This window comes from Xanthomonas axonopodis pv. maculifoliigardeniae, from assembly GCF_041519315.1.
GTDB classification, from domain to species: domain Bacteria; phylum Pseudomonadota; class Gammaproteobacteria; order Xanthomonadales; family Xanthomonadaceae; genus Xanthomonas; species Xanthomonas euvesicatoria.
This window is the reverse complement of the sequence record NZ_CP167998.1, coordinates 2,177,662-2,235,157: the sequence shown is the minus strand read 5'-3', so window position 1 is coordinate 2,235,157 and position 57,496 is coordinate 2,177,662. Positions and strand designations below refer to the sequence as shown.

The window sequence follows — 57,496 nt, the reverse complement described above, 5'->3', positions numbered from 1 at the left end:
CCAGCTGCCCTTGCTACGCGCCTGATTGAGTGCGTCCGATGGCAATACCTGCGAAATGCGCTCGCCCACATTGCGATCGTCGGTGGGGTCTTCCTTGCACAGGCTCTGGCGTGCGATGGCATTGGCCAGAATCAGCTTTCCGTCTGCGCGGAACAGCAGCAGCCCCTCCATCATCTGGTCGCCGAAGGCGCGCAGGATATCCGGGGAAGGCAGTAAGGCTTGATTGAGAAAAAACTTGGCGGTCACGGGAGCAGGCGGCGTAGAGGATGCCTCAATATACGCCGAACCATTGACGCTCCGTATTGTCGTCTTGCATTACCCGGCGATGGGACGCAGAGCCAACGGCACCTGCCTGCTCGCCCAGGCTTGCCGCACCATCTGCAGCCCGGCGTGCTGCAGAACAGCCTGCAACTCAGGCCACTGCCAACGAACGCCCGCCGCGCAACACGCTCGATTGCCCCTTGGCATCGTAGGACGGCGCACTTTCGGTGCGGCCCAGGTGACGCAGCGCCCAGTTCACTTCGCGGCGCCGGCGTGCCAGCAGCGCGCCATTGGCGCGGTTGGCTTCGGCCAGCTCACGCAGCCGCTCTTCTTCGCCTGCAGGCATCGCCGCTTCCAGCGCTTGCAGCGCCGACAGCTTGTCCTGCGTGTGTCGCATCAGCCCATCGATGTCGTTCTCGAGTAATGCCTGGCGTTCGCCGGCCAGCGCATCGCTGAGACGTTGCAGGAACTCGTTCACGTTCATCCTTTCCGTCGGGGATCAACCCGCCAGTTGCTGATTCAGATCCATCATGCGGCTGGCGATGGCGTCCGGGTTGATGGAATAGCTGCCGTTCTGCAATGCATCCTTCACCGCCTGGACGCGACCGGTGTCGATCGCCGAGGACTGCGAAAGCTCGCGCTGCAGGTTCTGCAGGTTGGTGGCTTCGCCGGTCAACTTGACGCTGTCGGTCGGCGGGGTTGCGGCAACCGGAGACGCGCGGTCTTCGCCGGCCGAAGCGATCTTGCTGCTGGTGGCCGTGGTGCGAAGAGTGGCAGCGGTCGGTAGATTGCCTTCGATTTTCTGGGTCATGTCAGGAACTCCTCTACAGGTCGTAGGGGATAACGGCACCCAGAAAAAAAACTTTATAGAAATTTTTTACCTGGAGACCACAACGGTTCCGCTCGCTTCAACGATGCCCTGCACCACCCGGCGCGAGGACGAATTTTCCACCGACACGCGCTCGTTTTCGCCGGCGTCCGACAGGGCGCGACCACTCATGCGCACCTCCAGCCCGCCATTGCGCGAGACCAGCGGCACGGTGTCGCCGCGCCGGACCAGCCGCTGTGTCACCAGATCGTTGGCCGAGAGCAGCGAGCCGGCCGGCAGGACGCGGCGGGCGGTCTTGCCCACCGCAGCGACCGGGTCGGCAAGCACCGCGCCGACGATGCGGGCGGCGTCACGCTTCTCGATACTGATATCGGCCAGCGAGATGGTTTCTCCAGCGCTGATGCCGCGGCGCAAGACCAGCACGTCCTGGTTGCGACGCACCTTCAACGGCACGAACAGGCGCCAGCCGGCCGGCTGCGGGCACGCCACTTCCACCGTATTGGTGCCGGTGGGCTGCGCCTGCAGCGCGATCGGGCAAGCCGGCATGCGCAGGCCCGGATCGAGCGTGGCCTCGGCCTCGGCGTCCGGGCCGACGGTGGCCAGCGCCGCAGCACGAATGGAATCGACGGACTGATAGCTCTGGCCCCAGGCCGGAGCGGCAGCCAACAAGATGACAAGCAGGAGCAGGCGCATGGGACCAGATCCGGAGGAAGACGGGACAGGCGTTGCAAGCGGCGTGCCTGTTTTTTGCCGGGATTGGGGAATCGGGATTGGGGATTCGTAAAAGCGGCCTTGCGGGTGATTCATTTATCCACTGCCGAAGCCCCTTCACCGACCGGATCTCTTCGACAACCATACCGAGCTCTCAAGGATGCAGAAGCAGCAGCGGCAGACAAACTCGCTAATGCACGCTTTAAGCGAATCCCTAATCCCAAATCACCTCATCCCGGCGCTTGAGCGAATCCCCAATCCCCAATCCCAACAGCGCCCCGACCAACCATAAAGCCCTCAAGTTTCCAGAGGGCGCTGTCGATATCTGCCCCATGACCCACGATCTGCTCAACCGCATCGACCAGCGCACGCGACTGGCTGGCCACAACCGACTGGCCCTGCTGCTGTTCCGGCTGGGCGGACGCCAGCTTTTTGGCGTCAACGTCTTCAAGGTGCAGGAAGTGCTGCGCCGGCCGGAACTGTTCCAGGTGCCAGGCTTGCCGACCGAGTTCGCCGGCGTGGCCGACGTGCGCGGGCGCTCGGTGCCGGTGCTGGATCTGGGCCTGGCCATCGGCCACCCGGAACGCGATTCGCATTCGGAAAACGGCCCCGGCTATTTGGTCGTTGCCGAGTTTAACCGCTCGGTCCAGGGTTTCCTGGTCAGCGGAGTGGAACGCATCGTCAATATCGCGGTGGAGGATATCCACCCGCCGCCGGAACTGGGTGCCGAAGCCACTTATTTGACGGCGGTGACGCGTTTCCAGGGCGAGCTGATCCAGGTCATCGACGTGGAGAGCGTGCTGGCCGATATCGCCAAGGTGAGCAAGGACGTGCAGCTGGATCCCTCGCTGCAGCTGGTGGCCTACGACCGCCAGTTCCAGGTACTGGTGGTGGACGATTCGCGCGTGGCGCGGCAGCAGATCCGCAGCGTGCTCGACCAGTTGGGTGTTTCGGCAACCCTGCTGTCCGATGGCCGCCAGGCGCTGGATCACCTGCTGCAGGTGGCCGCCTCGGGCGAAAACCCGGCCGACCGCTATGCCATGGTGATCTCCGACATCGAAATGCCGGCAATGGACGGCTATACGCTGACGACGGAAATCCGGCGCACGCCGGGCCTGCAAGGCCTGTATGTGCTGTTGCACACCTCCCTGTCGGGCGTGTTCAACAACGCAATGGTCGAGCAGGTGGGCGCCAATGCCTTCGTGGCCAAATACAGCGCCCATGAACTGGCCGACTATGTGCTGGCCCGCCTGAAAGTGGTCGCCGAAGCGGCCTGAGCAAGACCAAGCGGCTGCCGGGTCGGAGCCGATGGCAGCCACAAGGTGCTGCCTAGCTGCAAAAGCACTGCAGCGCAGAAAGGTGAGGCAAGCGCGTCCACGCGATCCGACGTCACATCTGCTGACGCCAGACTGCGCCTCGGGACTGTCGAACCTTCCGGCATGTCGAGTTTGACCGCGCCAATTCCGCGACGGATGGCGTGGCCATCGCGTTTCCGGACAGCAAGCTGCCGTGCGCCGGCAGCGTCGATCATTCTCCGCGTTCCATAGCCCGTACCACCTCGATTGGCACAAACATTGCTTGCTCCCTGGCAACACTTCGCGGGAGAGCACCGTGTCCAGCCCCTTCTCTTCGTTCCTCGGCGTCCATGGCGACGCGTTGACGCTGCGCGAGCAGCGCATGAAGCTCATTGCCAGCAATCTGAGCAATGTGGACACGCCCGGGTACAAAGCCAAGGACCTGAACTTCGAGGCGGCGCTGAAGTCGGCGCAGGGCGAGCAGGATGGCGGTCTGCTGCAGACCACCGACGCCAAGCATTACGAAGTGGGCGGCGGCGCCGGGCTCAACCCTTTCCAGTTCACCCGCGAAGCCGATCAGCCCAGCCTTGACGGCAATACCGTCGATCCCGATGCCGAACGCGCCGCCTACGGCCGCGCCGCGCTGGAATACCGCGCGTCGCTGAGCTTCCTCGAATCCAAGGTGCGCTCGATGCTCACCGCGATCACGGGCCAATAAGTCATGAGCAATCTTCCCATCTTCGATGTGGCCGGCTCGGCGCTGCACGCGCAGTCGGTGCGCCTGAGCACCATTGCCTCCAACCTGGCCAACGCCGATTCGGTCGCAGGCTCGGCCGAGGCGACCTACAAGCCGATCGAGCCGATCTTCCAGGCCCAGCAAAGCCGCCAGGACCCCAGCCTGACCTCGGTGAACGTCAAGGAGATCACCACCACCAATGCGCCGCCGATCCGCCGCTACGAACCCGGCCACCCGCTGGCTGACGCCGACGGCTACGTGTTCTCGCCCGACGTGGATCCGGTCTCGCAGATGGTCAACATGATTTCCGCCTCGCGCAATTACCAGGCAGGCGTGGAAATGCTCAATACCGCCAAGGAACTGGCGCTCGCGACCCTCACCATGGGTCGCTGACCCTTCCTAGCTGACCCTTACCAACGGAATACTCCACATGAGCACGATCGGCAGCGATCTCTACAAAAGCCTTGGCCTGAGTACCAGCAGCACCGTCGCCAAGAAGGAGGAGGCACTCGGCCAGGCCGACTTCCTCAAACTGATGACCGAACAGCTGCAGCATCAAGACCCGCTCAAGCCGATGGAAAACAGCGCGTTTCTCGGGCAATTGGCGCAGTTTTCCACCGTGCAGGGCATTGGCGACCTCAATACCAAGGTCAGCAACTTTTCCGATTCGATGAACAGCGACCAGGTGCTCAAGGGCGCGGCGCTGGTTGGCCACAACGTGCTGGTGCCCTCGGCGCAGGTAGCGATCGATGCCACCGGCTCGGCCAAGGGCGTGGTGGCCGCGACTTCGGCCGGTTTCGTCAATTTCGAAATCACCGACGCCAACGGCACCTTCGTCAAACAGATCAGCGTGCCGGCCAGCGCCGCCGGTGAGGTGTCCTTCGACTGGGATGGCACCGACGCAAACGGCAATCGCATGGCGGCCGGCAAATACGGCGTGACTGCCACCCAGACCGACACCGCCGGCTCCAAAAGCAAGTTGTCTACCTATGTCCAGGCACCGGTGGACAGCGTCACGATCGGCTCGGACGGGTTGTATCTCAACCTGACCGGGCTAGGCACTTCCCCGCTCGCCAACGTGCTCCGCGTCAGCTGAGCCGGCAACCAACACCTAAAGGAACTCATCCATGGGCTTCAATACCTCGTTGTCCGGCATCAACGCAGCCAATGCCGATCTGAACGTCACCTCCAACAACATCGCAAACGTCAACACGACCGGGTTCAAGGAATCGCGCGCCGAATTTGCCGACATGTTCCAGAGCACCAGCTATGGCCTGTCGCGCAATGCGGTCGGTTCGGGCGTGCGCGTCAGCAACGTGGCGCAGCAGTTCTCGCAGGGCAATATCGACCCGACCGGGCGCAGCCTGGACCTGGCGGTCTCCGGCGAAGGCTTCTTCACCGTCTCGTCCAACGGCGCCAAGATGTACACCCGCGCCGGCAATTTCCAGACCGATGCCAACGGCTATGTGGTCAACCCGCAGGGCGCACGCCTGCAGGTGTTCGCGCCCAATCCCAGCGGCAACGGGTTTGACGTGGGCCGCCTGTCGGACCTGCAGTTGCTGACCACCGACAGCCCGCCGAAATCCACCTCCACGGTCAACCTGGCCTTCACCCTGCCCGGCAATGCCACCGCGCCGACGGTGACCCCGTTCAACCCGGCCGACGACAAGACCTATAGCCATTCCACCGGCGGCATCAATGTCTACGATTCGCTGGGCGTCAGCCATGTGCAGACCTCCTACTTCGTCAAGACCGCCAACCCCAACGAGTGGCAGGTCTACAACTACGTGGACGGCGCTGCGGTCGGTGCCCCGACCACCCTGCAGTTCTCCGATACCGGCGCGCTGACCACCCCGGCCAACGGCATCATCGCGATGGACCCGTTCACCCCGAGCACCGGCGCGGGCGTGCTGAACATGCAGCTCAACGTCACTGGCTCCACCCAGTACGGCGAAGCCTTCGCCCTGCGCGATACGCGCCAGGACGGCTACGCCAGCGGCAAGCTCAACGAAATCAGCATCGACACCAGCGGCGTGGTGTTCGCGCGCTATTCCAACGGTGCCGACAAGCCGCTGGGCCAGGTGGCACTGAGCAGCTTCGTCAACCCGCAGGGCCTGCAGTCGCAGGGCAACAACATGTGGGCCGAGAGCTACACCTCCGGTGCCGCCCGCACCGGCGCGCCGGACACCTCGGACCTGGGCCAGATCGAATCCGGCTCGCTGGAAGCCTCCACGGTGGACCTGACCGAGCAGCTGGTGAACATGATCGTGGCCCAGCGCAACTTCCAGGCCAACTCACAGATGATCTCGACCCAGGACCAGGTCACCCAGACGATCATCAATATTCGTTAAAAGCCGGGATTGGTGATTCGGGATTAGGGATTGGTAAAAGCCGGCACTCCGTCAATCGGTGACCGGCCCTGCCCCCTCAAATCCCGAGTCGCAACAGTCCGCCTTTACGAATCCCCAATCCCGAATCTCAAGTCTCGGTGTCCCATGGATAAAGCCCTCTACGTCGCGATGACCGGTGCCCGCGCCTCACTGCAGGCGCAAAGCACCGTCTCGCACAATCTCGCCAATGTCGATACGGTGGGATTCAAGGCCGCGTTGGCCAACACCGAGGCGTTCAAGATCCAGGGCAAGGGCTATCCGTCGCGGATCGATGCGCTGCATGTGGACCAAGGGTTCGATCGTAGCCAGGGCCATCAGAAGGTCACCGGCAACCCGCTGGACGTGTCGCTGCAACAGGACCGCTGGTTGGCGGTGCAGTCGCCCGACGGCAGCGAGGCCTACACCCGCAACGGCGAATTGGCGCTCACCGCCAATGGCCAACTGGTCACCGCCAACGGGCATGCGGTGCTGGATGAAGGCGGCAACCCGATGACCATCCCACCGCACCAGGCGATGGAGATCGGCAGCGACGGCAGTATTTCCATCATTCCGCAGGGCGAAGGCCCGCAGACCATGGCCATCGTCGGCAAGATGAAGGTGGTGGATGCGCCCGCCGACCGTTTGACGCGGCGCCCCGACGGGCTGATGCGCAACACCAGCACCGACCCGGCACAGGCGTTTGCGGTGGCCACCGGCAAGACCGTCAACAGCGGCATGCTGGAAGGCAGCAACGTGGACGCGGCCGGCGCGCTGGTGGAAATGATCCAGTTGCAGCGGCAGTTCGAAATGCAGGTCAAGATCATCAAGAACGGCGACGACAATGCGCAATCGGCCAATTCGCTGTTGCGGGTGAGCGGCTAAGCGCCACTGGCGCCCACGGCCGCACCCTCGGTTGGCTCGCCGCTCTGCCGAGCACCTTGATGGCCGCGCCCGGGTTCGCTGCAGAGCGGCTGGTTTGTGACTTGGCTGCAGGGTCCGCCCGCCCACCATCGCGGGACACGCCGCAAGTACGTCCTTGTAGGCTCTTACGCGGCATCCATGCCGCGTAAGGTCCCGCGACGGTGGGCGGGCCAGGATCTGTCGAGATGGTCGGTGCGCATGGTGCACACAATGCCTGACGTGGGCTGCTGGGATCATGGCCCATCCAGTCATCTTCTCCATGCAGGCCTCAGGCCTGGCAATGGACAAGTTTTAAGGGAGGAACCGACAAACTCTCTGGTGCGGTGTCCTCGCCGCTTGCGGGACCGTTGGCGGCATGGATGCCGCCATCGAGCCCCCAGGGATGGGTTCACGGCGTGTCCCGCGAGCGGAGAGGGCACCGCACACTCGACAGATCCAGCTTTTGCCTCAAGCCCGGACCAAGCTCAAGCAAGACACGGCCAACAACCCACCCGCTTGCCGCCAAGCGCGTCCGCCACCTGATCGGGCAGATTTCAAGGCGGATCCATCGCCAGCCCCACCGCTGCAGCTGACACCTGCTCCCAGCTGCCGCCCTGCCCCACGCAGCCCGCAGCACCCCCACTCCACGTGACCCACTGCACACCCGGCAGAAATCCGACGCGGGTTTGGCACGGCACGTGCATATACCCACCCGTACCCGGAACACATCCCCGGGTCTAACGAGGAATCGGGTCATGAATCAGGCTTTGTGGGTCGCCAAAACCGGGCTGGATGCGCAGCAGACGCGCATGTCGGTCATTTCCAACAACCTGGCCAATACCAATACCACCGGCTTCAAGCGCGACCGTGCCGCGTTCGAAGACCTGTTGTACCAACAGGTGCGTGCGCCCGGCGGCTCGACCTCCGCGCAGACGCAGCTGCCGACCGGCCTGCAACTGGGTACCGGCGTGCGCGTGGTGTCCACCTTCAAGGGGTTCGACCAGGGCAGCCAGCAGCAGACCGGCCGCGCGCTGGACGTGATGGTCAACGGTCGCGGTTTCTTCGAAGTGCAGATGCCTGATGGCACCTCGGCCTACACCCGCGACGGCACCTTCCAGATCAACGCGCAGGGCGAACTGGTCACCAACAGCGGCTACCCGCTGCAGCCGGGCATCCAGGTGCCGGAAGGCGCGCAGTCGCTGACCATCGGCAACGACGGCACCATCAGCGTGACGCTGGCCGGCCAGGCCGCCGCGCAGGAAATCGGCGCATTGACGCTGACCGACTTCATCAATCCCTCGGGCCTGCAGGCCAAGGGCGAAAACCTGTTCGTCGAAACCACCGCTTCGGGCCCCGCACAAAACGGCACGCCTGGCCTCAACGGCCTGGGCACCACCGTGCAGGGCGCGCTGGAAGGCAGCAACGTCAATACCGTGGAAGAGCTGGTGAGCATGATCGAGACGCAGCGTGCCTACGAAATGAATGCCAAGGCCATCTCCACCACCGACTCGATGCTCGGTTACTTGAACAACAACGTCTGATCGGCTCGCCGCTCCTCGCCCTCTCAGGAATCAACGCCATGTCACGCCTGCCTTCTCTCTCCCGCCTGTGCCTCGCCATTGCCTGCAGCGCGCTGCTGGGTGGCTGCGTGGCCGCCGGCGATGTACGTCCGTTCGCCGAACTGGCGCCGATCGTGCCGGTGGTGGCACCGGTGGCGCAGCCGACGGCCGGTGCGATCTACGCCGCCGGCCCCAGCCTGAACCTGTATGGCGATCGCCGTGCCCGCGATGTCGGCGATCTGCTGACGGTGAACCTGGTCGAAAGCACTACCGCCTCGTCCACCGCCAACACCAGCATCAGCAAGAAGGACGCCACCACCATGGCCGCGCCGACCCTGCTGGGCGCACCGCTCACCGTGGGTGGCTTGAATGTGCTGGAAAACAGCACCAGCGGCGACCGCAGCTTTGCCGGCAAGGGCAACACCGCACAGAGCAACCGCATGCAGGGCAGCGTCACCGTCACCGTGATGCAACGCCTGCCCAACGGCAACCTGGTGATCCAGGGGCAGAAGAACCTGCGCCTGACCCAGGGCGACGAACTGGTGCAGGTGCAAGGCATCGTGCGCGCCGCCGACATCGCCCCGGACAACACCGTGCCCTCCAGCAAGGTCGCCGACGCCCGCATCGCTTACGGCGGCCGCGGCGCGATCGCGCAGTCCAATGCAATGGGCTGGCTGAGCCGCTTCTTCAATTCCCGTCTGTCGCCCTACTGAGCCTGCGACCATGAATCTGTCTTCCCTGCCCTTCCGTCTGCTGGCTGCCGCCGTCGCGCTGTGCGCGATTGCCGCGCCGGCCAGCGCCGAGCGCATCAAGGATCTTGCCCAGGTCGGCGGCGTGCGCGGCAACGCGCTGGTCGGCTACGGCCTGGTGGTTGGCCTGGACGGCAGCGGCGACCGTACCAGCCAGGCGCCCTTCACCGTGCAGAGCCTGAAAAACCTGCTTGGCGAGCTGGGCGTCAATGTTCCGGCGAACGTCAACCCGCAGCTGAAAAACGTCGCGGCCGTGGCCATCCATGCCGAATTGCCGCCGTTCGCCAAGCCCGGCCAGCCCATCGACATCACCGTTTCCTCGATCGCCAACGCGGTGTCGCTGCGTGGCGGCTCGCTGCTGATGGCACCGCTGAAAGGCGCCGATGGCCAGGTCTATGCGATGGCGCAGGGCAACCTGGTCGTTGGCGGCTTCGGTGCGCAAGGCAAGGACGGTTCGCGCGTTTCGGTCAATGTGCCCAGCGTCGGGCGCATTCCCAACGGCGCCACCGTCGAACGTGCATTGCCGGACGTGTTCGCCGGTACCGGCGAGATCACCCTCAACCTGCACCAGAACGACTTCACCACCGTCTCGCGCATGGTCGCGGCGATCGACAGCAGCTTCGGCGCCGGCACCGCGCGTGCGGTCGACGGCGTGACCGTGGCGGTGCGCTCGCCGACCGACCCGGGTGCGCGGATCGGCCTGTTGTCGCGGCTGGAAAACGTCGAGCTCTCCCCGGGCGATGCACCGGCCAAGGTGGTGGTCAATGCGCGTACCGGCACCGTGGTCATCGGCCAGCTGGTGCGGGTGATGCCGGCCGCCATCGCGCATGGCTCGCTCACCGTCACCATCAGCGAAAACACCAACGTCAGCCAGCCGGGCGCCTTCAGTGGCGGCCGCACTGCGGTGACCCAGCAATCGACGATCACGGCCACCTCCGAAGGCAGCCGCATGTTCAAGTTCGAAGGCGGCACCACGCTCGATCAGATCGTACGCGCAGTGAACGAAGTGGGCGCCGCGCCCGGCGACCTGGTGGCCATCCTGGAAGCGCTCAAGCAAGCCGGTGCGCTGACGGCGGAGCTAGAGGTGATCTGACATGCGTATCGCAGCCTCGCCCATTGATCTCAACCCGAGCACCAAGGCCGATCCGGCAAAGATCGACAAGGTCTCCCGTCAGCTCGAAGGTCAGTTCGCGCAGATGCTGGTCAAGAGCATGCGCGATGCGAGCTCCGGCGACCCGATGTTTCCGGGCCAAAACCAGATGTTCCGCGAAATGTACGACCAGCAGATGGCCAAGGCGTTGACCGACGGCAAGGGGCTGGGACTGTCGGCGATGATCTCCAAGCAGCTCAGTGGCGACACGGGCGGCCCGGCCTTGAACACCTCGTTGAACACTGCCGAAGCGGCCAAGGCGTACGCCCTGGTTGCCGGCAAGCGCGACGCCTCGTTGCCGCTGCCCGCCCGCGACGGCGCGGCCACCGGCATCACGACCAGCAGCGTGGCGAAGGCGGCCCTGGGCGCAGGCAACTTGAGCGGCATCGGCATGAGCCAGGTGCTGGATCTGATTGCCGGGCGTACCGGCGCTGGCGAAGCCGGCAGCGACGATGCTGCAGCACTGAGCTGGCCGTCGGCCAACGATCGTTGGGCCGATGTGGCCGCCAGCGATGCAGCCGATGCCAATGCCGCGGTCAATGCGAGCGCCGCCAGCAGCGCCGCTGCCAGCCTGGGCGAGCGCACCCCGGAAGGCTTTGTCGCCAAGATCTGGACGCATGCGCAAAAGGCTGCGCGCGAACTGGGTGTGGACCCGCGCGCGCTGGTGGCCCAGGCCGCATTGGAAACCGGTTGGGGCCGTCGCGGCATAGGCAACGGTGGCGACTCTAACAACCTGTTCGGCATCAAGGCTACCGGCTGGAGCGGCGACAAGGTCACCACCGGCACCCACGAATACGTCAACGGCGTCAAAACCACCGAAACCGCCGATTTCCGCGCCTATGGCTCGGCCGAGGAGAGCTTTGCCGACTACGTGCGGCTGCTGAAGAACAACAGCCGTTACCAGCCCGCGCTGCAGGCCGGCACCGATATCAAGGGTTTTGCACGCGGCTTGCAACAAGCCGGATACGCCACCGATCCGGGCTATGCGGCCAAGATCGCGGCGATCGCCAACGGCCCGACCATCGACCGTGCGGTGGCCGCCATCGGCAACGCGGCGGCCGATCTGTCCAACCGCTATGCCAGTACCGCCGAGCCGGTCGGGCTCGGCACCATCCGTCGCTGAGGTAAACGCTCATGTCCATCATGTCCACCGGGACCAGCGCGCTCATCGCCTTCCAACGGGCGTTGTCGACCGTTAGCCATAACGTCGCCAACATCAATACCGAAGGCTATAGCCGCCAACGTGTGGAATTTGCAACGCGCACGCCCACCGACATGGGCTACGCGTTCGTGGGCAATGGCGCCAAGATCACCGATGTGGGCCGGGTCGCCGACCAGCTGGCCATCTCGCGCCTGCTCGACAGCGGCGGCGAACTCTCGCGCCTGCAGCAGCTGTCCTCGCTGTCCAACCGCGTCGACGCGCTGTACTCCAACACCGCCACCAACGTGGCCGGGCTGTGGTCGAATTTCTTCGATTCCACCAGCGCGGTGTCGTCCAACGCCTCCTCCACCGCCGAGCGCCAGAGCATGCTCGACAGCGGCAATTCGCTGGCGACGCGCTTCAAGCAGCTCAACGGGCAGATGGACAGCCTGAGCAACGAAGTCAACAGCGGGTTGACCTCCTCGGTGGACGAAGTCAACCGCTTGACGCAGCAGATCGCCAAGCTCAACGGCACCATCGGCAGCAGTGCCCAGGCGGCAGCGCCGGACATGCTGGATCAGCGCGACGCGCTGGTGAGCAAGCTGGTCGGTTTTACCGGCGGCACGGCGGTGATCCAGGACGGCGGCTTCATGAATGTTTTCACCGCCGGCGGTCAGCCGCTGGTGGTCGGTACCACCTCTTCCAAACTCGTCACCGTTGCCGACCCGTATCAGCCGACCAAGCTGCAGGTGGCGATGCAGACCCAAGGCCAGAACGTCAGCCTCAGCGCCAGTTCGCTGGGCGGCCAGATCGGCGGTCTGCTGGAATTTCGCAGCAGCGTGCTCGAGCCGACCCAGGCCGAACTCGGCCGCCTGGCCGTGGGCATGGCCAGCACCTTCAATGCCGGCCACAGCCGGGGGATGGACTTGTATGGCGCGATGGGCGGCAACTTCTTCAATATCGGTTCGCCTACCGTTGCCGCCAATCCGAGCAATACCGGCAGCGCATCGCTGAGCGCCAGTTTCAGCAACGTGAGTGCCGTTGACGGCCAGAACGTCACGCTCAGCTTCGACGGCACCACCTGGAAAGCCATCAACGCCAGTACCGGCTCTGCCGTGCCGATGACCGGTACCGGCACCGCCGCCGACCCGCTGGTGCTCAATGGCGTCAGCATGGTGGTGGGCGGCACGCCGGCCAGCGGCGACAAGTTCCTGCTGCAGCCCACCGCCGGGCTGGCCGGCAGCCTGTCGGTGGCCATTACCGATCCCTCGCGGATTGCCGCCGCCACCCCGGTCAAGGCCACCGCCACGGTCGCCAACCTGGGCACTGGCAAGATCAGCGACGTCAAGGTCACCAATGCGCAGAATCCCGCGCTGCTGACCCCCTCGTCGATCGAGTTCATCGACGCCAACCAGTACACCATCGATGGCGCCGGCCCGTTCGCCTACACCGCCGGCCAGACCATCAGCGCCAACGGCTGGAGCTTCGCGCTGGACGGCGCGCCCAAGGCCGGCGACACCTTCGGCGTCGGCCCGATGGGCGCAGGCTCCAGCGACAACGGCAATGCCAAATTGCTGGCCAACATCGACGATGCCAAGGCGCTCAGCGGCGGCACGGTCACCCTCAATGGCGCGCTCTCCGGCCTGACCACCTCGGTGGGTTCGGCCGCGCGTGCGGCCAGCTATTCGGCCGATGCGCAGAAGGTCATCAACGACCAGGCGCAGGCCAGCCGCGACTCGATTTCCGGCGTCAACCTCGATGAGGAAGCCGCCAACATGCTGAAGCTGCAACAGGCCTACCAGGCCGCCGCACAGATGATCTCTACCGCCGACACCGTCTTCCAAGCCATCCTGGGTGCCGTACGCTGATGACCGACCGTATCTCCACCAGCATGATGTACAGCCAGTCGGTCGCCTCGATGGGCGCCAAGCAGTCGCGGCTGAACCAGCTCGAATCGCAGCTCTCCAGTGGGCAGCGCCTGGTCACCGCCAAGGACGACCCGGTGGCTGCAGGCACGGCGGTCGGCCTGGACCGTGCCCTGGCGGCGATCACGCGCTTCGGCGAAAACGCCAACAACGTGCAGAACCGGCTCGGGCTGCAGGAAAACGCGCTCTCGCAAGCCGGCGACAAAATGGCGCGCGTCACCGAATTGGCGGTGCAGGCCAGCAATTCTTCGCTCAGCCCCGATGACCGCAAGGCGATCGCCTCGGAACTGACCGCGCTGCGCGAGAGCATGGTGAGCCTGGCCAACAGCACCGACGGCACCGGACGCTACCTGTTCGGCGGCACCGCCGATGGCAGTGCGCCTTTCATCAAGAGCAATGGCAGCGTCACCTACAACGGCGACCAGACCCAGAAGCAGGTCGAAGTGGCGCCGGACACCTTCGTCAGCGACACCCTGCCCGGCAGCGAAATCTTCATGCGCATCCGCACCGGCGACGGCACCGTGGATGCGCACGCCAACGCCGCCAACACGGGGACCGGCTTGCTGCTGGATTTCAGCCGCGACGCGAGCACCGGCAGCTGGAACGGTGGAAGTTACAGCGTGCAGTTCACCGCCGCCGACACCTATGAAGTGCGCGACAGCACCAATACGGTGGTCGGCACCGGCACCTACAAGGAGGGCGAAGACATCAACGCCGCCGGCGTGCGCATGCGCATCAGCGGCGCCCCGGCGGTGGGCGACAGTTTCCAGATTGGCGCCTCCGGCACCAAGGATGTGTTCTCCACCATCGATGACCTGGTCGGCGCGCTCAACTCCGATACGCTGACCGCGCCGCAGAAGGCTGCGATGATCAACACGCTGCAGTCGTCCATGCGCGACATCACCCAGGCGTCTTCGAAGATGATCGATGCGCGCGCCTCCGGCGGCGCGCAGTTGTCGGCCATCGACAATGCCAACTCATTGCTTGAATCCAACGAAGTCACGCTCAAGACCAGCCTGTCGTCGATCCGCGACCTGGATTACGCCTCGGCGATTGGGCAGTACCAACTCGAGAAGGCCTCGTTGCAGGCCGCTCAAACGATTTTTCAGCAGATGCAGTCCTCGTCGTTGTTCAACATCATCCGCTGATTTTGCCGCAGAAAACCTGGGTTTTCTTCGCTCCTGCGCGTCAGCGCTTGCGCAGGCGGACGGAGTTTATTTTTCGAAGAGTTATACCAACGCTAAAGATTGGCGGGGTGCTGCCGAATAAACCAAACCCCTTGATACACAACGCTTACGTATTTCGTCCCGACGCAGAAAGACAGTAAAAAATACTGAATTTCGCTAAAGGTTCCCGACGCAACGCCGTTATTCATCTCAGCAGCGGCAACGGCCAACTTGATGGCCCCCCTGCGGAGGCTCCAGGCAAGTCCCCCTTGCCGGAAAAATCGCTTAGGAGAAATCAAAATGGCACAGGTAATCAACACCAACGTAATGTCGCTGAACGCTCAGCGGAACCTCAACACCAGCAGCGCCAGCATGTCGACGAGCATCCAGCGTCTGTCGTCTGGTCTGCGCATCAACAGCGCCAAGGACGACGCCGCAGGTCTGGCGATCTCCGAGCGTTTCACCACGCAGATCCGCGGCCTGGACGTTGCCTCGCGCAACGCCAACGACGGTATCTCGCTGGCCCAGACCGCCGAAGGCGCGATGGTGGAAATCGGCAGCAACCTGCAGCGTATCCGCGAGCTGTCGGTGCAGTCGTCCAACGCCACCAACTCGTCCACCGACCGTGACGCGCTGAACTCGGAAGTCAAGCAGCTGACCGCGGAAATCGACCGCGTTGCCAACCAGACCAACTTCAACGGCACCAAGCTGCTGGACGGCTCGTTCTCCGGCGCGCTGTTCCAGGTCGGCGCCGACGCCGGCCAGACCATCGGCATCAACAGCATCGTCGACGCCAACGTCGATTCGCTGGGCAAGGCCAACTTCGCTGCCGCCGTCTCCGGCGCCGGCGTCACCGGCACCGCCACCGCTTCTGGTTCGGTCAGCGGCATCAGCCTGTCGTTCAAGGACGCCAGCGGCTCGGCCAAGAGCGTCACCATTGCCGACGTCAAGATCGGCGCCGGCGACACCGCTGCCGACGTCAACAAGAAGGTCGCCTCGGCGATCAACGACAAGCTCGACCAGACCGGCATGTACGCCTCGATCAAGAGCGACGGTTCGCTGCAGATCGAATCGCTGAAGGCTGGCCAGGACTTCACCTCGCTGTCGGCTGGCACCTCCAGCGCCGCTGGCATCACCGTCGGCGCCGGCATCACCACCGCTTCGGCCGCTTCCGGCTCCACCGCTTCGACCCTGAGCAGCCTGGATATCTCCACGTTCTCCGGCTCGCAGAAGGCCCTGGAAATCGTCGACAAGGCGCTGACCGCGGTCAACTCCTCGCGCGCCGACATGGGTGCGGTGCAGAACCGCTTCACCTCCACCATCGCCAACCTGAGCGCAACCTCGGAAAACCTGTCGGCCTCGCGTAGCCGTATCCGCGACACCGACTACGCCAAGGAAACCGCCGAACTGACCCGCACGCAGATCCTGCAGCAGGCCGGTACCGCGATGCTGGCCCAGGCCAAGTCGGTTCCGCAGAACGTGCTGAGCCTGCTGCAGTAACTGGCAGTGACCTGCCGCCGCAACGCGGCAGCGCTCCGCAGCACGTCCAAAGCCCCTCTTCGGAGGGGCTTTTTTTGTGGCCGCAGCCCGTCCACGCCCGCCATGGACGGTTTGTTGACGCGCGCCGCCGGCCACCACGGGCATGGAACTTGCATCTATAGCCGTCGTGCGCGTGACCCCTCGCCGCCGCTAAAGTCCTCGCGGATGCGGCCGATACCCGTCACGTAATCCCATGCGTCCGTCTGTTTCGGGCGCCCAGACGAGGAATGCAACATGGCATCGGTGATCAGCACTTCTGGCTCCGGATTGGACATCCCTACCGTGGTGTCCACCCTGGTGTCCCGGCAGAAAGACCCCGAGCAGGCACGCATCAACAAGGCCGGCACCGCCGCGACCACGCAGTTGTCGGCGATCAGCCAGATCAAGAGCAGCATGACCACGCTCAAGTCTGCGCTGGACAAGGTGATCAGCAGCGCCGACACCAACGCCTACAAGGCCACGGTGCCGACCGATGCCGGCTTCACCGCTACCACCACCAGTTCGGCGGCGCCGGGCAACTATTCGGTGGAAGTGGTCTCGCTGGCGACCTCGCAGAAACTGGCCTCCGGTGCATTCGCTGCCGATGCCACCGTGGGTAGCGGCACGCTGACGATCGGCTATGGCGATCAGAGCGTCACCGTGGACATCAGCGGCACCGACAAGCTCACCGACATCGCTGCAGCCATCAACAAGGCCGCCGGCGGCAAGGGCGTGACCGCCAGCGTGGTCACCGCCAACGATGGCCAGCACCTGGTCTTCAATGCGGTCGACTCCGGTACCAAGGGTGCCCTGACCATCAGCGCCAGCGACCCCAGCCTGAGCAGCCTGACCTACGGCCCCGGCGTCACCGGCGGGCTGAACCAGACCGTCGCTGCCGCCGACGCGCTGGTACGCGTGGACGGTTTCGAGCGCACGTCCAGCTCCAACACCGTCAGCGACATCGTGCCCGGCGTGGTGCTCACCCTGACCAAGGCCGCTGAAGGCACCAAGTTCAATCTGGGCGTGGCCGCCGACACCAGCGGCCTCAAGGGCAACCTCACCGCGTTCGCCGCGGCCTACAACACCGCCAACACGCTGCTGGCCAAGAGCAGCAGTTATGACGCCACCACCAAGACCGCCTCGGCGCTGACCGGCGATTCGCTGGTGCGCAATCTGCAGCAGCAGCTGCGCGGCCAGGTCAGCGGCAACGTCAACGAACTCAAGGCCTTGGGCCTGACCATCGACAAGGATGGCGTGATGAGTTTCGACGGCGCCAAGTTCGACACCGCCATCGCGTCGGACGGTGGCGCCGCGGCCGAGGTGTTCGGCAAGGACAGCAAGTTCAGCGGCACGCTGAGCAAAGTGCTGGACAGCAACGTCAATGTCACCAACGGCACGCTGACCCTACGCTCGGACAGCTTGAACAAGACCATCAAGGGCTATGAGTCGGAGCTGGACGATCTCGATGCGCGCATGGAAAAACTCAGCGACCGCTACACCGCCCAATTCACCGCAATGGAAACCATGATCAGCCAGTTGCAGAGCAGCACCAGCTCGCTCAGCAGCCTGCTGACAAGCTGATTTCCGTGATGACGATCCTCAAGTCCTGTCAGGGTATTGCCGATACAAGTAAGGCCTATCGTGATTTCGGCCTTGCCTTCCGGCAGGAGCGTCGTCGCAGGAGCGCAGCGCTCCGGGACCAGCGAAGGTCAGCCCATTGAGGAGTCATCCATGTACGGTTCCAATCGTCAGTATGCCGAGCAATATCGCAAGGTCGGCGTGTCCACCAGCGTGACCGAAGCCGATCCGCACAAGCTGGTTTCGCTGCTGTTTGCCGGTGCTTGCCAACGCATCCGTCTGGCCCAGGCCTGCCTGGCGCAGGGCGACCAGGCGCGCAAGGGCAAGGCCATCGGCGAGGCTTGCGCGATCGTCGGTCACTTGAACGGCTCGCTCGATCACGAAGCCGGTGGCGAGATCGCTGGTAACCTCTCGGCCCTGTACGACTACGTGATGCAGCGGCTGACCGCGGCCAACCTGCACAACGACGAGACCGCGTTGACCGAAGCGCTGGGGTTGCTCAGCGAAATCGACTCGGCGTGGAACTCCATCCCCCTCGAACAACGCGGCCTTTCCGCCGTTTCGTGAGTCCTGCCATGCATAGCGTGCAAAGCCTTCAAGCAGAAATCGCCGACCTCCGCCTGGCCATGGCGCAAGAGGAGTTCGAGGCGATGCCGCAGATGCTGGACAACCACGACCTGCACCTGCGCGAATACGCGCAGCAGGTGGACATCCAGCAGGACCGCGACGCGCTGCAGGCCTTGCTCACCATGCATCAGGACTTGATGCGGATGATGCGCGAGCGGCAGCGCAAGCTGCTGGAACTGATCCGCGCACAGCGCACCTCATCGTCGGCCAGCCGCGCCTACGCGCGGGTCGGACGGATCTGATGAGCGCGCTCGGCACACTCGCGCCATCGGCCGATGCCGAGCTGTTTGCCGACACGCTCAGTTGCCAATTGCAGTTGCCGGCCGGCTTCCGCGCCGGGAGCGATGCGGGCGCGCACAGCGCCGCTGAAACCCTGTTGCGCAGTCTTGGCCAGGTCGAAGACCTGCGTAGCGAAGAAACCAGCGAGGACCGCGGCGAACTGCCGCTGCTGGTGCAGCGCATGGACGCCAAACTGGATTTGATGCTGGCGCTGATCGGCCGCCTGGTGCGCCAGGGCGACAGCGGCCTGAGCCAGGGAATGGTGCACTGGTCGGTGCGCGGGATCCGCCTGAGTTGCGCAACCAGTCACCCGCCCGGCACAACCGGCGCCGTTTGCCTGCAGCCGTCCGACTGGCTTCCTGAACTTGTACAGCTTCCTGCCACCGTGCTGGCGAACGCGAGCGATGGCCACGATGTCTGGCTGTGGCTGCAGTTTGCCCCGCTCGCGCCCGGCCTGCAGGATGCGCTGGAACGCCACCTGTTTCGCTTGCACCGCCGTCAGATCGCCGACGCCCGCCGCCAGCGTTGATCCGATAGTTGGCGCCGGGCGCCGGGTCAGCTAAGGTGCCCTTTACTGAAAAGGTCTCTTCTGCGCCGTGCGAGTCATCATCGTCGACGATCACACCCTTGTCCGTGCCGGCCTGTCCAGGCTGCTGCAAACCTTCGCCGGCATCGATGTCGTGGGCGAAGCCAGCAATGCGCAACAAGCCCTGGACATGACGTCCCTGCACCGGCCCGACCTGGTGCTGATGGACCTGTCTTTGCCCGGCCGCAGCGGCCTGGATGCCATGACCGACGTGCTGCGCGCCGCGCCGCGCACGCACGTGGTGATGATGTCGATGCACGACGACCCGGTGCATGTGCGCGATGCGCTCGATCGCGGCGCGGTCGGCTTCGTGGTCAAGGACGCCGCACCACTGGAACTGGAATTGGCGTTGCGCGCCGCCGCCGCCGGGCAGGTGTTCCTGAGCCCGCAGATCTCGTCCAAGATGATCGCGCCGATGCTGGGCCGCGAAAAGCCGGTCGGCATTGCCGCGCTTTCGCCGCGTCAGCGCGAGATCCTGCGCGAAATCGGCCGCGGCCAGAGCAACAAGGAAATCGCCGCCGATTTGGGCATCAGCGTCAAGACCGTGGAAACCCACCGCGCCCGCATGATGGAATCGCTCGGATGCCGTCGCGCCAACGATCTGGTGCTGCTGGCCGCCAAACATCACAACGAGTTGGTCTGACGCGCTATCCGGGCACGCGTGGGCCAGCGACGCTGAAAACAGTGACGGGATTCCGGCGGGCACGCTTGAGCCCGCCTGCAACGTCAGGAAGTTCCTGACAAACTGTCGGGAAAATCATGAGTCACCTCACCTGACTCCCTGATTAGAAACCCGTCGCGTTGTCCTGCAAGATGCATTCCATCGCTGCTGCGTGCAGCGCCCATCGGAAGCGCTTCCATGAAGACGACCATTTCCGCCCAGCTTGGCCAGCAACTGCACCTCACCCCGCAGTTGCTGCAGTCGATCCGTCTGTTGCAATTGGACGGCATGCAATTAGAACTGGAAATCCGTCGTGCCCTGGAAACCAATCCGTTGCTGGAGTTGGAAGAGCTGGCCGATAACGGGGATCAGGCCGCCACCGACAACGATGGCGCCAGCGATATCGCCGCGTTCGACGAACTGCCGGAAAGCACGATGTGGGACGTGCAGGGCGGCAGTTGGAACGATGGGGACGACGATCGCATGCAGCGCGTGGCCGCCGGCGAGTCGACCGACCCGCATGTGCGCATCCTGCGCGAGCTGGCGCTGGACCTGGACGAGGCGGCATTGGGGGCCGCTGCGTTCTGGCTGGAGCAGACCGACGACGCCGGTTATCTGACCGAAGCGCTGTCGACGCTGCAAAAGCTGGGCGCCACCCGTCTGGGCATGACCGTGCAGGCGGTGGAAGCGATCCGGCAGCGGTTGCTGCACGGCGACCCGGCCGGTCTGGCCGCCTGCGACCTGCGCGAGTGTCTGCAGGCCCAGTTGAGCGCCCTGCCCGGCCGCGTGCCGGCACGCCACCTGGCTGCGCGCATCCTCGACGGCGATCTGGAGCTGCTGGCCGCGCACGACTACACGGTGCTGGCACGCGCACACGATGCCGAAGTGGACGATGCCCGCGAAGCGGTGCGGCTGATCCTGTCGCTGCAACCTCGCCCCGGCGACGACCTGCTGCAGGAAAGCAATGCCAGCGTGATTCCGGATGTGCTCGCCTGGCACGCCGACGACAGCTGGCGCGTCGCACTCAACCCGGCCACCACTCATCGCGTCAGCATCAATCCGGTGCACGAACGCGCGCTGGCCGACGCCGGCGAGACCGCGCAGCCGTTGCGCGACATGCTGCAGGAAGCGCGCTGGCTGACCCGCGGGCTGTCGATGCGCTATGAGACCCTGCTGCGCGCCACGCGTGCCATCGTCGAACGCCAGGCCGCCTTCCTGGCGCGTGGCGAAGAAGCGATGGCACCGCTGACGCTGAAGGAAATCGCCGACGAGATCGGCATGCACGAATCGACCATTTCGCGCATCACCACCGGCAAATACATCCAGACTCCACGCGGCACCTTCGAGCTCAAGCACTTCTTCGCCGTGCGGCTGGAAGGCGCCAGCGTCTCCGGCCAGGCCGTCAAGGCGATGGTGCGCCGCTTGATCGAAAGCGAGCCGGCCGGCCGGCCGCTGGCCGACGAGGCGATTGCCGGATTGCTGTCGCGGCAAGGCGTTAACATTGCGCGCCGCACCGTGGCCAAGTACCGCGAACAACTTGATATCGCACCGGCACGCGAGCGCCGCCGCACCACTAAACCGCTGCTTGCCCGGGCAGGATAAGGACTACTATGAGCAAACTCACCGTGCTGCTGGTCGACGACCACGAGGGCTTCATCAACGCTGCGATGCGTCATTTTCGCAAGGTCGATTGGCTCAATATCGTGGGCAGTGCCGCCAATGGGCTGGAAGCGATCGAGCGCTCTGAGTCGCTGCGCCCCAATGTCGTGCTGATGGACCTGGCCATGCCGGAGATGGGCGGGCTGCAGGCCACGCGTCTGATCAAGACGCAGGACGATCCGCCGTATATTGTCATCGCGAGCCACTTCGATGATGCCGAGCATCGTGAACACGCTCTTCGCGCGGGTGCTGACAATTTTGTCAGCAAGCTGTCCTATATCCAGGAAGTCATGCCAATCCTGGAGGGCCTGACGGAAGGAGCCAGGAATGAGTGAGTCCCGCATTCTGTTGATCGACAGTGACGCCGTGCGCGCCGAGCGCACCGTGTCGCTACTCGAGTTCATGGACTTCAATCCCCGCTGGGTCACCGACGGCGCCGACATCAATCCTGGCCGTCACCGCCACGATGAGTGGATGGCGGTGATGGTGGGCTCGGCGCAGGACGCCGCACAGGCCGACAAATTCTTCGACTGGCTGGCCGATGCCAAGCTGCCGCCACCGGTACTGCTGATGGAGGGCAGCCCGAGCGCGTTTGCGCAATCCCACGGCCTGCACGAAGCCAATGTGTGGGCGTTGGACACTCCCCTGCGGCATGCGCAGCTGGAAGCGTTGCTGCGCCGTGCCAGCCTCAAGCGGCTGGACGCCGAGCACCAGGCCGGTGTGCAGCAGGACTCCGGCCCGACCGGCAACAGCGAGGCAGTGACCCGCCTGCGCCGGCTGATCGACCAGGTGGCCGCGTTCGACACCACCGTGCTGGTGCTGGGCGAATCCGGCACCGGCAAGGAAGTCGTGGCGCGCGCCATCCACCAGCATTCGCCGCGGCGCGACGGGCCGTTCGTCGCAATCAATTGCGGCGCGATCCCGCCGGATCTGCTGGAAAGCGAACTGTTCGGGCACGAAAAAGGCGCCTTCACCGGCGCGCTGACCACCCGCAAGGGTCGCTTCGAGATGGCCGAGGGCGGCACGCTGCTGCTGGACGAGATTGGCGACATGAGCCTGCCGATGCAGGTCAAGCTGCTGCGCGTGCTGCAGGAGCGCAGCTTCGAGCGCGTTGGCGGCGGGCAGACCATCCGCTGCAACGTGCGCGTGATCGCCGCGACCCACCGCAATCTGGAATCGCGCATCAGCGATGGCCAGTTCCGCGAGGACCTGTTCTATCGCCTGAATGTGTTTCCGATCGAAATGCCGGCACTGCGCGAGCGCGTGGACGATCTGGCCATGCTGGTACAGACCATTGCGGGCCAGCTGGCACGCACCGGTCGCGGCGAAGTGCGCTTTGCCGACGAGGCCCTGCAGGCGCTGCGCAGTTACGATTGGCCGGGCAATGTGCGCGAACTGACCAATCTGGTCGAGCGCCTGGCGGTGCTGCATCCCGGCGGGCTGGTGCGGGTGCAGGATCTGCCGGCGCGTTATCGCGGCGATTTCGCCTCGTCCAGTCCGGTCGAGTTGCCGCCGGAGCCGGCGTTGGTGGCCGCACCGGTCGAAGTCAGCGCCCTGCCGAGCAATGTGGTGACGCTGCAACCGAAGACCGCCGATGCCGAACCGGCCGCCACGTCCAGCCTGCCGGACGATGGCATCGATTTGCGCGGGCATATGGCCAATATCGAGTTGGCGTTGATCAACGAAGCATTGGAACGCACGCAGGGCGTGGTGGCGCATGCCGCTCAGCTGCTGGGCCTGCGCCGCACCACGTTGGTGGAGAAGCTGCGCAAGTACGGCATCGATCGCGAGCAGACCGAGCTGGCCAACTGAGCCAGCACACGCTCGGGTTCCGCTCGCTGGCATAGCGCTTGCTTCAGCAGGATCACTCCGTTCGCAGCTGCCGGCTGCGGCGGAATCCCGACATCCACCCGCACCAGCGAGGCATTGATGCCCATTCCCGTCACCAGTCCGCTGCTGCCGCCGCTGGAAGAGTTCCTGCCCTATCTGGAACGGATCTGGACCAGCCGCATCGTCAGCAACGGTGGCGAGATGCACCGGGCGTTGGAGCAGGCGTTGTGCGATTACCTGGGCGTTCCGCACCTTGCACTGCTGACCAATGGCACCACCGCGTTGATCACCGCCCTGCAGGCGCTGCGCATCACCGGCGAAGTGATCACTACGCCCTACTCGTTCGTGGCTACCGCGCATTCGCTGCTGTGGAAAAGCATCACCCCGGTGTTCGTGGACATCGATCCGGTGACGCTCAACATGGACCCTTCGAAGATCGAAGCGGCCATCACCCCGCAGACCACCGCGATCATGCCGGTGCACTGCTATGGCACCGCCTGCGATACCAGCGCAATCACCCGCATCGCCGATATCTACAACCTCAAGGTGATCTACGACGCGGCGCATGCCTTCGGGGTGCGCGATGACGGCGGCTCGATCCTGCGCCACGGCGACCTGAGCGTATTGAGCTTCCATGCGACCAAGGTCTTCAACACCTTCGAGGGCGGCGCGATTGTCTGTCCCGACGAAAGGACCTATCAGCGCATCGGGCATCTGAAGAACTTCGGCTTCGTCGACGAAACCACGGTGGTGGCACCGGGCATCAACGGCAAGATGAACGAGATCAGCGCAGCGTTTGGTCTGCTGCAGCTCAAGCACATCGATGAGGCCATCGCCCAGCGCAGCGCCATCGATGCGCAGTATCGGCAGCGCCTGAGCGATGTTCGCGGCGTGCGCTGCGTGGCACGGCCCGATCACGCCAGCGCCAACTACGCGTACTTTCCGATTCTGGTGCAGGACGACTACCCACTGGCGCGCGATGCGCTGTACCAAGTGATGCGCGAGCACGGCATCCTGGTGCGGCGGTACTTCTATCCGTTGATCAGCGATTTCCCGATGTATCGCGCCCTGCCCTCCTCGGCGCCGGCATGGCTGCCGGTCGCGCGCTCGGTGGCCGCACAGGTATTGTGCCTGCCAATCTTTCCTGGCCTGACCCGCGACCAGGTCGATACCATTGCCGATCTGATCGCCGGCGCACAGGCAACATGATCGCAACACGCTGCAGCTGCATTCCAGACTCCCATCTCTTCAACAGGCAACCAGGCGAGCTCGCATGACCCAGGCAACATTTATCGAGAACTTCCTCTCCGCCACCGACTTCCAGGAACCGGTGGAGGTCACCATGGACACCGCACTGGCCGACTTGCCTGAGTGGGATTCGCTCTCCGCGTTGGGGGTAATCGTCATGTTCGACGTGGATTACGGAAAGGTCATTACCGGCGAAGATCTCAAGAACTGCGCCACCTTGAACGATCTTCACAAACTGCTGGGGTAAAGCCATGGGACTGTCCACTCTTAGCAATGTCCGTTTTGCGGGCATGGCGAGTTGCGTGCCCAAGCGGATCATTTCCAACCTGACCGATTGCCCGCCGAAGATGCGCTCAGAACGCGAGCGTCTGGTGCGTAACATCGGCATCGAGTTTCGTCGCATTTGCCCAAGCTGGCAGACATTTTCCGATTTGGCGCTCATCTCTGCGGAAAAGCTGCTTGCAGAGCTGCAATGGGATAAGGAAGAAATCGATGCACTGATTGTCGTGACGCAATCACCCGACTACCCCATCCCGGCCACGGCCATCATCATGCAGCACCGGCTGCAATTGCCACAGACCGCTATCGCCTTTGATGTCAATCTCGGCTGTTCCGGCTATCCCTTTGGCCTACACCTGGTGGGAAGCATGATTGCAGCGGGCACCATCAAAAAGGCGCTTCTGCTGGTCGGCGACCGCTCGGCCACGCTTCTGGACCCATTGTTCTCCGACGCGGGCACCGCCACGGCGCTGGAGTTCGACAAGAATGCACCACCCATGCATTTCGATTTGAACAGCGACGGTAGCGGCTACCGAGCCATCATGTTGCCCATAGGCGGACATCGTGAGCCTTACGGCCCCCAACATATCTCTCCTACACGTGACGAGAACGGTGTGCTGCATTGGCCGGGTGAACTCATTCTGGATGGCCCTGCCGTATTGAGTTTCTCGACCCAGCGAGTACCTCCAGCGGTGGAAAGATTGCTTGAGTATTCTGGTGTTGATAAGGACAGCGTTGATTTTTTCGTTTTCCATCAGGCCAACAAGATGATCAACGAAACCATCCGCAAGAAGTTGGCGCTGCCGACGGAGAAAGTTCCGTCAACCTTGCGAGACTTCGGCAATACCAGTGGCGCCTCCCTGCCCGTCACCATGACCGTCCGCCTGAACGATACGCTGATCAATGCCAGGCACCGACTGTTGCTTGCCGGCTTCGGTATCGGCTTGTCGTGGGGCACGGCGATCGTGGACGTCGAAAACGCGGCTTTTCCGGCACTGATCGAAGCATGAACGCCGAGCGTGATCCGTTTTCCCTAGAAGGCAAGCGCGTCCTGGTGACTGGTGCTTCATCGGGTATTGGTCGTCAAATTGCAATCACTTGCTCCCAGATGGGAGCGAGCGTTGTCATCACCGGACGCAACACCGAGCGCTTGCAAGCCACATTCGACCAACTGGACGGCCAAGGCCACACGCAAGTGGTGGCGGACTTGGCGGTACAGGAGGGTATTGACCACGTGGTGGCTGCGAGCGGTGTCATCAACGGCCTGGCGCACGCAGCTGGCATGTCCAAGCTGACCCCCTTTCGAATGATCGGTCAAGCGCACCTTGACGAGACATTTGCAAGCAACACCTACGCACCCATGCTACTGACGCGAGGCCTATTGGCGAAGAAGCAGATCGCGCCGGGCGGATCCCTGCTATTCATTGCCTCAATTGCCTCGCATATCGGCCCACTGGCAAGCAGCGCATACGCTGCCAGCAAAAGCGCCCTGCTGGGCATGATGCGCTCGCTTGGCATGGAAGTAGCAAAGCAAGGTATGCGCGCCAACTGCATTGCACCGGGTTATGTACGCACTCCCTTGTTGGATGGGTTGCAGGGAAGCGGCGGCAATATGGACAGCCTGTTTGAATTGACGCCACTTGGCATGGGCGAGCCGGAAGACGTGGCTTATGCAGCAGTGTTCTATCTTTCCGATGCCAGCCGCTGGATCACGCGCAACCACTTCATTCTTGATGGCGGTTTTTCTGTACCGATGGACATCTACGCATGACCAACGCGGCGCAACGCGCTTTTTCACTGGATGGCAAGACCATTTTGGTCACAGGCGCTTCATCAGGCATCGGCAGGCAAATCGCTGTTTCCTGCGCGCGGCGTGGGGCGCGCCTGGTCATCACCGGGCGGGATGCAGAACGCCTGCAGGAAACCTACAACTTGTTGAATGGCCAAGGCCACCTTCAAGTGCTGGCCGACCTGACCGAAGCCGAAGGCCGTGAACGACTAGTACAGGGCATTTCCAGCCTAGATGGCTTGGTCCACTGCGCTGGCAGGCAGCGCTTGAGCCCTATCAGGCAGTTGACCGAGAAGCTCATGACCGATGTCTATGCGGTCAATTTCCTGGCCCCTGTCATGCTCACCCAGCGGCTGTTGCAGGCCAACGCTCTTGCGCCTCAAAGTTCCATCGTCTTCATGCTTTCCACTGCGGCCCATATCGGCACACCCGGGGTAGGACCGTATTCGGCCATGAAGTCAGCCCTGCTCGGCATCATTCGCTGCCTGTCCATGGAGCAGGCCAAACGCAAGATCCGGGTCAATGGCATGTCTCCCTCTGCAGTCATAACGCCCATTTGGGACGCAACCCATCTGGAAGCACAGCGAAAACGCCACCCGCTCGGTTTGGGCACCTCAGAGGACGTAGCGAACGCTGCGATCTATCTCTTGTCCGATGCCAGCCGCTGGGTAACCGGGACCAGTTTGGTAATGGACGGTGGGTCTGTCCTATGACCTATTCCGTGCTCATCGTCGGGGCGGGCGGCTGGGGCCGGGAGGTTCTTGAGCAGATGCAAGGTGATATTGCACATCGCAAGGAATGGGAAGTCACCGGATTCCTGGACAGCCGCGAGCATATTCTCGATGGCTTCGATACCGGGGTACCCATCGTCGGTGACCCTTTGACATACGTGCCGCGTGGCAACGAGGCTTTTGTCTGCGCGCAAGGCGACCCATTGGAACGGCATAAATACATTCAACCGCTGCTTGCAAAGGGGGCCGCGTTCATCCCAATCTGCACCGAGGCGCACCTCAGTCGTCGCGTGCGTCTGGGCACAGGTTGCTTTCTCGGCAACCAGGTACACGTTGGCCCCGATGTGTGGATCGGGGATTTTGCCAATCTGCTCACTTGGTCGGTGATTGGACACGATGTCCGCATTGGCAATTATGCTCATGTGGGCGCACAGGTTTTCATGGGAGGCGGTGTGCAGATAGGCGATTTCGCAGTCGTGCACCCACGTGCCACCCTAGTGCCTGGCGTCAAGGTAGGTGAGCACGCTGTCGTCGGCACCGGTGCGGTCGTGCTGAAGGATGTGCCGGCGGGCGCCACGGTATTTGGCAATCCGGCCAAGATCGTATTCCACAAGAACATCAAGATGGACTGATCCATGCGCTCCAGGATGCACCCCAAGTATTACTTGTCGCAGGAAATCTTTGACTGCGAACAGCGCAAGATCTTCCGCAGGGTCTGGTTGTTCGCAGGACTCAAAACGCTGCTGAAGGATCACAATTGCTTTATCACACGCAAGATCGCGGGTGTTCCTCTGGTGATCCAGAACTTCCGCGGGCAAATCCGTGCGTTCGAGAACGTCTGCCTCCACCGCAGTGCACTGATTCAAACCGCTGCTCTCGGTTGCCGGCCTTTGGTGTGCCCCTACCACGCCTGGAGTTACGACGAACAAGGCCGGGTAAAGAACATCCCGGACTGCGATGCGATCTACCACCTGGACAATAGTGAAAAGGCCAACTTGAAGCTGCGCGAATTCTCACTGCGCGCCATCGGCAACCTGTTGTTCGTCAACCTCGATCCAGACCCCATGCCAATCGAGGAGCAGTTTTCGGCAGACTTCATCGCCTTGCTGGAAAGTAGTTCCAACGCCTATGACACTGAGGTCATGGTGACCACATGGCATGGCCGGTACAACTGGAAGCTGGCCTACGAGAATCTGCGGGACGCCAACCACCCGCGCTTTGTCCACCCCAAGACCCTGGCCAAAAGCGTCAACTTCACTCCCCAGGTAAACGAGGAACAAGCCAAGGAGTCCATGGAGGCCTTGCAGGACACGTCGCCCGTAGCGCTGAGGCGCGAGATGCGCCGCTTCAGTTTCGGCGGCCCGGAAGCCACCATCCCCAACCTTAAGCATTTCGGCTGGCACGCTAAAGTGGAACGCTGGGGCAAGCAGGACGCCTACTTTAACTGGCTTGCCTTCCCGAATTTGCATATCGCCAGCGCCAACGGGGGCTATTCCTTCACTCTGGAACACCACATCCCCGTCGCACCGGACCGGACCGACCTGGAAATCTATTGGTTTAGCGCACGCAAGAAACAGCCTTACCGTTCTTCCAGCCAAGTGCTGCTTGCGCAGATGCACGGCAGCAAGGTGGTAGTGGGAGAAGACGTGGACATCATGGAGCGGGTGCAGGCGGCACTGCATACAGACGCCCCGCTACCCACCCAGGGAGCCTATGAATCCATGAATCGCCTGGTTGAGCGCTGGTACACGGCGCTGATGGAGACCGAACATGAGATCTAGGTGGATCATCGGCGGCAGCGAATACCTCGATCTGGCCTTTCATGCCTGGAAGCACGCGCGTCAGGACGAGACGGTCATCAGGATCGATGTACCACAAGACTCGGAACACGAATTCGATCTGGGCGTGCTGGATCGACTGAATCCGACCGACGGGGCCATGTTCGTGGCTTTCGACGACCGCTTCGGCAACTTCAAGCGCATGGAACTGATGCAGGCAGCGATGGAGCGTGGCTTCAAGCTCGAACCCTTCATCCACCCGAGCGCAGCCATCGGCTCTGACACGGCCATTGGTCTCAATGCATTCGTGGGTGCCAATGCTGTCGTTGGGCACGGGTGCAGGATCGACTACAACACCGTCATCCACGCCGGCACGCACCTGGGACCCGCATGCCGCGTTAAATCGTCATGCTGGATAGAGCATGGTGTGCAAATCGGCGCGGGCGTCGAGATCGGCAGCAATAGCATCCTGCGAACCGGCGCCATCGTGAGTGGGGGCGTCAAGGTGGGGCGAAGCTGCGAACTTGGCTGGTCACGTGTCTACTGCGAGGACGTGCCGGCCAAGACCTATTTCCACGCCCGCTACGACACTCCAATCCATGTTTATGAAGCCTAAGCCGGGGACCAATCATGCAAACCGCTATCCAATTCAAACTAAATATCGACCCGCAGGCATCGGAAGAGACGTTTCAGGTCGCCGCCGAAGGCCTGACTGGTGATCCGATGTTCGGTATTCCCGAGGACGTTCGCCACCTCATTGCCAAATTTGGCGACGAAGTCAAGGTGATCGTTTTAGGAACCGGGGGGTTCGGCGCGCACTTGCTGAACCTGAAGCAGGACCGGCACTGCAATGTGATCGCCTCGGTGGACGACTTCCGCTATCACTCCGGTGCGCTGTATTACGGCACTCCGATCATCTCGACGGACAGGTTCATCGAACTGACCAAGTCTGGCGACATCATCGCCCTCAACACCTGCCGATATGACGGACCCAAGCGATTTTTTGACCAGGTCTGCAGGCAGCACGGGATTGCTCATATCAACTTTGAACAGGCCGTTCGCGCTTTCGGTCTACAGGGGCGTGTAGATTTCCGGGTGGACGATTGGGGACGGGAGATCGTGCGCAACATTCCCAGGTTTCAGCGCCTGGCAGAACGCTTTTCCGATGCCTATTCGGCACAAACCCTGTTCTCTGTCCTCAACTTCCACCTGACGTGTGACCCCGAGTACTACCACGAAATCGAACGCCCCTACACCACGTTGTACTTCCGCTCCGGCCTGCTGCAATTCGGTAGCGGAGAAAAGATGGTTGATTGCGGCGCCTCGATTGGCGAGTCGCTCGCAGGCCTGATTGGCGCCACCAAAGGCCAATTCTCGCGTTCTTGGATGATTGAACCCGATCGGATCAACGTCGGCACACTCAAGAACGTACTGCGCCGCTACGAAGGCACAGCTCTGGCGTCCAGAATCAGTCTGCATGACTGCGGCGTAGGCGAGACAACAGGCAGGGTCCCATTCAATCATGAGGGTGGCCACGGCGGCTTCGTCAAGCCTTCGAGTGAGGATTGCGAACCGGCAGACATGATCGAAGTATGTTGCATCGACGATGTCATCGACGATGCACCCACCTTCATCAAAATGGACATCGAGGGGTCGGAGCTTTCGGCACTGAAAGGTGCGCAGAATGCGATTGTTCAGTGCAAGCCCAAGATGGCGATCTCCGCCTATCACAGAGCTACCGACCTGCTAGATCTAAGCGATTTTGCCCTATCTCTGAACCCGGATTACAGGATCGGCCTGCGCCATCACACGCCGGATCGCTGGGATACCTGCCTTTATTTTTATTAACGCTCTGCCTTAAAAATGAGCGGATCGATGACTGACCCAAGCAAGATTTTCCTTTTCAACTCAGCTCTTCCTGAATCCCTGGAAATTTCGGATTTCCTGAAAGGCATGGGGCCGTCCCAAGACAATGTCAGAGGCCAGAATATAGGAAACGGCTATATCGCCTACGGTTTTTTGAAAGCGCTGTTCGGGCGCCCGGTGAAAGTTGACCACATCTCTAACGCGCTTGAGGCAAAGCTCTCCGATCAACTTGCAGAAGAGATCAACCAAAAATATTCGCATCTTGTCTGGACGATGAAGGACGACATCCGGGAGGACTTCTCGGGCCTCCCTATTGAGAGAATCACGCACTTTCTTGAAAAAATCACGATCCCGATCGTGCCGGTGAGCCTTTGCGCGAACTCATTCAACGGCTACGACCCGAACCTGGCCGAGCGCCTCAGCCCCAATCAAAAGCGAAATTTCTCCCTTCTCTCTGAAAAGTCCAAGCTAATTGGTGTTCGCGGAAATTATTCCGCCGAGATCCTGAATAGCCTTGGCATAAAGAACGTCAGAGTGATTGGCTGCCCGAGCTATTTCGAGAACGGACCCACCCGGGCTCTGCAAAAAAAGCCGTGGGATGCGGACAAGGTCATCACTACGGCCACATTCTTCAATTCCGGGCTGCCGAGGACATCCCATCTGCTGCAGGATGAATTGTATTTCATCAACTTGCTCTATCTTGAAAAAGCGCTGCCATCGACCCGCAACATCACAGCGCAACCTTTCAATCTCGACGAAATACCCACGTCTTTCCAACTATTGGCCAAGGCCATGGCTGGACGGCTGGAATTTTTCTCTGATTACAGCCGATGGGCCACGTTCTTCAAAAGCAACGACCATTGCCTCACGATTGGAACCCGACTTCACTCCGGAATTCTCTCGATTAATAGCGGCGTCCCCGCCATTGTGACCAACCCGGATTCCAGGGCCAGGGAAACTTGCGAATACCTCCGCATCCCTTATGACCCTACCATTCACAGCCGAAGCAACATCCGTGAAGTTTTCGAGAACCTTGACCTCTCGGAAATGAACAATGCTTACCCAGCTCTGCACAAGGAATTTCTTGATTTTCTCCATGTGGTCGGCCTTATGCCCTGCACCGCATCCCACGACAGGCCGTGCTTTGAATTTCCGAATCTAAAGAAAAGCACTAGCCCCTCAGTTGCAGCTGAGCTACATGAAGCCTACACCGAACTCGTAGAGAATCTGGACCGCGAGCTTGTTGTGCGGAGAGAACACGGCGGAGAAGTATCTCGACGCTTGGTAAATAAATTCCAACTCCTAAGACGGCGCTATCCTGGGCTGACGCGCAAGGAGTATCTGGATTACCTCAGCAGGTTTTCGGGTGAAGCAAAGTGACACCGAATCTTGTCAGCATCGTCATGCCGACCTACAAGTCGCGCTACTTTGCGCAGGCGCTGGAGAGCGCGCTGGCGCAGACCTATCCGGCGTTGGAGCTGGTGATTTGCGACGACAATGCCGATGGCGCCATCGAAGCGCTGCTGGCGCCAAGGTTGGCGGATGCGCCCTTCCCCATTCGCTACCACCGCAACACGCCACGGCTTGGCGAGCTGGTCAGCACGATCAAGGGGATTGGCCTGGCACAGGGCGAGTACGTCAAGTTTCTGCACGACGACGATGTGCTGGCGCCCGATTGCATTGCGCAGCTGGTGGAAGCAATCGAGCGCAACCCGGGTACGGCGATGGCCTCCTCGCGCCGGCAGCGTATCGACGGCGATGGCCAGCCACTGCCGGACATCCTGGCCACCTGCTTTCCGTTTGCCGACGACGTGCTGATCGACGGGCCGGAACTGGTGTCGTTCCTGGCCGACCACACCATCAATTTCATCGGTGAGCCGAGTTGCGTACTTGCGCGGCGCGCCGATCTGTTGGCGTTGGGCAACGGGTTGATGGCGTTGAACGGCAAGGCCATCGATTGGGTGGGCGACCTGGCGATCTACGTCAAACTGCTGCGTCGCGGCAACCTGGCCTTGCTGTCCAGCCCGCTCACGCAGTTCCGCGTGTCCAGCGCGCAGTTCAGTCAGGCCGGCCGCGATCAGCCCGGTATCGGCGATCAAGGCCACGACGACCTGCGCCAGGGCATCCGCCAACTCGGCTGGCGGCGCGAGGGCGGCGACAACCGCCAGGTGCGTGTCGCCCCGCTTAGCCCGCACAAGGCGCGGGTGTTCAAGTCGGTGGATCTGGTCAACGCCTTGATGCAGAGCGCAGGAATGGCCGAGCGCGTGTCGCCGGCCACCTGGCTGGGCGTGCGCCATCCCAGCGATGTGCAGCGCGCGTTGATCGAGGCCCGCTTGCAGGCGCATGCGGGCGGCCCGCGGATCGCAGTGATGGTGGTCGACAGCGACGGCGATGCGGCAGCGGTGGCCGCAACCCAGGCCAGCCTGGCGGCGGTGGCGTGTTATCGGAACCAGCAGACCTGGGTGATCAGCAGCTCGCCGCAGCAGGCCGCCGAGCACGGCGGGCGCGGTGTGCTGATCGGTCCGGACGGCTTGGTGCCCGCACTCAATCGGACCATCGCCACGCAACAGTCCATCGACTGGGTGCTGCTGGTCCAGGCCGGCAGCCTGTTCACCGCCAGTGGCCTGCTGATGCTGGCGCTGGAGATGCTCGCGCTGCCTGACACGTGTCAGGCCATCTACGCCGATGAAGTGGTCGCGCTGGACGGCGGTCAACTGGGGCTGGCGCTGCGGCCAGCGCTGTATCTGGACATGCTGTTGAGCGCACCGGCGACGCTTTCGCGGCACTGGGCGTTCCGGCACCGCACGCTGTTGGCCGATGGCGGCTTCCCCACCGGGCCCAGCGCGGCATTCGAGCTGGATTACCAACTCGGCCTGATCGAGCGTTACGGGTTGGCCTGCATCCGTCATATTGCAGAACCCATCCTGATCGCATCGGCCACGCCGCAGCACGACGACGAAGACGAACGCCAGGCGATTGCGCGCCATCTTGCCGCACGCGGTTACGTGGACGCCGTAGTGCACAGTGCCGGTCCCGGCCGGCACGCGCTGGACTACCGCCATGCGCAACAACCGCTGGTGAGCATTCTGGTACCGGTCGATGGCCGTCTGCCGCAGGTGCAGCGCTGCCTGGAAAGCATTCTTGCCAATACCAGCTACCCGCATTACGAGGTGTTGCTGCTGGATCGCGGCACCACCGAGCCGGATCTGCATGGCTGGCTGAGCGGCATCGAGAATCTGGGCATGCAGCAGATCCGCGTGCTGCGCTTTGCCGCCGAACCGCCGCGTGAGGCGGTGTGCAATGCCGCGGTCCAGCACGCGCATGGAGAGGTGTTGTTGTGGCTGGCAGCAGGCGCGGCGGTGATGAAAGCCGATTGGCTGGAGCAATTGCTCAACCACGCGCTGCGCCCGGAGGTCGGTGCGGTTGCGGGCAAGCTGCTGCGCGGCGACGGCACCGTGCATCACGCCGGCCTGCTGCTGGGCCTGGGCGCACCGGCAGCACGCGCCTTCGCAGGTGCGGCGTTCGACGAATCGGGCTATCTGCAGCGCCTGCAACTGGATCAGAACTACAGCGCGCTCAGTGGCGAATGCCTGATGCTGCCGCGCCAGCTGTTCCTGGACGCCGGCGGCTTTGCGCAGGAACCGGCATTGGCGCAATGGAGCGACGTCGACCTGTGTCTGCGCCTGCAGCAGGCCGGCTATCTCAATGTCTACGCCGCGCGCGCGCAGCTGTTGATCGACCCGCCCGACGCGACGCTCGCCACTGCACTCGACGAAGAAGCGATGTATGCGCGTTGGCTGCCGGTGATGGCCAACGACCCGGCCTACAACCCGGGCTTCTCGCTGGATCCCGGCGCCGGCTTCCAGCTGGCCGACCCGCGCGCCAGTTGGCGGCCGCTGCAGTCGTGGCGACCGCTGCCGACGATGATCGCCCTGCCCGCCGATATCGAAGGCTGCGGCCACTACCGGGTAATCCAGCCGCTGCGCGCCCTGCGCGAAGCCGGCATGGTCGAAGGCGTGCTGTTCAACGGCTATCTGGAGATCAGCGAGCTGGCACGCCAGGATCCCGACGTGGTGATCCTGCAACGCCAGGTCGGCGAGCCGCGACTGGAAGCGATGCGGCGCATGCAGGCGCTGTCGCGTGCGTTCAAGGTCTACGAGCTGGACGACTACCTGCCCAACCTGCCGCTGAAGAACGCGCATCGCGAGCACATGCCCAAGGACATCCTCAAGACCGTGCGGCGAGGGCTGGGCATGGTGGACCGCTTCGTGGTGTCCACCCCCGCCCTGGCCGAGGCGTTCGCCGGGTTGCATGGCGATATCCGCGTGGCCGAAAACCGCCTGCCGCCGCATTGGTGGGAACAGCTGCCCGTGCGGGCCGAACGCCAGGGTGGCAAGCCGCGGATCGGCTGGGCTGGCGGCGCCAGCCATACCGGCGACCTGGAGCTGATTGCCGACGTGGTGAAGGAGCTCGCCGGCGAAGTGGAATGGGTGTTCATGGGGATGTACCCGTTTGCGCTGCGCCAGCATATTCACCAGTTCCAGCCTGGTGTGCCGATCGATGAGTACCCCGCCGCGCTGGCGGCGCTGGACCTGGATCTGGCACTGGCGCCGGTGGAGCAGAACCTGTTCAACGAATGCAAGAGCAATCTCCGGCTCCTGGAATACGGCGCCTGCGGTTACCCGGTGATCGCCAGCGACGTGCGCTGCTACCAGGGCAGCCTGCCGGTGACGCTGGTGAAGAACCGCTACCGCGACTGGATCGGCGCCATCCGCGAGCACTTGGCCGACCTGGACGCAACGCGCGCCAAGGGTGCGGCCTTGCGCGAGGTGGTGCGGCGCGACTGGATGCTCAGCGGCAGCAATCTGGACACCTGGCGGGCCGCCTGGTTGCCGGACTAATGCGGATGCGCTGCTTCAGCTGACCACCCACCGGGTTGCCCTCATCCGGCGCTGCGCGCCACATTCTCCCGCAGGCGGGAGAAGGACAGCCTGGGTACTTTGATCTGGCGGTCGCACTGCAACTGGCGGCCTTCTGTTCCCTTCTCCCGCTTGCGGGGCAAGGTGCCCGAAGGGCGGATGGGGGGGCGCGCGACACTCCGGCGCCCGCGGTTGCCATGCCTGCAGCGCGTGGCACCGAGGGTAGTGCCCTCATCCGGCGCTGCGCGCCACCTTCTCCCGCAGGCGGGAGAAGGAACACCTGGCTGCGGGAGAAAACAAGCCAATCGCTGCGACGCGGCCGCGACCGGAACGCCCCCGCGCCGGAATCCCGGCGCCATTTCGGCACGCCGCTTGCATTGGTGTGGATGCCTCCCTGGCTGACCGCACCCATGAGCGATTCCGTCACCTCCATCCTCTCGCAGATCCGCAGCTACCAGACGCAGATGGGCCAAGGCCCGATGGGCGCGGTGGGCGATGCGGCGCGTGGCAACCAGATCCAGGGCCTGGCCGGCGCACAGGGAACACCGGCGACGCAGGCACCGAGCTTCAGCGAGACCTTGCGCGGCGCCATCGGCGGCGTCAACGAGGCCCAGCAGAAGGCCGGCGCGCTGTCCAAAGCATTCGAAATGGGCGACCCCAATGCCGATCTGGCACGGGTCATGGTCGCCTCCCAGCAGTCCCAGGTGGCCTTCCGCGCCACCGTGGAAGTCCGCAACCGTCTCGTCCAGGCTTATCAGGACGTCATGAACATGCCGCTGTAAAGGTTGACGACACATGGCACTCGCGATCAGCAAAGAAAACATGAACCAGAACGCCGAAAAGGCGGGGCAATGGTTCGACCGTGTCCGCAGCCTGCAGATCACCCGCAAGCTGACCATGATGGCGATGATCGCCCTGGCGGTCGCGGCGGGTCTGGCGGTGTTCTTCTGGTCGCAGAAGCCTGGCTATCAGTCGCTGTACACCGGCCTGGATGAGAAGGGCAATGCCGAAGCGGCCGACCTGCTGCGCACCGCGCAGATTCCCTACAAGATCGACCAGACCACCGGCGCCATTTCGGTGCCGCAGGACCGTCTGTACGACGCCCGCCTCAAGCTGGCCGGCTCCGGCCTGACCGGCAAGGAAACCGGCGGCGGTTTCGAACTGATGGAAAAGGACCCGGGCTTCGGCGTCAGCCAGTTCGTGGAAAACGCCCGCTACCAGCACGCGCTGGAAACCGAACTCTCGCGCACCATCGGCACCCTGCGCCCGGTGCGCGAGGCCCGTGTGCACCTGGCCATTCCCAAGCCCAGCGCCTTCACCCGCCAGCGCGATGTAGCCAGCGCCTCGGTGGTACTGGAATTGCGCGGCGGCCAGGGCCTGGAGCGCAACCAGGTCGATGCCATCGTCAATCTGGTGGCGTCCAGCATCCCGGACATGACCCCCGAACGCGTGACCGTGGTCGACCAGAGCGGCCGCATGCTCTCCATTGCCGACCCGAACAGCGACGCGGCCCAGCACGCCGCCCAGTTCGAACAGGTGCGCCGCCAGGAAAGCTCCTACAACCAGCGCATCCGCGAGCTGCTGGAGCCGATGACCGGCCCGGGCCGGGTCAATCCGGAAACCAGCGTGGACATGGACTTCTCGGTGGTCGAAGAAGCCCGCGAGCTCTACAACGGCGAGCCGGCCAAGCTGCGCAGCGAGCAGGTCAGCGACACCAGCACCAGCGCCACCGGCCCGCAGGGCCCTCCGGGCGCCACCAGCAATAGCCCCGGCCAGCCGCCGGCACCGGCCGTGGCCGGCGCGCCGGGCACCCCGGCGGCCGCCAATGGCCAGGCCGCGGCCCCGGCCACGCCGACCGAAAGTTCCAAGAGCGCCACGCGTAACTACGAATTGGACCGAACCTTGCAACACACCCGCCAGCCGGCCGGTCGCATCAAGCGCGTCTCGGTGGCGGTGCTGCTGGACAACGTCCCGCGCCCCGGCGCCAAGGGCAAGATGGTCGAACAGCCGCTCACCGCTGCCGAGCTCACCCGTATCGAAGGCCTGGTCAAGCAGGCAGTGGGGTTCGACGCGGCACGCGGCGACACGGTGTCGGTGATGAATGCCCCGTTCGTGCGCGAAGCGGTGGCGGGCGAGGAAGGCCCGAAGTGGTGGGAAGACCCGCGCGTGCAGAACGGTCTGCGCCTGCTGGTCGGTGCGGTGGTGGTGCTGGCGCTGTTGTTCGGTGTGGTGCGCCCCACCCTGCGTCAGCTCACCGGCGTGACCGCGGTCAAGGACAAGCAAGGCAAGGCTGGCAAGGATGGCACTCCACAGAGCGCCGACGTGCGGATGGTCGACGAAGACGACGACCTGATGCCCCGCCTGGAAGAAGACACCGCGCAGATCGGTCAGGACAAGAAGACCCCGATCGCTCTGCCAGACGCCTACGAAGAGCGCATGCGCCTGGCGCGCGAGGCCGTCAAAGCCGATTCAAAACGTGTCGCACAAGTCGTGAAGGGATGGGTCGCCAGTGAAGCCTGATACACAACCGATGACTGGAGTGCAGCGCGCCGCGGTGCTGTTGCTGTCGCTGGGTGAGAGCGACGCGGCCGAAGTGCTCAAGCACATGGACCCCAAGGAGGTGCAGAAGATCGGCATCGCCATGGCCACCATGACCGGCATCTCGCGCGACCAGGTCGAGAAGGTGATGGACGAGTTCAACGGCGAACTGGCCGGCAAGACCTCGCTGGGCGTGGGCGCCGACGACTACATCCGCAACGTGCTGATCCAGGCGCTGGGCGCCGACAAGGCCGGCGGGCTGATCGACCGCATCCTGCTGGGCCGCAACACCACCGGCCTGGACACCTTGAAGTGGATGGACCCGCGCGCGGTCGCCGACCTGGTGCGCAACGAGCACCCGCAGATCATCGCCATCGTCATGGCGCACCTGGACAGCGACCAGGCCGCCGAGGCGCTGAAGCTGCTGCCCGAGCGCACCCGCGCCGACGTGCTGCTGCGCATCGCCACCCTGGACGGCATTCCGCCGAATGCGCTGAGCGAGCTCAACGACATCATGGAGCGTCAATTCGCCGGCAACCAGAACCTGAAGTCGTCCAACGTGGGCGGCATCAAGGTGGCGGCCAACATCCTCAACTTCCTGGACACCGGCGCCGACCAGGGCGTGCTGGGCGAGATCGGCAAGATCGACGCCGACCTGGCCGGCAAGATCCAGGACCTGATGTTCGTGTTCGACAACCTGGTGGACCTGGACGACCGCGGCCTGCAGACGCTGCTGCGCGAAGTCTCCGGCGAGCGCCTGGGGCTGGCCTTGCGCGGCGCCGACGTCAAGGTGCGCGAAAAGATCACCCGCAACATGTCCCAGCGCGCGGCCGAAATCCTGCTCGAGGACATGGAAGCGCGCGGCCCGGTGCGCCTTGCAGACGTGGAAGCGGCGCAGAAGGAAATCCTCACCATCGTCCGCCGCCTGGCTGACGAAGGCGCCATCAGCCTGGGCGGCGCCGGTGCGGAGGCCATGGTATGAACGAGGTGGTCACCCGCTGGCTGGCCCCGGACCTGCAGCTTGTCCCGGCCTTGCCGGAACCGGACTACGAAGAACCGGCCATGCTCGAGCCGGTGCTGCGCCCGCCGACCCTGGAAGAGATCCAGGCCATCGAAGATGCCGCCCAGCACGAAGGGTTCGCGCGTGGGCATGCCGAAGGCTTCGCCCAGGGCCAGTCGGAAGTGCGCCGCCTCACCGCGCAGATCGACGGCATTCTGGACAACTTCACCCGCCCGCTGGCGCGGCTGGAAAACGAAGTGGTCGGCGCGCTCGGCGAGTTGGCCGTGCGCATTGCCGGCCAGCTGGTCGGCCGTGCCTACCAGGCCGACCCGCAACTGCTGGCCGACCTGGTCGGCGAGGCGGTCGATGCGGTTGGCGGCGCCGGCCGCGAGGTCGAAGTGCGCCTGCACCCGGACGACATCACCGCGCTGCTGCCGCATCTGGCGCCCAGCAGCACCACCCGCGTGGCCCCGGACATGAGCCTGAGCCGCGGCGATCTGCGTGTGCACGCCGAAAGCGTGCGCATCGACGGCACCCTGGACGCGCGCCTGCGGGCTGCGCTGGAGACGGTCATGCGCAAATCCGGAGCGGGCCTGTGAGCGCCCTGTTCGGTGCCACCCCGGCCGATTGGCTGGATGCACGCAATCTGCGCCTGGCCACGCGCCTGGGCACCCTTGGCCTGGAGCCCACCGCCGGTCGCACCCTGATCCGCGAAGGCATCCTGCGCCGCGCGGTCGGCCTGACCCTGGAAGCGACCGGCTGCGAAGCGCCGATGGGCGCGACCTGCAAGGTCGAGGTCGATGGCGGCTGGGTCGACGCCGAAGTGGTCGGCTTCGCCGGCGAACGCACTTACCTGATGCCCAGCGCCGAACTGCATGGCCTGCTGCCCAATGCCCGGGTGGTGCCCTCGCGGCGCCGCGGCGGCGTGGAAGTGGGCGAAGGCCTGCTCGGCCGCGTCATCGACAGCGACGGCACCCCGCTGGACGGCAAGGGCCCGATCCGCGCCGAAGGCAGCATCGGCATGGCCGGCGTGTCGATCAACCCGCTGGCGCGCGAGCCCATCACCACCTCGCTGGACGTCGGCGTGCGCGCCATCAACGCCATGCTGCCGATCGGCCGTGGCCAGCGCGTAGGCCTGTTCGCCGGCTCCGGCGTCGGTAAATCGACGCTGCTCGGCATGATGACCCGCTTCACCTCGGCCGACGTGATCGTGGTCGGGCTGATCGGCGAACGTGGCCGCGAAGTGCGCGATTTCGTCGAAACCACCCTGGGCGAAGAAGGCCTGCGCCGCGCCGTGGTCGTGGCCGCACCGGCCGACCGCCCGCCGTTGGCGCGCCTGCATGGCGCCTACCGCGCCACCGCCATCGCCGAATGGTTCCGCGACCAGGGCTTGAACGTGCTGCTGCTGATGGATTCGCTGACCCGCTTCGCCCAGGCGCAGCGCGAGATCGGCCTGTCGGTGGGCGAGCCGCCGACCACCCGCGGTTACCCGCCGTCGGTGTTCGCCAAATTGCCGGCGCTGGTGGAACGTGCCGGCAACGGCGCCAAGGGGCGCGGTTCGATCACCGCCTTCTACACCGTGCTGACCGAAGGCGACGACCCGCAGGACCCGATCGCCGATGCTGCCCGCGCCATCCTGGACGGCCACATCCTGCTCTCGCGTCGGGTGGCCGACAGCGGCCTGTATCCGGCCATCGACCTGGAATCCTCGGTCAGCCGCGTGGTGCAGGACATCGCCGACGACACCTGGCGCCTGCGCATCCGCAAGCTCAAGCGGCTGCTCTCGGCCTACACCGCCAACCGCGACCTGATCGCCATCGGCGCCTACCAGCGTGGCAGCGACCCGGCCACCGACGAAGCGCTGGCGCGCTGGCCGGAAATCGTCGAATTCCTCGGCCAGGACGTGCACAAGGCCTCGCTCCTGAGCGACAGCCTGTCCGCCCTGCAACAACTGGTCGAACCCGAGAACTAATCCATGATGCAGTCCAAACGGATCGACCCACTGCTGCGCCGCGCGCAGGAACAGGAAGACAAGGTCGCCCGCGATCTGGCCGAGCGCCAGCGCGTCCTGGAAACCCACCAGTCGCGCCTGGAAGAATTGCGCCGCTACGCCGAGGAATACGCCAACAGCCAGATGGCCGGCACCAGCGCGGTGGCGCTGAGCAACCGCCGCGCCTTCCTGGACCGCCTGGACAGCGCCGTGCTGCAACAGGCGCAGACCGTGCAAAGCAACATCGCCAAGGTCGAAGCCGAGCGCACCCGCCTGCTGCTGGCCAGCCGCGAGAAGCAGGTGCTGGAGCAATTGGCCGCCAGCTACCGTGCCCAGGAAAACAAAGTGATCGAACGCCGCGACCAGCGTGAGATGGACGACCTCGGCGCGCGTCGTTCGCGCCTGGCCCGCAGCCAAGACACCCACGGAGAATCCGCATGAACCCCTTGTCCGCCTTCGCCGCCGGCCTTGGTGCGCTTGCCGGCGCCGGCAAGAAATCCAGCTACAGCGACCCGTCGTCCGAACCGGACGCGGGCCAGGACCAGTTTGCGCGCATGCTCAATCCGGCCAACACGCCGAACCAGGCCCCGCCGCAGGCACCCGAGCGCGTGCCTGCCAAGCAGGCCGCGCCCAAGCCCAACCAGCCCGACAAGAACCGCAGCGACGAGGACAGCCACGACGATGCAGCCGGCGATGCCACTGCTCGGCCGCGGGCGCAGGACGGCGATGCCAAGCAGGCCAAGCCAGGTGCCGCCAAGGACGCGGCAACCACCGACAAGAGCACAGCCGCCACTGCCAGCAAGACCGGCAAACCGGCCAGGGCCGCCGCGACCGGCGAAGACGCGCCCGCAGAAGCAGCCACCGCGACCGATGCCGGCTGGCCGCCGGCTGGCCTGGGTGGCTTCGGCATGGGCCTGCTGGCGCAGGCGTTGCCGGGTGGCGACGTGCTGGCGGCCGCAGCCGCCGCACTGACGGCCAGCATGGCCGGCGCCAACGGCGCGACGGCGACCGCCACCGCACTGCCCACCGATGCAACCGCAGCCGCCGCCACTGCAAACGCCGGCGCCGCCCTGCCCGCATTGGGAGCGCCGGTGCCGGCCGCTGCTGCAGGCGCCAAGCCGACCTCGACCACCGCCGTAAGCGGCGATGCACAGACGGCCGCGTTGATGAGCATGGCCGCCAAGGCGCTGGAGCCGGCCGCCGACGACAGCGCCGCTGCCGCAGCGCCGGACGCCCCGGCGTTCGTGTTGCCGACCACCACCGCGCCGGCACTCACCCGCCTGCAGGATGCCGCACCGATCTTCAGCGCCTCGCCCACGCCTACCCCGGACCTGGGCAGCGACACTTTCGACGATGCCATCGGCGCGCGCATGAGCTGGCTGGCAGACCAGAAAATCGGCCATGCCCACATCAAGGTGACTCCGAACGAGATGGGTCCGGTCGAGGTGCGCCTGCATCTGGAGGGCGACAAGGTCAATGCCAGCTTCACCGCCGCCAACGCCGACACCCGCCAGGCGCTGGAACAGAGCCTGCCGCGGCTGCGCGAAATGCTCGGCCAGAATGGCTTCCAGCTTGGCCAGGCCGACGTCGGCCAGCAACAGCAGCAGTCGGCGGGCAATCGCAATGGCGGCAACGACAGCGGCAACGGCCTGACCCTGGACGACGCCCCGCCCGTCGGAATTCCGTCGGTGGTGTTACGCCAGCGTGGATTGCTGGACGCCTACGCCTGAGACGACGTGCCGGGCACACCCCGGCACCGCTGATCCTCGCCCCCAGCCGGAGGCCGATGACGCCCTTCCACCCCCCGCGGCGCAAGGCCTGCGGGGGTTTTCTGGTTTCCACGCAGCCCGCGCCAGGAAACCGACGCGGTTTTGGCATGCCAGTTGCATCGACAGGGTGAGCATTCCCCTGGAGCAGACTGTGGCAGCGGCCGAAAAAACCAAGAAGACCGACGACAAAGACGACAAGGGCGAGAAGAAGAAGGGCGGCAAGAAGCCCATCCTGCTCATCGCCATCGGCGTGGTGGTGCTGGCAGCCGCTGGCGGCGGCGCCTGGTTCTTCCTGGGCCACAAGGGCGAGGAAAAAGGCGGCAAGCACGACGCCCCCAAGGTGGCCGAAGTGCCCAAGCCGGCGCAGTACTTCCCGATGGACCCGGCGATCGTGGTCAACCTGGCCGACCCCGGCGATGGCCCGCAGTACCTGCAGGTCGAAGTGCAGCTGGTCACCCGCGACCCCGAAGAGCTCAAGCTCATCACCGAGAACGCGCCGGCCATTCGCGCGCACCTGCTGATGCTGCTGTCGCAGGTCAAGGCCACCGACGTGGCCGACCTGGCTGGCAAGCAGAAGCTGCAGAAGTCCGCCCTGGCCGAAGCGCAGAAGGTCATGACCAGCGAGACCGGCAAGAAGTGCGTCGAAGAATTGCTGTTCACCAGTTTCGTGACCCAGTAAGGCCTGTCCGATGAGCGTCAGTGATCTGCTTTCCCAAGACGAGATCGATGCCCTGCTGCACGGCGTGGATTCGGGCGCGGTCAACACCGAGCCGGAGCCGCTGCCCGGCGAGGCGCGCCAATACGATCTGTCCAGCCAGGACCGCATCATCCGTGGGCGCATGCCGACCCTGGAGATGGTCAACGAGCGCTTCGCGCGGTTGTGGCGGATCGGCCTGTTCAACCTGATCCGGCGCTCGGCCGACCTGTCGGTGCGCGGCATCGACCTGGTCAAGTTCAACGAGTACATGCACTCGCTGTATGTGCCGACCAACCTCAACCTGATCCGGTTCAAGCCGCTGCGTGGTACCGGGCTGATCGTGTTCGAACCCACCCTGGTGTTCACCGTGGTGGACAACTTCTTCGGTGGCGACGGCCGCTTCCACACCCGCATCGAAGGCCGCGAATTCACCGCCACCGAGATGCGCGTGATCCAGCTGATGCTCAAGCAGACCTTCGCCGACCTGAAGGAAGCCTGGGCGCCGGTGATGGACGTGGACTTCGAGTACATCAACTCCGAGATCAACCCGCACTTCGCCAACATCGTCACCCCGCGCGAGTACGTGGTGGTGTGCCGGTTCCATGTGGAGCTGGAAGGCGGCGGCGGCGAGATCCACATCACCCTGCCGTATTCGATGCTGGAGCCGATCCGCGAACTGCTCGATGCCGGCATCCAGAGCGACCGCAACGACCGCGACGACTCCTGGAACGTGATGCTGCGCGAGCAGCTGGACACCGCCGAGGTCACGCTCTCCAGCGTGCTGGCCAGCAAGCGCATGAGCCTGCGCCAGCTCACCGGGTTGAAGGTCGGCGACATCCTGCCGATCGACCTGCCCGCCCAGGTGCCGCTGTGCGTGGAAGACATCCCGTTATTCACCGGCGAATTCGGCGTTTCCAATGGCAACAACGCCGTCAAGATCACCGCCGTACGCCCGCCCGGCGTGCAAGCCCCACGCGCCGTTCCCTCCCAGGACCCCAGCAAATGATCAACTCCGACATCCTCGACGCCTCGCCTGCCACCTTCGACAGCCTGCAGGCCGAGCAGGACCAGAACGCCGCCGACCTCAACCTGGACGTGATCCTGGACGTACCGGTGACCCTGTCGCTGGAAGTGGGTCGCGCACGCATTCCGATCCGCAACCTGCTGCAGCTCAACCAGGGCTCGGTGGTGGAACTGGAACGCGGCGCCGGCGAACCGCTGGACGTCTACGTCAACGGCACCCTGATCGCGCACGGCGAAGTGGTCGTCATCAACGACCGTTTCGGCATTCGCCTGACCGACGTGGTCAGCCCCAGCGAACGGATCCGGAGGCTGCGGTGATCGGCCTGCTGGCCACTGCCGCGCCGGTCGCGGCCAAGGCGAGCGGGGTCGGCGCGCAGGCACCGTCCTCGCCCGGTCTGTTTGGCGCAGTCTTTGCATTGCTGTTGGTGCTCGCGCTGATCGTCGGCCTGGGCTGGTTGCTCAAGCGCATGCCCGGCAGCGGATTCCGCAGCACCGAGGGCCTGCGTGTGGTGACCAGCCTGGCAGTCGGTGCCAAGGAACGTGTGGTGGTGGTGGAGGTGAACGGCCAGCAGTTGTTGCTCGGCGTCACCGCCGGCGGCATCAGCACCCTGCACACCTTGCCCGAACCGCTGCCGCCCACGCCCGCACCCACCCTGCCCGCTTTCAAGCAACTTCCCAATTTCGCCCAGCTGCTCGCCCAGAAGCTGCGCAAGGACCCGTGACATGTTGAGCCGTTGGAATCGTTGGGGGCGCAGTGTGCGCCTGGTGCTGATCCTGCTGGTGATGAGTTGCCCGCTGCTGGCCGCGGCCAGCCCGGCCGCGCTGCCGGCAATGGCGCAGGCCGCGGCACCGGCGGCGACCCCTGCCGCGGTACCGGCCGGTTCCAACCAGTTGCCGTCGCTGCCGAACGTGAGCGTGGGCCGCATCGGCGACCAGCCCGTGAGCCTGCCGCTGCAGACCTTGCTGCTGATGACGGCGATCACCCTGCTGCCGTCGATGCTGCTGGTGCTGACCGCCTTCACCCGCATCACCATCGTGCTGGGCCTGCTGCGCCAGGCGTTGGGCACCGGCCAGACCCCGTCCAACCAGGTACTGCTGGGCCTGGCGATGTTCCTGACCGCGCTGGTGATGATGCCGGTGTGGCAGAAGATGTGGGGCGCCGGACTGCAGCCGTATCTCAATAACCAGATCGATTTTTCCACTGCCTGGACGCTCACCACGCAGCCGCTGCGCGCCTTCATGCTGGCGCAGATCCGCGAGACCGATCTGATGACCTTCGCCGGCATGGCCGGCGACGGCAAGTACGCCGGCCCGGACGCGGTACCGTTCCCGGTGCTGGTGGCCTCGTTCGTGACCAGCGAGCTGAAGACCGCGTTCGAAATCGGCTTTCTGATCTTCATTCCGTTCGTGATCATCGACCTGGTGGTGGCCAGCGTGCTGATGTCGATGGGCATGATGATGCTGTCGCCGATGCTGATCTCCGCGCCGTTCAAGATCCTGCTGTTCATTCTGGTGGATGGGTGGGTGCTGGTGGTGGGGACGCTGGCTGCGAGCTTTAATGCCTCGTAGGTGTGGACGCGCGGTGCGCGCGGTAGCGCTTGTCAATCGATTGATTTTTGCGCATTGCGGGGTTGTATTGCTCAACCATCAGCTCCGCTTGCCGCTTTTTGCTTTCCGCTTTTTGCCTTTGTGCTTCGCTTTGGCTTCTAGCTTCTCCGGGGCCCCATACCGCAGCGGCAAGGCCGGCAGATACAACCCGCAGGGCGGCGCGCATGGATGCGCGTCGTTTTTGTAAGGGACATGGATGTCCCTTACAAAAATTTCTGCCGGACTTGCGCACCCGCAGCGCCGTAGGCGCGGAGGGCGCGAGGACGGGGTGTGCTTTCTTTTGGTTACTTTTCTTTGCACAAGCAAAGAAAAGTGACTCGCGCCCGCAGGGCGTGAAAGCCGTTGATTTCTCTGTCTCACACCAAAAACGAAACTGCAAACCGAGCAAACTTAAGTACAGGGCTTTCGCTCCCCTTCGGGGAACGAGTCATTTTCTTTGCTTGTGCAAAGAAGCGCTTTACAGCAGCCGAAGGCTGATCAAGTAACCAAAGAAACACACCCCGTCCTCGCGCCCCTACGCGCCAAGGCGCTACGGGTACGCAGTCCACGTGGGAATTTTTCTAAGGGACATCCATGTCCCTTAGAAAAACGTCGCGCATCCATGCGCGCCGCCCCTTCGGGGTTTGACCCACGCGGCCCGCCGCTGCGGTATGGGGGATGAAAAGCGAATTGCAAAAGCCAAGCAAGAGCGACAGCGACAGCGACAGCGACAGCGACAGCGACAGCGACAGCGACAGCGACAGCGACAGCGAGTGCAACACGAGGCAACTCAGATCCCCGTTCGCCAACCAATCCCGAACCACGAATCCCGAATCCCCGCCCCTTTGGCACCCCACTTGCATCAGCACCTCCCATGAGCCCTGAAATCGCCCTGACTGAATTGCGTGGTGGCCTGGTCACCGTCCTGTGGATCGCCGGGCCGATGTTGCTGGCCGTGCTGGTGGTCGGCGTGGTGATTGGCGTGGTGCAGGCCGCCACCCAGTTGAACGAGCCGACCATCGCCTTCGTGGCCAAGGCGGTCGCGCTGACGGCCACGCTGTTTGCCACCGGCAGCATGCTGCTGGGGCATCTGGTGGAGTTCACCATTGCGCTGTTCCAGCGCATTCCACACCTGATCGGCTAGCGGGCCAGACCGGATGGATTCTGCAACCCAGATGGTGATCGATGGCCAGCGCGCGTTCGCGATGGTCGGGGCGATCATGTGGACCATGCTGCGCACCGGTGCGTTGCTCACCGCCATGCCGTTGATCGGTACGCGGGCGGTGCCCGGACGGGTGCGGGTGATGCTGGCCGGGACGCTGGCGATGGTGCTGGCGCCGATCCTGCCGCCGGTGCCGGAGTGGGACGGCTTTACCGCCCAGGCAGTGCTGAGCATTGCGCGCGAGCTGGCGGTCGGGGCCAGCATGGGCTTCATGCTGAAGCTTATTTTCGAAGCCGGCGCATTGGCCGGCGAACTGGTGTCGCAGTCCACCGGCCTGTCGTTCGCGCAGATGTCCGACCCGATGCGCGGCGTGACGTCGGGGGTGATCGCGCAGTGGTTCTATCTCGGCTTCGGGCTGCTGTTCTTCGCGGCCAACGGGCATCTGGCGGTGATCGCATTGCTGGTGGACAGCTACAAGGCGTTGCCGATCGGGACCGCGTTGCCCGATGCCGGCGCATTCGCCGAAGTGGCGCCCACCCTGTTCCTGCAGATCCTGCGCGGCGGGTTGACCCTGGCCTTGCCGATGATGGTGGCGATGCTGGCGGTCAACCTGGCCTTCGGCGCGCTGGCCAAGGCGGCGCCGGCATTGAATCCCATGCAACTGGGCCTGCCGCTGACGGTGTTGCTGGGGCTGTTCCTGCTGTCGAGTTTCGCCAGCGAGTTCGCCCCGCCAGTGCAACGCATGTTCGATACCGCCTTCGATGCCGCCAGAGAGCTGACGGCCTGACCCACACTAGACAATGGCCGACCACTGCAAGCACAGCAGGCCGCCAACTTGCCGGCGCCGCCGCCACTGCGACGGGGCCGCCCCGCCTGCACCCTTCCAAACCGTGACACGCCTCAAGTTTCTGGCCGCGCAGCCGTTAAAGCCCCTACACGATTGACGCTGCGTATCGTCGTCCAACACTTACCCATCCCACGGGAATCGATGCTTACTGTGCCTGCGCTGTTGGCCCCGATGCGATTGCAAGGCGCTCGCCTGCGTGCAAGGGCATGGCTGTTGCTGGCGGCGGTGCTGATCTGCGGCACAAGTTGGGCGCAAACCTACAGCTTCCGCGATTACGCCCAGGCCGATGGCCTGCAGGGCATGACCGTCAACAGCCTGCTCGAAGATCGCCAGGGCGTGGTCTGGGTCGGCACCGAGCTGGCGCTGCACCGTTTCGAACGCGAACACTTCACCCCGGTCGGCAAGGAGAGCGGGCTGGATGCGCGCTATATCCGCGCGCTCGGGCTGGATGCGGCCGGACGTCTGTGGGTGTCCAGCGCCAATGGCCTGTTCGTGCGCGAGGGCAACGACTTCGTGCAGGTGCTGCGCGAGGGCAAGCCGATCCGTGCCGACAGCGGCAATGTCGTTGCCGCCTACGCCGATGGCGTGGTGGTGGTCAGCGAAAACAGCCTGCTGCGGGTGTCGCCCAATGCCGCAGGCGGCTGGTCGGTTAACCCCCTGCCCCTGCAGCTGGACGATGGACGCCTCTTGCCGGCCGGCAGGGCCTTGCTGGCCGATGGAACCGCGTTATGGGCCAGTTGCGGCCAGCACGTCTGCCGGATCGATGCCGGCGGCAGGATCACCCTGCTGTCCGAGGACGATGGCGTGCCCGAACGGCAATGGCGCGCGATCTTTCGCGATCACCTGGGCACCTTGTGGTTGCGTGGGGGCGGCCTGGTGCTCTCACGCGCTGCCGGCGAGCGCGTGTTCCGCAATCGTCCGGCGCCGGCGGGCACCCGATTCAACACCCTCTCCGGTGCCACGACGCTGTCGGAAGACGCGCAGGGCCGCCTGCTGACGCGTTCGGACCGCGGCCTGGTGCGCTGGGAAGGCGACCACTGGCGCTACTTCGGCCAAAGCCAGGGGCTGCAGATCAGCCCCATGGTTGGCCCGTTGATGATGCAGAGCACCGGCCACCTGTGGATCGGCACGCGCGGCCTGGGTGTGCAGCGCTGGCTGGGCTACGGCACCGTCGAACACTGGGACGAAAGCCAGGGGCTGGCCGAAGCGCCGACCTGGGTGAGCCAGCGACTGCCCAGCGGTGAGCTGTTGGTCGGTGGCGATGCCGGTTCCAATATGCTCGATCCGCGTAGCGGGCGCATGCAGCCGTGGACGCTGGAGAACGGCCAACCCCTGCTGCAATCCATTTCCATTGCACTGTCGCCGGACGATGGTGCGGCCTGGGTGGCGCGCTCGTCCGGAGCCGTGGCGCGGCGCGACCCGCGCAGCGGCAAGACCACCGATGTGCTGCAGCTCGACCTGCCGATCAACAGGCTGATGTTCGATACGGCCGGCACCTTGTGGATCACCACCCCGCGTGGGCTGTACCGCGTACAGCGCGGCACCCCGCTGCGGGCCGAGCGCGAAACGGCCCTGCCGGCAGCCTTCGTGGGCGATATCGACCTGGATCCGCAGGGGCGGCTGTGGGCCAGCACGCGCGAAGGCCTGTTCCTGCAGGCAAAAGACGGCAAGTGGCAGCGCGTGCAGGTACGCGGCGACCTGCCCAGCCAGGATTTCTTCCTGCTCGATTTCAGCGCCGATGGCGAGGTGTGGCTGTCGCTGCGCGATACCGGGCTGTGGCATGGCCGGCTGCAGGCCGACGGCGTGCTGACGCTTGCCGCCGTGGACGACCCGCTGGTGGCGCGGGTGATGCCCTTCATCCTGCGCCACGACAGCAAGGGCCGGCTGTGGCTGGGCAGCAGCCAGGGCCTGGATGTGTACCAGAACGGTCGTTGGTCGCGGGCCACGCGCACGGAAGGGCTGTTGTGGGACGACATGTCGGCCAATGCATTTTTCGAAGACACCGATGGCAGCGTCTGGCTCGGCAGCAGCCGTGGCCTGACCCACCTGCTGGATCCGATGCGCCTGTTCGCCGCACCGCCGCTGCGGGTGGACATCCTGCATGTGCGCCGCGGCAGCCAACTGCTGCTGCCGCAATCCCGGGTGGAGTGGTCGCAGGTGCCGCTGGATGTGGAGCTCAGCACCCCGGGGGCGGAAGGCGGCCCGGACCGCATCAGCTTCCGGTACCGGGTCGAAGGCCATCAGGCCAGTTGGACCAGTACCTCGCTCAGCCACCTGACCTACCCGCTGCTGCCGCCAGGCAGTTACACGCTGGAAGTGCAGGCAATGGATGCCTACCAGCGCAGCAGCAGCCCGATCACCCGCTTCGGGTTCGAGCTGGTGCCACCGTGGTGGCGGGGCGTTCCGGCGATTGTCGGGTACGTGCTGCTGAGCATCGCGGCGGTGATCGCGCTGCTGCGTTGGCGCACCGCCAAACTGCTGCGACGCAAGCGCGAACTGGAGCAACTGGTGGCCAAGCGCACCGCCGAGCTGGAACAGGACAAGCGCGATCTGGAAGCGGCGCGCGCCGAACTCTCGCTCAAGGCCACCCACGACGAACTCACCGGCCTGCTCAACCGCGCCGGCATCCTGGCCGCGTTGCGCGAGATGCTGCTGCACGCCGAACACACCGGGCGTCCGCTGGCGGTGGTGTTGATCGACCTGGACCACTTCAAACTGGTCAACGACCAGCATGGCCATCTGGCCGGCGACGCCGTCCTGGCCGGGGTTGGCCGCCGCATGGACACGCTGATGCGCGGCGACGACCGCATCGGCCGTTATGGCGGCGAAGAATTGCTGGCGCTGCTGCCAGGCCTGAACCTGGATGCCACCCATCGGCTGGACGCCCTGCACCACGGCATCTGCGGCGACTACCCCATCGATGGCGGCTGGCTGCATGTCACCTGTTCGGTTGGCGTGGCCTGGTTCCAGCGTGGCGAAACGCTCGAGCAACTGCTGGCTCGCGCCGACGCAGCGCTGTACAGGGCCAAGCGCAGTGGCCGCAATCGCATCGATTACGATCACGTGCCGCTGGATACGTTCGATCAGGTGTGACGGCAGCGCAGCTGAGCTTGCCGCGCTTTGCACCTGTTCCACCCGCACGCCGGAGACGCACAAGCGCCGACAATCGATTGCAACGCCTGATCAAGCGCAAGCCTGCGCCTGCCCAGTACCGCGCCATGCAAAGCCCGGCAGGGACGACAGGTGAATCGCGCTTGCGCACCCGTGTGACCTGCGTCCTACAACACGCCAGCAACCAGCCGCGTATGCCAGTTCCTCACGCCGTCGTGCTCGCTGAAGCATTAAAGGATTACGCGTTGGCAGCCGCTAGTGATTCCAATGCGGCCTGCAACGGGGGGCTGCCAAGGCAAGCCTGAGACACCGCGCGAGGGGCGCGGACCGCATTGCCGATGCGTGGGAGACTGCAACGTCCGTGGGGTTTGAGCACCGCCAATGGAGGTCGTCGCACCGGCGTGCACCGTTTGCCGTCGTGGTGCTGTTGGCATTGCTGTCGTTGGCCGACCTGGCCGGTGCGCAAAGCGCCAGCATCCGCCGCTATGCCCACGACCAGGGCCTGCTCGGGCTTGCCGGTACCTGCCTGCTGCAGACCCGCGCCACCTTGCTGTGGGTGTGCACCGAGAGCGGGCTGTATCGCTACAACGGGCGCATCTTCCAACAGGTGCCGCTGGATGGCCTGCGCAACGAGCCCACCACCTCGATCGCCGAAACCGCCGATGGGCGGTTGTGGGTGGCCGGCTTCCAGGCACTGTTCGTCGGCGACGAGCACGGCTTCCGCAAACTGCAGCCCGATGAAGCCGAGCACCTGGGGGACCAGATGCAGCTCGCCAGCCTGCCCTGGGGCACGGTGCTGGCCAATGGCGGCACGCTGGAAATCCTGCAGGGCCGCGCCAACGATCGCTGGCACAGCGAACCGTTGCTGGACACCGCAACCCGCGTACGCGTTCCCGAGTTGTCCAAGTCGCTGAGCCTGTCGGTGGACGGCGACACGCTGTGGGTGGGCTGCGCACGCAAGCTGTGCGCCATCGATGCGCAGCGCAAGGTGCAGGTATTCGGACCCGAACACGGGGTGCCGGACGACCGGTGGTACAGCGTGTTGCGCGACCACGACGGCGGGCTGTGGGTGCGCGGTGCGGGCACCCTGCTCTATCGCGCACGCGGGGCGAGTGCCTTCAGTGTTCGCTCGCTGCCGCTGCTGGATGGCAGCACGGTCGGGCGGCCGGCGGCACTGGTGATGGACAGCGAAGGACGCGTGCTGGTGCGTCGTAACGACGGCCTGGCGCGTTGGGAAAACGGCCACTGGCGCACTTTTGGCGCGGACAATGGGCTACCGCCCGGCAGCAGCGACGCGATCCTGGTGGACCGCGATGGCGATATCTGGATGACCGTGGACGGCGAAGGTCTGGTGCGCTGGGCCGGCTACGAATGGATCGAAAACTGGGACGCCTCGCAAGGCATGCCGGCCGCGCCGACCTGGTCGATCGCCCGCGACACGCAAGGCGCACTGCTGGTCGGCAACGAGCACGGCATCGGCCGCCAGGCCGAGCCGGACAAGCGCTTCGTCCCGGCCCTGCAAAGCGCCGGGATCCAGGTCGTGGGCATGCAGCGCAGCGCAGACGGCAGCTTGTGGACGCTCAATTCGGCCGGTTTCCTGCGCCGCACCTGGCCGGATGGGCGCAGCGCGCAGATCGCCAAGTTGCCGCGCACTGCGCGCCGCCTGCTGATCGACCGCCAGAGCCGGCTATGGATGCTCAGCGCCGGCGGCTTGTTCGTGATCGAACACCCGCTCGACGGCGGCAGCATGCAGGCCGTGGCCGACGTGCCTGCCATCGCCTACACCGACATCCAGCAAACCGCCGACGGCACGCTGTGGGTTTCCAGCTCCAACGGCTTGTTTCAGCTGCGCGATGGGCGGTGGTCCAAGGTCAGGGTCAAGGTCAACGGCGGCGCGCCGGAGCCATGGATCGCCAAGTTCCATATCAGCGACAGCGGTGAGGTGTGGCTGGCGTTCTATCGCCCCGGCCTGTGGCACGGCATGTTGTTGCACGACGGCCTGGACCTGCAGGAAATCAGCGACGAGGCGCTACGCGATGTCGGCGTGTACCTGCTGCGCAGCGACAGCTTCGGCCGGGTCTGGGTGGGTCATGCGCGCGGCGTCGAAGTCTACGACGGCGAGCGCTGGGCGCATCTGTCGCAGTCGCAGGGGCTGATCTGGGATGACGTTTCCGAAGCCGCGTTCGCCGAAGATCCGGACGGTTCGGTGTGGATCGGCACCGCACGCGGGGTAAGCCACGTGAGCGACCCGGCGCGCCTGTTCGACGAACGCCAACCCAGCGTGCGCATCGACAGCGTCAGCCGCGGCGGCATGCCGGTACAGCGCGGGCAGCTGCTGGGCTGGAGCGACAAGCCGTTGCACATCGAGCTGTCGACGCTGGAGGTCTACGACGACCCCAGCCGCCTGACGGTGCGTTATCGCCTGCTCGGCCTGCACGACCAATGGATCCAGAGCGACAACCTGTCCATCGACCAGCCACCGCTGCCTTCCGGGCACTTCCGCCTGCAGGTGCAGGTGCTGGACCGCTACCGTCGCACCGCCTCGCCGATCGCCGACCTGCCCTTCGCGGTCGCGCCACTGTGGTGGCGCAGCCCGCCGGCGATCGCGCTGTATGTGTTGATCGGCGGCGGCCTGCTGATCGGCCTGTGGCGCTGGCGGCACCGCCATCTGGTGGCGCGCGAACGCATGCTGGCCGAATTGGTGTCCGAGCGCACTTACCAGCTGGAGCGCGAAAAACGCGAACTGGAAAACGCACGTGCGGCGCTGGCCTTGAAGGCCAGCCACGACGCACTGACCGGCCTGCTCAACCGCTCCGGCATCCTGGAAGCGATGGCCGAAGAACTGCAGGGCTGCGCGCACGGCGAGCATCCGCTGGCGGTGGTGTTGATCGATCTGGACCACTTCAAACAGGTCAACGACGAACATGGGCACCTGGTCGGCGATGCGGTGCTGGCCAAGGTGGGCGCGCGGCTGACCGCCTGCCTGCGCGATTCGGACAAGGTGGGCCGCTACGGCGGCGAAGAATTGCTGCTGTTGCTGCCAGGCATGAGCCAACAGAGCCAGCACCGGCTGCGCGCCATCCACGAAGCGCTCAGCATTGCGCCCTACGAGGTGGGCGCCGCACGCCCGCTGCAGGTGACCTGTTCGGTGGGCGTGTCCTGGTTCCGTGTCGGCGACACCGCCGCCTCGCTGCTGGCGCGTGCGGACGAGGCGCTGTATCGGGCCAAGCGCTCCGGCCGTAACCGGATCGAGCCGGAGGAACCGGAAAGTTCGGTGGCATGAGCCGCGCAGGCGGCCAGGCCCGGCGGGCACGCGCAGGCAGGCAGCGCACGCGTCTCATCGGCAAGCCACGGCGCGCCGGCAGTCGATGCGCGACCATGCCGTGATTGGGTACGCCGAAAGCGCACGCAGGGCGGCCGCAGGACCTTCGAGCGTGCCGTCTCTGGCGGCAACGCTGGGTTGATGGCCTTGGCCGCTTCCCCGCGCTCAAGAAGTCGGCCAAGGGGTCGCTAGGTCTTGGGCAACGCGTCTTTCGACGTGGGAAGTGGATAGGTGGTCGGAACCTACAACCCTGGCATGGTGATGCTGTCGCTGGTAGTGGCCGTGCTGGCTTCCTACACCGCGCTGTATCTGGCCGCACGCACCACTGCCAGTCGTGGCGGCATCGCAGCCGCGTGGCTGGTGGGCGGCGCCATTGCCATGGGCATCGGCATCTGGTCGATGCACTTCGTCGGCATGCTGGCGTTTCGCCTGCCGATTCCGGTCGGCTACGACCTGGCGCTGACGTGCTATTCGATGCTGGCGGCGATCCTGACCTCGGCGCTGGCGCTCTGGCTGACCTCGTGCGCGGACCTGCCGTTGCTCCGGTTGGGCCTGGGCGCGCTGTTGATGGGACTGGGCATTGCGCTGATGCATTACATGGGCATGGATGCGCTGCGCATGGTGCCGGCCATTCGCTACGACCCGCTGCTGTTCGGGCTGTCGATCGCCATCGCCATCGGCGCCTCTGCCGCCGCGTTGTGGATCGCGTTCCGGCTGCGACACGATGGGCAGCGCTCCAGCCTGCGCCTGATCGCCGCCTCGATCATGGGCGTGGCGATCGTGGGCATGCATTACACCGGCATGGCCGCCGCCCGGTTCGCGCCCGGTAGCGTGTGTGGCGCGGTGGCCGATACGCATTTGCCGTTGTCGTGGCTGACGGCGGTGGTGGTGCTGGTGACCTTGGTCCTGCTGATGCTGGCGCTGGTCATTTCGTTGCTGTCGCGCCGCTTTCAGCAGCGCACCGATGTGCTGGCGCAGTCGCTGGCCAAGGCCAATGCCGAACTGGCACTGGCCACGCTGCACGACCCACTCACCCGGCTGCCGAACCGCATCCTGCTGCACGAGCATCTCGTGCAGAACATCGAACGCGCCCAGCGCCAGGGGCAGCGCTTTGCGGTGATGCTGATCAACCTGGACGGGTTCAAGGTGATCAACGACGGCTATGGTCATGCGTTGGGCGACCGCCTGCTGGTGGTGGTGGCCGAGCGCTTGAACGCGCATCGGCGCGCGCATGGCAGCCTGGCGCGGCTGGGCGCAGACGAATTCGTGCTGGTGGCCGACATCGCCGACCCGGAAGATGCCGCTGCGCTGGCCGCGCACTTGGTGCAGGCGCTGGCGGTGCCGTTCCTGGTGGCCAACCACGAGCTGCGCCTGAGCAGCAGCATTGGCATTGCGCTGTACCCGGAAGACGCCGGTAGCGAGCACCAGCTGCTGACGCATGCCGATGCGGCAATGACCCATGCCAAACATGCCGGCCGCAACCGCTACAGCTTTTTCGAACGCTCGATGACGGCCACCACCCGCGACCGCCTGCAGCTGCTGCAGGAACTGCCGCGCGCGCTGGAACTGGGGCAGTTCGTGCTGCATTACCAGCCCAAGTACTGCGCCGAGGACGGCCGCCCGATCGGCGCCGAAGCGCTGATCCGCTGGCAGCACCCCGAGCGCGGCCTGGTGCCGCCGGACAGCTTCATTCCGCTGGCCGAACGCAGCGGCATGATCGGCCTGCTCGGCAGCTGGGTGCTGCGGCAGGCCTGCCGCCAGATGCGCGACTGGCGGCAGGCCGGGCACGGCGACTGGCGGGTGGCGGTCAACCTGTCGGCCCTCCAGCTGGCCTCGCCCAGCCTGCTGGACGAAGTGGCCACCACGCTGAGCGAATATGCGCTGGCCCCTGGCCAGCTCACCCTGGAAATCACCGAAACCATGGCCATGCGCGACGCCGAGGCCTGCCTGCGCACCCTGGGCCAGCTCAACGCGCTGGGCGTGCGTATCGCCATCGACGACTTCGGCACCGGCTATTCCAACCTGCTCTACCTGCGCAAGCTGCCGGCGCACGAGCTCAAGATCGACCGCAGTTTCGTCCAGGCCATGGACGGCAGCGCCGAAGACATCGCCATCGTGGCGGCCGTGGTCGCGCTGGCGCACACCATGCGCCTGCAGGTGGTGGCCGAAGGCGTGGAAACCCTCGCCCAGCGCAACACCCTGGAACGGCTGGGCTGCGACCAGCTGCAAGGCTACCTGCTGGGCCGGCCGATGGACGCCGAACGCTTCATCGCCACCGTGGTCGCCCAGCGCGACGGCCCGCGCCGCCTGG

54 protein-coding genes (2 of these 54 running past the window's edge) are annotated in these 57,496 nt (G+C 64.7%); 49 read left to right on the top strand and 5 right to left on the bottom strand.

The genetic code is table 11. The annotated features are described in order from the left end of the window. The 4 genes from ACDH77_RS09785 to flgA all read right to left on the bottom strand — a co-directional run. Nucleotides 1–246, bottom strand: the 5' end (the start) of a protein-coding gene (locus tag ACDH77_RS09785) for an ATP-binding protein (protein WP_218488798.1). Its footprint begins 981 nt before the window's first position; only the first 246 of its 1,227 coding nucleotides appear in the window; it begins with the start codon at nt 244–246; the stop codon falls past the left edge of the window. Nucleotides 247–412: 166 nt separating this feature from the next. Further along, nucleotides 413–745 carry a flagella protein gene (locus ACDH77_RS09780; protein ID WP_003482942.1) on the bottom strand — a complete coding sequence of 111 codons (333 nt, stop codon included), beginning with the start codon at nt 743–745 and terminating at the stop codon, nt 413–415. 15 nt (nt 746–760) lie between these two features. After that, a complete protein-coding gene (flgM, locus tag ACDH77_RS09775) occupies nt 761–1,072 on the bottom strand; it encodes a flagellar biosynthesis anti-sigma factor FlgM (RefSeq protein ID WP_003482943.1) in 312 nt (103 codons plus the stop codon). 66 nt (nt 1,073–1,138) lie between these two features. Continuing rightward, complete coding sequence (gene flgA / locus ACDH77_RS09770; protein ID WP_057681716.1) at nt 1,139–1,783, bottom strand: flagellar basal body P-ring formation chaperone FlgA; 645 nt, start codon at nt 1,781–1,783, stop codon at nt 1,139–1,141. A 350-nt stretch (nt 1,784–2,133) separates the two neighbouring features. Here flgA and ACDH77_RS09765 point away from each other — a divergent pair, with 350 nt between their 5' ends. The 44 genes from ACDH77_RS09765 to fliP all read left to right on the top strand — a co-directional run bounded on the left by ACDH77_RS09765 (nt 2,134) and on the right by fliP (nt 46,725). Then, nucleotides 2,134–3,078, top strand: a complete 945-nt coding sequence (locus tag ACDH77_RS09765) for a chemotaxis protein CheV (protein ID WP_003482947.1) — start codon at nt 2,134–2,136, stop codon at nt 3,076–3,078. A gap of 334 nt (nt 3,079–3,412) precedes the next feature. Then, nucleotides 3,413–3,814, top strand: a complete 402-nt coding sequence (flgB, locus tag ACDH77_RS09760) for a flagellar basal body rod protein FlgB (RefSeq protein WP_003482950.1) — start codon at nt 3,413–3,415, stop codon at nt 3,812–3,814. A 3-nt stretch (nt 3,815–3,817) separates the two neighbouring features. After that, on the top strand, nt 3,818–4,225 hold the full coding sequence (flgC, locus tag ACDH77_RS09755; protein ID WP_005914451.1) for a flagellar basal body rod protein FlgC: 408 nt from the start codon (nt 3,818–3,820) through the stop codon (nt 4,223–4,225). Between the two features lie 37 nt (nt 4,226–4,262). Then, on the top strand, nt 4,263–4,928 hold the full coding sequence (locus tag ACDH77_RS09750) for a flagellar hook capping FlgD N-terminal domain-containing protein (RefSeq protein ID WP_005914450.1): 666 nt from the start codon (nt 4,263–4,265) through the stop codon (nt 4,926–4,928). Between the two features lie 31 nt (nt 4,929–4,959). Beyond that, nucleotides 4,960–6,183, top strand: a complete 1,224-nt coding sequence (gene flgE / locus ACDH77_RS09745; protein WP_003482957.1) for a flagellar hook protein FlgE — start codon at nt 4,960–4,962, stop codon at nt 6,181–6,183. Between the two features lie 144 nt (nt 6,184–6,327). Beyond that, complete coding sequence (gene flgF, locus ACDH77_RS09740; protein WP_005914448.1) at nt 6,328–7,083, top strand: flagellar basal-body rod protein FlgF; 756 nt, start codon at nt 6,328–6,330, stop codon at nt 7,081–7,083. 773 nt (nt 7,084–7,856) lie between these two features. Beyond that, entirely contained in the window at nt 7,857–8,642 is a 786-nt protein-coding gene (gene flgG / locus ACDH77_RS09735) for a flagellar basal-body rod protein FlgG (RefSeq protein ID WP_003482961.1), read from the top strand. 38 nt (nt 8,643–8,680) lie between these two features. After that, nucleotides 8,681–9,373: a flagellar basal body L-ring protein FlgH gene (gene flgH, locus ACDH77_RS09730; RefSeq protein ID WP_008575962.1), complete on the top strand. Its 693-nt coding sequence runs from the start codon at nt 8,681–8,683 to the stop codon at nt 9,371–9,373. A 10-nt stretch (nt 9,374–9,383) separates the two neighbouring features. Continuing rightward, entirely contained in the window at nt 9,384–10,502 is a 1,119-nt protein-coding gene (locus ACDH77_RS09725; RefSeq protein ID WP_007971976.1) for a flagellar basal body P-ring protein FlgI, read from the top strand. A 1-nt stretch (nt 10,503) separates the two neighbouring features. Then, nucleotides 10,504–11,682: a flagellar assembly peptidoglycan hydrolase FlgJ gene (locus ACDH77_RS09720; RefSeq protein WP_014090126.1), complete on the top strand. Its 1,179-nt coding sequence runs from the start codon at nt 10,504–10,506 to the stop codon at nt 11,680–11,682. 11 nt (nt 11,683–11,693) lie between these two features. Then, nucleotides 11,694–13,568, top strand: coding sequence for a flagellar hook-associated protein FlgK (gene flgK, locus ACDH77_RS09715; RefSeq protein ID WP_372353856.1), 1,875 nt, complete (start codon nt 11,694–11,696; stop codon nt 13,566–13,568). Beyond that, on the top strand, nt 13,568–14,773 hold the full coding sequence (gene flgL, locus ACDH77_RS09710) for a flagellar hook-associated protein FlgL (RefSeq protein ID WP_003482970.1): 1,206 nt from the start codon (nt 13,568–13,570) through the stop codon (nt 14,771–14,773). Before flgK ends, flgL begins: the two co-directional genes overlap by 1 nt. Before the next feature lie 318 nt (nt 14,774–15,091). Then, nucleotides 15,092–16,291 (top strand): flagellin, encoded by a 1,200-nt coding sequence (locus ACDH77_RS09705; protein ID WP_016848727.1) that lies wholly within the window; start codon nt 15,092–15,094, stop codon nt 16,289–16,291. 273 nt (nt 16,292–16,564) lie between these two features. Next, nucleotides 16,565–17,890, top strand: a complete 1,326-nt coding sequence (gene fliD / locus ACDH77_RS09700; RefSeq protein ID WP_031422562.1) for a flagellar filament capping protein FliD — start codon at nt 16,565–16,567, stop codon at nt 17,888–17,890. A gap of 150 nt (nt 17,891–18,040) precedes the next feature. Beyond that, on the top strand, nt 18,041–18,454 hold the full coding sequence (gene fliS, locus ACDH77_RS09695) for a flagellar export chaperone FliS (protein ID WP_014090121.1): 414 nt from the start codon (nt 18,041–18,043) through the stop codon (nt 18,452–18,454). Between the two features lie 8 nt (nt 18,455–18,462). Then, a complete protein-coding gene (locus ACDH77_RS09690) occupies nt 18,463–18,756 on the top strand; it encodes a hypothetical protein (RefSeq protein ID WP_008575949.1) in 294 nt (97 codons plus the stop codon). Further along, a complete protein-coding gene (locus tag ACDH77_RS09685) occupies nt 18,756–19,322 on the top strand; it encodes a PilZ domain-containing protein (RefSeq protein ID WP_046935353.1) in 567 nt (188 codons plus the stop codon). Before ACDH77_RS09690 ends, ACDH77_RS09685 begins: the two co-directional genes overlap by 1 nt. Nucleotides 19,323–19,389: 67 nt before the next feature. Next, entirely contained in the window at nt 19,390–20,022 is a 633-nt protein-coding gene (locus ACDH77_RS09680; protein WP_003482986.1) for a response regulator transcription factor, read from the top strand. Between the two features lie 216 nt (nt 20,023–20,238). Beyond that, entirely contained in the window at nt 20,239–21,642 is a 1,404-nt protein-coding gene (gene rpoN, locus ACDH77_RS09675; protein ID WP_218560631.1) for an RNA polymerase factor sigma-54, read from the top strand. A gap of 8 nt (nt 21,643–21,650) precedes the next feature. Then, the gene (locus tag ACDH77_RS09670; protein ID WP_003482992.1) at nt 21,651–22,034 is read left to right on the top strand and encodes a response regulator transcription factor; all 384 of its coding nucleotides are present in this window, start codon (nt 21,651–21,653) and stop codon (nt 22,032–22,034) included. Further along, a complete protein-coding gene (locus ACDH77_RS09665) occupies nt 22,027–23,511 on the top strand; it encodes a sigma-54 dependent transcriptional regulator (protein WP_136733658.1) in 1,485 nt (494 codons plus the stop codon). Before ACDH77_RS09670 ends, ACDH77_RS09665 begins: the two co-directional genes overlap by 8 nt. A 117-nt stretch (nt 23,512–23,628) precedes the next feature. After that, complete coding sequence (locus ACDH77_RS09660; RefSeq protein WP_372353855.1) at nt 23,629–24,738, top strand: DegT/DnrJ/EryC1/StrS family aminotransferase; 1,110 nt, start codon at nt 23,629–23,631, stop codon at nt 24,736–24,738. A gap of 64 nt (nt 24,739–24,802) precedes the next feature. After that, complete coding sequence (locus ACDH77_RS09655; protein WP_008575943.1) at nt 24,803–25,024, top strand: acyl carrier protein; 222 nt, start codon at nt 24,803–24,805, stop codon at nt 25,022–25,024. Nucleotides 25,025–25,028: 4 nt separating this feature from the next. After that, the gene (locus ACDH77_RS09650) at nt 25,029–26,066 is read left to right on the top strand and encodes a ketoacyl-ACP synthase III (protein WP_033479029.1); all 1,038 of its coding nucleotides are present in this window, start codon (nt 25,029–25,031) and stop codon (nt 26,064–26,066) included. Next, nucleotides 26,063–26,827 carry an SDR family NAD(P)-dependent oxidoreductase gene (locus ACDH77_RS09645; RefSeq protein WP_033479028.1) on the top strand — a complete coding sequence of 255 codons (765 nt, stop codon included), beginning with the start codon at nt 26,063–26,065 and terminating at the stop codon, nt 26,825–26,827. Before ACDH77_RS09650 ends, ACDH77_RS09645 begins: the two co-directional genes overlap by 4 nt. Then, nucleotides 26,824–27,558: an SDR family NAD(P)-dependent oxidoreductase gene (locus ACDH77_RS09640; protein WP_008575940.1), complete on the top strand. Its 735-nt coding sequence runs from the start codon at nt 26,824–26,826 to the stop codon at nt 27,556–27,558. The genes ACDH77_RS09645 and ACDH77_RS09640 overlap by 4 nt, the downstream gene beginning before the upstream one ends. Further along, nucleotides 27,555–28,208 (top strand): NeuD/PglB/VioB family sugar acetyltransferase, encoded by a 654-nt coding sequence (locus ACDH77_RS09635; protein ID WP_008575938.1) that lies wholly within the window; start codon nt 27,555–27,557, stop codon nt 28,206–28,208. The genes ACDH77_RS09640 and ACDH77_RS09635 overlap by 4 nt, the downstream gene beginning before the upstream one ends. A gap of 3 nt (nt 28,209–28,211) precedes the next feature. After that, a complete protein-coding gene (locus ACDH77_RS09630) occupies nt 28,212–29,357 on the top strand; it encodes an aromatic ring-hydroxylating dioxygenase subunit alpha (protein ID WP_057681720.1) in 1,146 nt (381 codons plus the stop codon). Continuing rightward, nucleotides 29,347–29,970 (top strand): UDP-3-O-(3-hydroxymyristoyl)glucosamine N-acyltransferase, encoded by a 624-nt coding sequence (locus ACDH77_RS09625; RefSeq protein ID WP_071117947.1) that lies wholly within the window; start codon nt 29,347–29,349, stop codon nt 29,968–29,970. Before ACDH77_RS09630 ends, ACDH77_RS09625 begins: the two co-directional genes overlap by 11 nt. A 14-nt stretch (nt 29,971–29,984) precedes the next feature. Then, a complete protein-coding gene (locus tag ACDH77_RS09620) occupies nt 29,985–31,202 on the top strand; it encodes an FkbM family methyltransferase (RefSeq protein ID WP_218488796.1) in 1,218 nt (405 codons plus the stop codon). 27 nt (nt 31,203–31,229) lie between these two features. After that, nucleotides 31,230–32,600, top strand: a complete 1,371-nt coding sequence (locus ACDH77_RS09615) for a polysaccharide pyruvyl transferase family protein (protein ID WP_046931956.1) — start codon at nt 31,230–31,232, stop codon at nt 32,598–32,600. 23 nt (nt 32,601–32,623) lie between these two features. Beyond that, nucleotides 32,624–36,121, top strand: a complete 3,498-nt coding sequence (locus tag ACDH77_RS09610) for a glycosyltransferase (protein WP_372353903.1) — start codon at nt 32,624–32,626, stop codon at nt 36,119–36,121. A gap of 428 nt (nt 36,122–36,549) precedes the next feature. Continuing rightward, a complete protein-coding gene (fliE, locus tag ACDH77_RS09605) occupies nt 36,550–36,921 on the top strand; it encodes a flagellar hook-basal body complex protein FliE (protein ID WP_008574166.1) in 372 nt (123 codons plus the stop codon). A gap of 13 nt (nt 36,922–36,934) precedes the next feature. Continuing rightward, on the top strand, nt 36,935–38,659 hold the full coding sequence (fliF, locus tag ACDH77_RS09600; RefSeq protein WP_218488794.1) for a flagellar basal-body MS-ring/collar protein FliF: 1,725 nt from the start codon (nt 36,935–36,937) through the stop codon (nt 38,657–38,659). A gap of 10 nt (nt 38,660–38,669) precedes the next feature. Next, nucleotides 38,670–39,659 (top strand): flagellar motor switch protein FliG, encoded by a 990-nt coding sequence (gene fliG, locus ACDH77_RS09595; protein WP_005918162.1) that lies wholly within the window; start codon nt 38,670–38,672, stop codon nt 39,657–39,659. Further along, on the top strand, nt 39,656–40,276 hold the full coding sequence (locus ACDH77_RS09590) for a FliH/SctL family protein (protein WP_011347268.1): 621 nt from the start codon (nt 39,656–39,658) through the stop codon (nt 40,274–40,276). The genes fliG and ACDH77_RS09590 overlap by 4 nt, the downstream gene beginning before the upstream one ends. Beyond that, nucleotides 40,273–41,649, top strand: a complete 1,377-nt coding sequence (locus ACDH77_RS09585) for a FliI/YscN family ATPase (protein ID WP_005918170.1) — start codon at nt 40,273–40,275, stop codon at nt 41,647–41,649. The genes ACDH77_RS09590 and ACDH77_RS09585 overlap by 4 nt, the downstream gene beginning before the upstream one ends. 3 nt (nt 41,650–41,652) lie before the next feature. After that, on the top strand, nt 41,653–42,108 hold the full coding sequence (gene fliJ / locus ACDH77_RS09580) for a flagellar export protein FliJ (protein WP_005918178.1): 456 nt from the start codon (nt 41,653–41,655) through the stop codon (nt 42,106–42,108). Further along, the gene (locus ACDH77_RS09575; RefSeq protein WP_372353854.1) at nt 42,105–43,397 is read left to right on the top strand and encodes a flagellar hook-length control protein FliK; all 1,293 of its coding nucleotides are present in this window, start codon (nt 42,105–42,107) and stop codon (nt 43,395–43,397) included. The genes fliJ and ACDH77_RS09575 overlap by 4 nt, the downstream gene beginning before the upstream one ends. Nucleotides 43,398–43,563: 166 nt before the next feature. Next, the gene (fliL, locus tag ACDH77_RS09570) at nt 43,564–44,115 is read left to right on the top strand and encodes a flagellar basal body-associated protein FliL (protein WP_008577202.1); all 552 of its coding nucleotides are present in this window, start codon (nt 43,564–43,566) and stop codon (nt 44,113–44,115) included. A gap of 10 nt (nt 44,116–44,125) precedes the next feature. Further along, a complete protein-coding gene (gene fliM / locus ACDH77_RS09565) occupies nt 44,126–45,139 on the top strand; it encodes a flagellar motor switch protein FliM (RefSeq protein ID WP_008577203.1) in 1,014 nt (337 codons plus the stop codon). After that, nucleotides 45,136–45,474, top strand: a complete 339-nt coding sequence (gene fliN, locus ACDH77_RS09560; protein ID WP_007969679.1) for a flagellar motor switch protein FliN — start codon at nt 45,136–45,138, stop codon at nt 45,472–45,474. Before fliM ends, fliN begins: the two co-directional genes overlap by 4 nt. Next, nucleotides 45,471–45,878, top strand: coding sequence for a flagellar biosynthetic protein FliO (gene fliO / locus ACDH77_RS09555; protein WP_136733213.1), 408 nt, complete (start codon nt 45,471–45,473; stop codon nt 45,876–45,878). Before fliN ends, fliO begins: the two co-directional genes overlap by 4 nt. Before the next feature lies 1 nt (nt 45,879). Then, the gene (gene fliP / locus ACDH77_RS09550; protein WP_005921349.1) at nt 45,880–46,725 is read left to right on the top strand and encodes a flagellar type III secretion system pore protein FliP; all 846 of its coding nucleotides are present in this window, start codon (nt 45,880–45,882) and stop codon (nt 46,723–46,725) included. Nucleotides 46,726–47,324: 599 nt separating this feature from the next. Here the strand turns inward: fliP and ACDH77_RS09545 are convergent. Next, nucleotides 47,325–47,525, bottom strand: a complete 201-nt coding sequence (locus ACDH77_RS09545) for a hypothetical protein (RefSeq protein ID WP_372371867.1) — start codon at nt 47,523–47,525, stop codon at nt 47,325–47,327. 92 nt (nt 47,526–47,617) lie between these two features. Between ACDH77_RS09545 and ACDH77_RS09540 the strand changes: the two genes are divergently transcribed. The 5 genes from ACDH77_RS09540 to ACDH77_RS09520 form a co-directional block, all read left to right on the top strand. Continuing rightward, the gene (locus ACDH77_RS09540; protein ID WP_005917968.1) at nt 47,618–47,887 is read left to right on the top strand and encodes a flagellar biosynthetic protein FliQ; all 270 of its coding nucleotides are present in this window, start codon (nt 47,618–47,620) and stop codon (nt 47,885–47,887) included. Nucleotides 47,888–47,900: 13 nt separating this feature from the next. Beyond that, the gene (fliR, locus tag ACDH77_RS09535; protein WP_008572484.1) at nt 47,901–48,692 is read left to right on the top strand and encodes a flagellar biosynthetic protein FliR; all 792 of its coding nucleotides are present in this window, start codon (nt 47,901–47,903) and stop codon (nt 48,690–48,692) included. Nucleotides 48,693–48,893: 201 nt separating this feature from the next. After that, the gene (locus ACDH77_RS09530) at nt 48,894–51,845 is read left to right on the top strand and encodes a diguanylate cyclase domain-containing protein (RefSeq protein ID WP_372371865.1); all 2,952 of its coding nucleotides are present in this window, start codon (nt 48,894–48,896) and stop codon (nt 51,843–51,845) included. A 379-nt stretch (nt 51,846–52,224) separates the two neighbouring features. Further along, nucleotides 52,225–55,146: a diguanylate cyclase gene (locus ACDH77_RS09525; protein ID WP_372353853.1), complete on the top strand. Its 2,922-nt coding sequence runs from the start codon at nt 52,225–52,227 to the stop codon at nt 55,144–55,146. Nucleotides 55,147–55,416: 270 nt separating this feature from the next. Further along, nucleotides 55,417–57,496 carry the 5' portion of a putative bifunctional diguanylate cyclase/phosphodiesterase gene (locus ACDH77_RS09520; protein WP_372353852.1) on the top strand. 8 nt of this gene lie beyond the right edge of the window, so 2,080 of the gene's 2,088 nt are visible here — the first part of the coding sequence; it begins with the start codon at nt 55,417–55,419; its stop codon lies beyond the right edge, outside the window.

What these genes read in the sequence shown, in the direction of transcription:
- ACDH77_RS09765 (WP_003482947.1), top strand. Translation starts at nt 2,134, where the DNA reads ATGACCCACGATCTGCTCAACCGCATCGACCAGCGCACGCGACTGGCT.
- ACDH77_RS09660 (WP_372353855.1), top strand. Translation starts at nt 23,629, where the DNA reads ATGCCCATTCCCGTCACCAGTCCGCTGCTGCCGCCGCTGGAAGAGTTC.
- ACDH77_RS09590 (WP_011347268.1), top strand. Translation starts at nt 39,656, where the DNA reads ATGAACGAGGTGGTCACCCGCTGGCTGGCCCCGGACCTGCAGCTTGTC.
- ACDH77_RS09635 (WP_008575938.1), top strand. Translation starts at nt 27,555, where the DNA reads ATGACCTATTCCGTGCTCATCGTCGGGGCGGGCGGCTGGGGCCGGGAG.
- fliS (WP_014090121.1), top strand. Translation starts at nt 18,041, where the DNA reads ATGTACGGTTCCAATCGTCAGTATGCCGAGCAATATCGCAAGGTCGGC.
- ACDH77_RS09640 (WP_008575940.1), top strand. Translation starts at nt 26,824, where the DNA reads ATGACCAACGCGGCGCAACGCGCTTTTTCACTGGATGGCAAGACCATT.
- fliR (WP_008572484.1), top strand. Translation starts at nt 47,901, where the DNA reads ATGGATTCTGCAACCCAGATGGTGATCGATGGCCAGCGCGCGTTCGCG.
- flgK (WP_372353856.1), top strand. Translation starts at nt 11,694, where the DNA reads ATGTCCATCATGTCCACCGGGACCAGCGCGCTCATCGCCTTCCAACGG.
- ACDH77_RS09625 (WP_071117947.1), top strand. Translation starts at nt 29,347, where the DNA reads ATGAGATCTAGGTGGATCATCGGCGGCAGCGAATACCTCGATCTGGCC.
- fliE (WP_008574166.1), top strand. Translation starts at nt 36,550, where the DNA reads ATGAGCGATTCCGTCACCTCCATCCTCTCGCAGATCCGCAGCTACCAG.
- ACDH77_RS09685 (WP_046935353.1), top strand. Translation starts at nt 18,756, where the DNA reads ATGAGCGCGCTCGGCACACTCGCGCCATCGGCCGATGCCGAGCTGTTT.
- fliD (WP_031422562.1), top strand. Translation starts at nt 16,565, where the DNA reads ATGGCATCGGTGATCAGCACTTCTGGCTCCGGATTGGACATCCCTACC.
- flgA (WP_057681716.1), bottom strand. Translation starts at nt 1,783, where the DNA reads ATGCGCCTGCTCCTGCTTGTCATCTTGTTGGCTGCCGCTCCGGCCTGG.
- ACDH77_RS09780 (WP_003482942.1), bottom strand. Translation starts at nt 745, where the DNA reads ATGAACGTGAACGAGTTCCTGCAACGTCTCAGCGATGCGCTGGCCGGC.
- flgF (WP_005914448.1), top strand. Translation starts at nt 6,328, where the DNA reads ATGGATAAAGCCCTCTACGTCGCGATGACCGGTGCCCGCGCCTCACTG.
- fliP (WP_005921349.1), top strand. Translation starts at nt 45,880, where the DNA reads ATGTTGAGCCGTTGGAATCGTTGGGGGCGCAGTGTGCGCCTGGTGCTG.
- ACDH77_RS09650 (WP_033479029.1), top strand. Translation starts at nt 25,029, where the DNA reads ATGGGACTGTCCACTCTTAGCAATGTCCGTTTTGCGGGCATGGCGAGT.
- ACDH77_RS09670 (WP_003482992.1), top strand. Translation starts at nt 21,651, where the DNA reads ATGAGCAAACTCACCGTGCTGCTGGTCGACGACCACGAGGGCTTCATC.
- ACDH77_RS09725 (WP_007971976.1), top strand. Translation starts at nt 9,384, where the DNA reads ATGAATCTGTCTTCCCTGCCCTTCCGTCTGCTGGCTGCCGCCGTCGCG.
- ACDH77_RS09665 (WP_136733658.1), top strand. Translation starts at nt 22,027, where the DNA reads ATGAGTGAGTCCCGCATTCTGTTGATCGACAGTGACGCCGTGCGCGCC.
- fliN (WP_007969679.1), top strand. Translation starts at nt 45,136, where the DNA reads ATGATCAACTCCGACATCCTCGACGCCTCGCCTGCCACCTTCGACAGC.
- ACDH77_RS09750 (WP_005914450.1), top strand. Translation starts at nt 4,263, where the DNA reads ATGAGCACGATCGGCAGCGATCTCTACAAAAGCCTTGGCCTGAGTACC.
- ACDH77_RS09655 (WP_008575943.1), top strand. Translation starts at nt 24,803, where the DNA reads ATGACCCAGGCAACATTTATCGAGAACTTCCTCTCCGCCACCGACTTC.
- flgM (WP_003482943.1), bottom strand. Translation starts at nt 1,072, where the DNA reads ATGACCCAGAAAATCGAAGGCAATCTACCGACCGCTGCCACTCTTCGC.
- ACDH77_RS09645 (WP_033479028.1), top strand. Translation starts at nt 26,063, where the DNA reads ATGAACGCCGAGCGTGATCCGTTTTCCCTAGAAGGCAAGCGCGTCCTG.
- ACDH77_RS09610 (WP_372353903.1), top strand. Translation starts at nt 32,624, where the DNA reads ATGCCGACCTACAAGTCGCGCTACTTTGCGCAGGCGCTGGAGAGCGCG.
- flgE (WP_003482957.1), top strand. Translation starts at nt 4,960, where the DNA reads ATGGGCTTCAATACCTCGTTGTCCGGCATCAACGCAGCCAATGCCGAT.
- ACDH77_RS09690 (WP_008575949.1), top strand. Translation starts at nt 18,463, where the DNA reads ATGCATAGCGTGCAAAGCCTTCAAGCAGAAATCGCCGACCTCCGCCTG.
- rpoN (WP_218560631.1), top strand. Translation starts at nt 20,239, where the DNA reads ATGAAGACGACCATTTCCGCCCAGCTTGGCCAGCAACTGCACCTCACC.
- ACDH77_RS09540 (WP_005917968.1), top strand. Translation starts at nt 47,618, where the DNA reads ATGAGCCCTGAAATCGCCCTGACTGAATTGCGTGGTGGCCTGGTCACC.
- flgG (WP_003482961.1), top strand. Translation starts at nt 7,857, where the DNA reads ATGAATCAGGCTTTGTGGGTCGCCAAAACCGGGCTGGATGCGCAGCAG.
- ACDH77_RS09575 (WP_372353854.1), top strand. Translation starts at nt 42,105, where the DNA reads ATGAACCCCTTGTCCGCCTTCGCCGCCGGCCTTGGTGCGCTTGCCGGC.
- ACDH77_RS09720 (WP_014090126.1), top strand. Translation starts at nt 10,504, where the DNA reads ATGCGTATCGCAGCCTCGCCCATTGATCTCAACCCGAGCACCAAGGCC.
- flgL (WP_003482970.1), top strand. Translation starts at nt 13,568, where the DNA reads ATGACCGACCGTATCTCCACCAGCATGATGTACAGCCAGTCGGTCGCC.
- ACDH77_RS09630 (WP_057681720.1), top strand. Translation starts at nt 28,212, where the DNA reads ATGCGCTCCAGGATGCACCCCAAGTATTACTTGTCGCAGGAAATCTTT.
- flgH (WP_008575962.1), top strand. Translation starts at nt 8,681, where the DNA reads ATGTCACGCCTGCCTTCTCTCTCCCGCCTGTGCCTCGCCATTGCCTGC.
- ACDH77_RS09530 (WP_372371865.1), top strand. Translation starts at nt 48,894, where the DNA reads ATGCTTACTGTGCCTGCGCTGTTGGCCCCGATGCGATTGCAAGGCGCT.
- fliM (WP_008577203.1), top strand. Translation starts at nt 44,126, where the DNA reads ATGAGCGTCAGTGATCTGCTTTCCCAAGACGAGATCGATGCCCTGCTG.
- fliF (WP_218488794.1), top strand. Translation starts at nt 36,935, where the DNA reads ATGGCACTCGCGATCAGCAAAGAAAACATGAACCAGAACGCCGAAAAG.
- ACDH77_RS09620 (WP_218488796.1), top strand. Translation starts at nt 29,985, where the DNA reads ATGCAAACCGCTATCCAATTCAAACTAAATATCGACCCGCAGGCATCG.
- ACDH77_RS09615 (WP_046931956.1), top strand. Translation starts at nt 31,230, where the DNA reads ATGACTGACCCAAGCAAGATTTTCCTTTTCAACTCAGCTCTTCCTGAA.
- fliJ (WP_005918178.1), top strand. Translation starts at nt 41,653, where the DNA reads ATGATGCAGTCCAAACGGATCGACCCACTGCTGCGCCGCGCGCAGGAA.
- flgC (WP_005914451.1), top strand. Translation starts at nt 3,818, where the DNA reads ATGAGCAATCTTCCCATCTTCGATGTGGCCGGCTCGGCGCTGCACGCG.
- ACDH77_RS09705 (WP_016848727.1), top strand. Translation starts at nt 15,092, where the DNA reads ATGGCACAGGTAATCAACACCAACGTAATGTCGCTGAACGCTCAGCGG.
- fliG (WP_005918162.1), top strand. Translation starts at nt 38,670, where the DNA reads ATGACTGGAGTGCAGCGCGCCGCGGTGCTGTTGCTGTCGCTGGGTGAG.